The organism is Gorillibacterium sp. CAU 1737 (genome assembly GCF_039888655.1).
Classification (GTDB): domain Bacteria; phylum Bacillota; class Bacilli; order Paenibacillales; family NBRC-103111; genus Gorillibacterium.
The window spans coordinates 57,672-115,342 of sequence record NZ_JBDQQO010000009.1 but is presented as its reverse complement, the minus strand read 5'-3'; the positions used below and the strand labels follow the sequence as shown (position 1 = coordinate 115,342).

Sequence of the window (57,671 nt, the reverse complement as noted above, 5' to 3'; positions counted from 1 at the left end):
TTGCCACCGTCGATCCATGTGCAGTACACGAAATGCATGTCCTGTATCAATTCCTCCGATAGTGTCAGCAATCAATGACATTTCATTTGAATAACTGATGAGCGTAGCAAGAAGTGTATTCGAAAGGTACTTTATGAACTCACCCGTATTCAAGGTTACGCAAATGATTGGAGCAGCACTCTCTTCATAAAGTTGCCGAAGCATCTGCTCTGAGCGTCCATCCTCCACTCCAAGCACGATCCGATCTGCATGAATGAAATCTTCCCAACAGTAGCCTTCCCGCAAAAATTCAGGATTATTGGCCACGCCAATCCGTTCTCCTGGCTCCCAGCCCCTTTCGCGTAAGAAAGGAATTACTTTGTTTTGAGTGGTTGAAGGCGGCACCGTCGATTTCACGACGAGCACTCGGAAGCGGTCATCATGAATGGCTTCGAGCGTCTGTCCCATCGCAAGATTCAAATACGTTAGGTCAGCCTGTCCATCCTCCCCGTAAGGGGTTCCTACGCAATAATAAATATAGTCGCTCTTAGAAATTGCCTTGCTTAAGTCATCACAGGGATGAAAGTTAACCCCGAGATGACGAGTTAATGCCTCATCGAGGCCCGGCTCGAGAAAAGGAAGACGACCGCTCTTAATTAGGTTCATTCGCTCCTGGTTAACTTCCACTCCATAAACCTGATGACCCATCTCGGCAAACCCAAGCGCTGTTGTCAAGCCAACGAAACCCAGTCCAAATACGGTTACCATACCAGTTCTCCCTTATCGCTTTCTTTAATAAATTGTAAGAATCGACGAACACCTTCCTCAACATGAATAGAAGGACTGTAGCCTAAAAGGGTGCGCGCTTTTGTCAGGTCAGGACAGCGGCGGTTAGGATTATGCGTAAGGTACTCCTTATCGGCGGGCACCTCAAATTTCACTTCACCTGAATAGTTAAAAACCTCTTTGCCTGCTGTCTGATAAATCTCAGCAAGCTGCCGAATGGATATTTCGGGATAATCCATACCGATATTGAACGCGTCAAAATTGTTGTGCAGAAGCACCTTTAAGTACCCTGTAATTGCGTCGGTAATGTAACAGAAGGTGCGGGTGGGAGTGCCATCAGAGAACATCACAATATCTCTTCCCTCAAGCACCGCCTTGGCAAAGTCAGCGGGCACCCGACTGTCGTTCAGCCTCATACCTGGACCGTAGTTATTAAAGGGGCGAATGATCCGTAAAGGCATTTGATAGCGCTCATGGAACAAGTAGCACATTGTTTCACCGAATCGTTTGGCTTCATCGTAGCAGGCACGAGGACCGACGCAAGAAACATTTCCTCGATAATCTTCCGATGTAGGAATTTGATCCGGTACTGGATCTCCATATATTTCTGAACTGGAATAGAAGGCAAACCCACGGATTGGCTTTTCCTTATAGAAATCAAGGAGTCGACGCAAACCCCAAATATTCGCATCTAGTGTCTCTATAGGATACTTTCGATAAAAAGTGGGGGACGCAATAGACGCCATATGGTAGATGTACGTAGCTTTCTCAACACCAGGTACCTCGGCGATATCGTCTGTGATGATATCGTATTTATGAAAGGTGATGCCTCCCGATTCCTCGAGTTTTTTTAACCAAGCTGGATATCCTACTTGGAAATTATCAAGGCCAATAATTTCATCAATTCCAAGCTCTTCCCGATAACGATGGAAGAAATGTAAAAAGTAAAATCCCAAAAAGCCGGCACAACCGGTCAGTAAAATGGTAGCCCCACCAAATTGACTCCGTTCTTTGTCCGTCAATCCGCCATAAATTAGGCGTAAGTCTTGATCAATAATCTTCTCCATTTCCAAGCACATCCGTTTCTGTTTGTATTTTATTGCGCAACACAAACCGTCAAAATAGTATAAATTGTCTCATTAATCGATGTTCCCGCTCAGAAAACCAAGGGGCTTCCATAAACTCCTTTTGATTCCTGTATAACTCGTCAATCATATACTGCAACTGTCTCTCGCACCCCGGTCCTCGACCGAGATGAATTTTTTCTACCATTGAGATCATATAGGACCACGCAGCATAACGAACGTGCGCGGCTTCTTCCGGTACACGCTCGCTGATATACTTCACTCGCTCACTCTGCATAACAAGATACTCTTGCAAAAGGTCCGGCCAGATATGATTTGTTTCCAAAAAGGAGGTCGTGTTCTCTCCATGCTTAAAGAATCGGTAGGTCGGTCGTCCATGCGCCACACCTTTATTGCAACTTGCAATGAGCCGATACGTCACATGAATATCATCAACTAGAACACCTGTAGGATACTTTACATGCTCAAATAGGGAAGTACGGTACATCTTCGTAGCTGGTGCGGCATGAAACTTGTCACGCTTGAGAAATTCTGAAACCAGCTCTGCCTGATCCCAAACATAAACACCCTCATATTGATGTTTTGTACGAATTTCGTCCTCGAATTCATCAGCACACCCTGAAATGGCAATGTCAGCATTGTATTTCGTGATCAGCTCATAAAGAAGGTCGAAATGGTCAGACTCACAGTAATCATCGTCATCAACATGAATCATATAAGGCGCTCTAGCTTCTCGAATTCCCAAGTTTCTTGCCGGGGCAGGCCCTTGATTGTCAGGCAATGAGAAGAATCGAATACGTTCGTCCTTGTCAGCATAGCTGAGGCAGATCCCTTCTGTCTTTTCATCCGTTGATCCATTATTTAAAAGCAGTAATTCAAATTCAGTAAATTTCTGTGTTAGTACACTATCCAACATTCGCGTTAAATAAGGGGCGCGGTTATAGGTTGGTAATATGACACTTAACTTCGGTTTGTGCATATCCCAGATCGTTCCTTCCGTCGTCAAGACTCCCACAGTTTCCAGGGTGCATTATTTTGGTTCCACATATCTTCTAAGACAAGTTTGTCTCTTTGCGTGTCCATACAGTGCCAGAATCCATGATGTTTATACGCGGTCATCCCTCCTTCAGAACTTAATTTCTGTAGAGGATACTGCTCAAGAATGCAGTTATCTCCCCCTTCGAGATAACGGAAGATTTCAGGTTCCATTACCATAAAACCGGCATTAATCCACCCTCCGTCTTCTTTTGCCTTCTCTGTAAATCCAATAATATTCTCAGCACCATCAAGGTTCAAAACTCCGAAACGTCCGCCCGGTTGAATGGCAGTCATTGTAACAGTCTTCCTATTTTGAAAGTGGTGCTGAACCAATCTATTAATGTCCACATCCCCAACGCCATCCCCGTACGTAAGCATAAACGGCTCGTTGTCAAGATATTTGCGCACGCGTGCTAGGCGTCCCCCTGTCAATGTTTCCAACCCCGTATCTACTAAAGTAACACGCCAGGGTTCCGCAACGTTTTCGTGAACAATCGTTTTATTTTTCTCCCGGAAGTCAAAAGTAACGTCTGACATCCGAACATAATAGTCTGCAAAAAACTCCTTAATCATTTGGCCCTTGTAGCCTACACAAATCACAAAATCATTAAAACCATAATGAGAATAAATCTTCATGATGTGCCACAAGATCGGCCGTTCTCCGATTTCAACCATGGGCTTTGGCCTTAATTGACTTTCTTCACTAATACGCGTTCCTCGCCCACCCGCCAAGATGACCACTTTCATGGATGTTCGCCCCTTCACCTATGTTGATGATCTGTGCCTTTTCCAAACGCTTGTTCCTGAGCCCATCCAGATAGGGGATAAGACCGAGCAAACTCTTCAGCAAGCTTTCTTGTCAACTCTCCCTCCTTCTGCAAACGAAAGAAGTAAAGGTAGAAGACATAAGTCTCATATGCTAATGTTCTTCTTCTAGAAAACTCTGCATTCCAAATTTTCCAAACTTCATTTTGCTCCCCTTTTGTTAATAAAACTTTAGCGCGAAGCAGATGGACCTTTTCGGGAATGGAAATATTTATGTCCACCACCGACTGAGTCAATCGATAAACTATAGAATCTTCTCCCCATTGCTGAGCCAGTTCACAAAGATAAACCCACATCTCGCTTGACGAGTGTTTTAGTATTTCGGCTATTTGCTCCCATGATGATGTTCGTCCAAGCCTAAGAAGCAGTACTCCCGCATTCGAAAGGATTTTCCTTGTTTCCACTGACAGTTCATAACTATCTCGTTGCCTTGATACAATGGATAAGAGGACTTTCCACTGCTTATCACTCCCTTGAAATCTTTCACGTTGTTTCTCAAGAATATTGCAGTTCTCTTGAAGTATAGCAAGGGCAACAAGTTCGTCTAGCGGTGCTTGATTTTCTCTCAGATAGATTGCACAAGCCTCCTCATAACACCCGTTGTAAAGGTAGGCCGCACCTTGAACATCCGTACCAAGATTAACTCCATACCTCTGCAAGAATGTTTCCAAGAGACTGCTTTGAGCCACGTACAGCGTTCGAATAAGTGCCAATGCATCCGAGCCTGTTTTAACCGGATACAAGCTCCTGATCAAAGTAACCTGATCACTTATCGGAATCCGGGCACGACAGGCGAGCTCAAGATAAATTGGAAGCCCTTCAAGAAACCAGCGGCCATTCCCAAGTACAGGACTTAACTCATCCAATGCCGCCGATAACTTATTCTCATTCAATCTCATTCTTGCTAGCTTAATTCGCGGCAGAAAACTTCCTGCTCCATTCACAGAAACCCCGTAATAGACAAACCTCTCTTGTTTTACTTCACCAAGGCGGAGACAGTATCGATAACACTGTTCTGCATCTTTTTGGTACCCCAAATGCTCGTAAAGTTCTCCTAAAATATAGTGAAGGTCCGTATAGTGTGGAAATGCAGTTATTGCTGCACGGGTCACTCCAATGCCGTCATCTATTCTTCCAGCACTTTTCAAGGTCATACAGTAACCAAACAAAAGTTGGGCCAGATGTGGCTCTTGTTTCGACTTCTCATACGCCTGCTCATAATAAAATAGCGCTTTGTTATATTCTTCTGCTAGTTGATATTCACGAGCCAAATTATAGAGGTTATATCCCGTTGGGGATTTCTTAACCAAATGTTTCAGAATGGTCAAATTACGATTATTCTTATCCTTGCTGATGATGACTTCCTTAAGATAACCATCGTGGTGAACGAGGGTTTCTCCTACTTGAACCGAGTTTGAATTAACCTCGATATACTCGTGAATTTTTTCACGAAAGCGAAATTCAGGACTGTTGCGGAACAATCGAAGTGCAGTATGAGAGTAGGTCCGCCCTCCCGTAATTTGATTCTCAAATGAAAGCAAGTAAGCATCCGCACCAGAAGCCAAATCTTCTTGCAAAGTTTCCGTTCTATCTACGTACTCGTCAGCATCGAGCACCAGTATATATTCGCCTTGAGCAACTTCTAAACCCACATTGCGTGCAGAGGAAAAATCGCCCTCCCATGTAAAGTGAATGATTTTTGCTCCAAACGCCTCGGCGATTTCCAGCGTCCGATCAGTGGATCCTGTATCCACAAGAACAATCTCCTGCACGGCATCCTTTACGCTGTCCAAACAGCGCGCAAGTCTATCTTCCTCGTTCTTGACAATCATACATAAGGATATGGATTTCATGAAAGGCGCTCCTTACTGCGTATGTTATATGATCGGCTCCTCGAAAATAGCCAAGTGGTTCTATGTATCCCACCCTTAATTCTAGTATCGAATAATAGTGGATGAAAATTAACAGGAAAAAAAAGGGACTCTAGAGATCCTAGAGTCCCTGCTTCGAGGCAAGAAAAGATTAACGGAGCAGTTGCAGTACACCTTGCGGTTGTTGGTTGGCTTGAGCCAGCATGGCTTGGGAAGCTTGGGTCAGGATGGATTGCTTCGTTTGCTCCATCATTTCCTTCGCCATGTCTACGTCACGAACCCGGGATTCAGCTGCCGTCAGGTTCTCGGATGCATTGTCCAGGTTCTTGATCGTGTGCTCCAATCGGTTTTGGTTAGCACCGAGCTTGGAACGAGCAGAGGAAACAGCCTTGATAGCTGCATCAACCGCACCCAGGTCAGTATCCGTAGCAGAACCATCTGCACTCAGACCATTAACGCCCAGACCAGCAGCGTCAAATGCCACTTGAGCGGTAGATGCGGAAATAGCCAAGTCAAGTTTTTGGGTTTGGTTCGCACCAATTTGGAAGCTGGAGCTGAAGTTACCATCCAGGAGCTTCTTGCCATTGAACTCAGTACGCTCAGAAATACCGTCGAGTTCGTTGTTCAGCTCGGTGATTTCGTTTTGGATAGCCGTGAGATCTTCCGTTTCCAACGTACCGGCGTTACCGGATTGAACGATCAGTTCGCGTTGACGTTGAAGGATCGCGTGGGTTTCGTTCAGGGCGCCTTCAGCCGTTTGGATCAAGGAGATAGCGTCTTGCGAGTTACGGGAAGCTTGGTCCAAGCCACGGATTTGACCGCGCATTTTTTCGGAGATCGACAGCCCTGCAGCATCGTCCCCAGCACGGTTGATGCGGAGACCGGAAGACAGCTTCTCGATGGACTTGCTTTGCGAACCAACGTTGATGCCCAATTGACGGTTCGTGTTGATGGCAGAAATGTTGTGGTTAATTCTCATTTGAATTACCTCCATGTAGGGTTGTAGGTCCGCGTCCTTGCGGTCCTCTTTTCAGCTATCCGAGAGGTCGGCCGCCCCCTGGAATCGCTTATACTTTCTATATCGTAAGACCCATTCGAAAAGTGAATAGCAAAAAGCAAAAAAGAGAGCCTTTTTCGAGATTTTTTTCTCGAAGCTCTCTCCTTCTTTATGAGCATAGAACACCCACGTTCAATCGCCCTTCGGTTTGAGCAAATGAGCCAAATTGGAGATGTGCAAAGCACTCTTCGAGGCCTCCTGGTTGGATTCCTGAATGGCCTTGTACACCTCTTGACGGTGGATCTGGATCTCCTTGGGAGCCTTAATTCCGAGTCGAACCGTGTCGCCTTCCGTTCCGAGGACGACGACTTCTATGTTGTCCCCGATGATGAGGGACTCTCCCTTCTTGCGAGCGAGTACGAGCACGGATCACCCTCTCCCTTCTTGGGCGACAGCCGGCAGGAGGGGGTGCTTGGTCGAATAACCGGAATCATGAAGAACGACCTGCTTGCCCTTCTTCGTCTCCCAGTTAATCACGACCGGTGCAAACAGATTGGCCGTCGCCTCGGCAAGATCGTCGCGGACGGTCAGGATCGTGAGAACGACGAGTTGGTCCTCGCGCTCTGCACTCAGATCGCTTTGGTCGGCTTCGGACAGCTCAAACTCATAATCGGCGAAAAAGCCGAACGGATCGGTTACGACAAAAGCAAGGTCCAACTCATCGACCGCTTGCAGATACGAGAAGGGGAGCTCCGGTTCCGGCTTGATCAAAACAAACCGATGAATCTCCTCAAAGCCGGGGACTCCGTGGGGGAACGTGACGATGTCGTTCTCTTCAATTTCAACCGGGCCGCAGGCAGCGGTAGCCAGCTGGACGTATGCCATGGGGGTTCATCCTCTCTAGGTTAAAGAAAAAAAGCTACAGATTCTCATCCATAGCCCCATTATACGATAGGTTTCAAACAAACACATCCAATGCAGGCGGGGTGATCGAAAGCATCGCCTGCTGGGCCACATAGATATCCAACTTGCCGCGAATGTACTCCACTTCCGGCCGATGAGCCTCTACGTGGATCGAGACTCCGCCTGGCGATGCCTCTATCGAAACAGGAGTCGGTGTGTAATTCATCGCCACATTGCCGGAGCTTGCTTCCGTCAAGTAGTTGAACTCCCGGAACTTGAGCGCTTCCTCCTTACCGAGTTCAGCCAGCGTATTCTCGGAGGTGACCAGATCCGCAAGCCGATCGCCCTCTTGGACGATCTTCGCCACATGATCCCAGGCCACATTGCGCGCCTCTCCGAAAATGCGGTCCAAGGTGCTGAGGATGTTCTTCGCGCCAAGCGCGTCCCACGCTCGCTCCTGATTAATGTCCAAACGGCCCGCTGCCGATTGAACGGAGAACTCGGCCGGTGTCGTCCGAATCTCCAGCTCTGCGGACGGCTGACGGATATTCAACCGGCCGGGATTCGCCTCCATCCCGATCCGGGCATATTGCTGCTGGATCTGAATTGCTGGAATGGCCACCATGAACGCGAATCCCTCCTTGGCATTATCTTAAGAAGTCGAGCAGACTGCGCTGAATGAGCTTAGACCCGGCGGACAGAGACGACTCGTAGACATTTTCCTGGGTCTTGAGGTTGGTGATGACTTCAGCCATATCTGCATCTTCCGTCTTCGATTGAAGGTTTTGCAGGTTGATGCTGATATCCTTCAGACGATCTTGGGCCAACTCCACCCGGTTCGTCCTCGCCCCGAGCTCGGAACGAACGTTCAGCATTTGCTGGAGACGGGAATCCAGCTTGCCGAGGAGAGCCGAGACATTCGTCTGATCTCCCGCTTGGAGGGATCCTGACAGTTCCTTCAGGACGCCGAAGAGGTTCTCCTCCGGATTGGCATTGCCAAACACGGTGTTCCCTGTTACGTTGATCGGAATCTGAGTACCGACACCAACCTGGAAGTGAATCTCGCCCGAGTCGGTCACGGAATCCTCTGGATTGGTCTTGGAATACGGTAGTCGATCCGTCAACTCACCATTAAACACGTACTTTCCGTTGAACTGGCTGTTGGCGATATCCACGAGCTGCCCGGACAGCTCATCGACTTCCTGCTGAACCGCCTTCAGGGCATCCTCCGGATTCGTTCCGTTTGCGGCATTCACCGTCAGTTCGCGGATCCGTTGAAGCACACTGTCCGCTTGACCCAGCATCGTGTCAGTATAATCAAGCCAGGAGACGGCTCCATCCACATTCTTCTCGAACTGGTCATACCCGGCCAATTCACTGCGATATCTCATCGAATAGCTGAGTCCAACCGGATCATCCGAAGGCTTGTTGATCTTGCGGCTGGTCGACAGCTGATTCTGCAGACCCGTCATCCGATTCAAGTTGCCGTTCAGGTTGGTCAACAGCTGGGTGTTCATCATGTTCTGGGTAATACGTCCTGGCATCGGTCATCCTCCTTCATGCCTTAGCGTCCAACAACACCCATTCCGTTAATGACCTTATCGAGGCACTCATCGAAGGAGGTCATCGAACGCGCTGCTGCATTGTACGCATGCTGGTATTTGATCATGTTTGCCATCTCTTCGTCGAGAGAGACCCCACTCACCGATTGTCGACGAGAATCAACCTGGTCAACCAGCAGCTTTTGGTTGCTCGCTTGGCGTTGGGCTTCCTGAGACTGTACACCGATCTCTCCGACAAAAGCGCGGAAGAATTCGTCGATCGTTCCGCCGTTTAACACGGTTTCCCCTGTGTTCGCCGGATCGAAGTTAAAGCTCTTCGTGCTGAGTCCGGACAGCAGCAAGGCCAGTCCGTTGTTGCCTTTAACCACTTTTGTGGTTCCGTCGGTATCATTAAAGGTACGGAGCGAGGAGGCAATGTTCTCAACGTTCTTGGTGATCTTAGGATTAACCGTAATGCTCGCCGCACTGAACTCGGTGGCACCGTCCTTCAGCGTGAAGAAAGGCTCGCCCGGCGAAGTGATGTCGCCGTTTAGCGAATAGCCCAGCTGGTGAAGGCCGTTGATGCCCTTCACCGTCACTTCGGTGTCGGCCGAGAGAGTGACGGGTGCAGCGCTAGGATTCAGGTCCGTACCCGCTCTCAATACCGAGCCCGCAGGCAGGGTTACCTTGACATCTCCCTCAACCAGCGTCTTCACCATCGTATCGAGCTGCTTTTGGAAGCTTGCCACAACGTTGTCCCGGGAATCGATCAGGCCGCGTACTTCTCCGCTTGTTAGTTCTCCGGAGGTAACTGCATCTTCGAGAAAATCGGAGTCAACGTTGGCATTCAAGGTCGGTCCCGTGACAAGCCCCGTATTGCCCATCGTAATGTTATAGCCGTTCGCCGTATCCGTAACCTTGATATTGATCATCTTCGACAAGTCGTCAGCCAGCAGATCCCGCTGATCCCGCAGGTCATTGGCATCGTTGCCGAGGCCTTCGACGCGACGGATTTCCTTGTTCAAGCTCACGATCTGATTCAACATCGTGTCGATCTGCGTTGCCTTCACCTTGATATTTTCGGTAAGGTCGCTGTTCAGGTCACTAAGCTGGCCGGATACGTGGTTGAAAGCGTCGGTCAGCGCCAAAGCATTCTCCTTGACGACCGCGCGGGCCGTCAGGTTCTCGGGCGCCTTGCTGAGCTCCTGCCAGGAGTTCCAAAACTTCTCCATGACCGTTCGGATGCTGGTGTCAGACGGCTCGTTCATGATCGTCTCCAGCTTTTCCAGCGTATCCTGCCGAACGCTCCAGTCTCCGTAGTTCTTGTTCTCGTTGTAAAATTGGCTGTCGAGGAATCGTTCGCGAATCCGGTTGATCGCGCTGAATTCCACCCCTTGCCCGATCTGCCCCGGTACGGCGCTCGAGCTCATGCCCACCGCTTCCAGAGGGCGCGACGCGACCAGATTCACTACCTGGCGGGAATAGCCCTTGGTGTTCGTATTGGCAATGTTATGTCCAGTCGTCTGCAGAGCGGTCTGTTGGGAGAACAGGCTCCGTTTGGCGATTTCAAGTCCGCTGAATGTCGATCTCATGAGTGTCTTCCTTTCTCCTACACGCGGTGATCATAGAACCGGTTGCGATAAGCACCGGTGCCGGGCTGCTGAGGATTTCGATATACGGTGTCATCATCGGGGGGGCCGATCATCAGGTCGAGAGACAAATTCAAGTAGCCGAGAGACTGCTCGATCAGCTGGCGATTGTGCTCGTTGCGCTTCTTCAGTTCCGCAAGCCGCGACGATAGTTCCTGTTGAAGCTGCAAGATCGCCTGCTTGTCCTCCATTCGGAAAATCAAACGAACCACTTCCGTCACGGTGATGGACGGTGTCGGATGAAAACCCTTGGAGATCAGGAAGCGGTCGATGGCTTCCATGCGGCGCCGTTCGCATTCGGTTACCTGGCGAACGAGATTCGCTTCCTTATGCACGATGCGATTCAGTTCTTCTACGTTGTTCTCCACAAGCACCTGAGTTTTGGCCGTGGACAGCTCAAGCAGGGCATCGTGCAGCCGGATCAGCTGCTCCATCTCTTCCCGCAGCGCCTGGATGGACATCTGGCGTTCCCCCTGTTATCCGTTATTTCAAATACGGCCAAAGCTTCTCTGCGATCTTCCCTGCATCTACATGGTAGGTGCCAGTCGAGACCTGACGCTTCAGCTCTTCCACCTTCGAGGCACGGGCCGGATCGACCGTCCCCAGGTCCGCTGCTTGCAGCTCCTTGGCCTCCGGCGAAATTTCAAGCTGGTCCTTCGGCTTCGCCTTCTCCTTGCCCAAGCCGATCAGCTTGCCGTCCTGCTGCTTCTGGTAAGGATTCACTCCGCCGATTCGCGACGTTTCGTTGATTTTCATTCGGATTCACCTCAATTCCATTTAAGCAAAAATAAAGCTTGCCGATATAGGTTTACTCCTAATATCGGCAAGCGAATCGGATTTCTTTAGGGGATTCAAGAGAATCCTGCTTTCAGCGTCAACCTACTTGTTTCGTTCCCGAAGCCGGTCCTTGATTTGATAGCTGACTCCTTCGGGCTGCTTCGATCCATCCTTCTTCCGCTCATCCTCTTGAGCCTGGGCAAAATCATTCATCAGCCTCTGCCGGCAGGAGGGGCACATGGCTTGCTCCCGAATCAGGGTCCCGCACACTTCGCATGGATAGGAAAGGTTCGGGGCGTTCACCAGCGAAATCCGGCCCTCCCGGATAAAGCGGATGATCTGCTTAACCGGTACTCCCGTCGCATCGCTAAGCTCCTGAAGCGTAATCCCCCGATTCTCCCGCAAATAGTGGAGGCAATCTTCGTATTGCAGCTCCAAATCCTTTAGACAGGCGCCACACATCTCGCTTGGCGTCCGTACGCACAGCTTGCCGCATCGAGTACAATTCATCACATTGAGAGTCATGCTACCCGGTCCCCCATTACCATTATGCAAAGTTCGGCACCCGCCTACACCCACAGAGAGGCCTGTGACCTTCAGACTTTTCCGTGTCGGTTTTTCGTGCCTTTGACCCTATAGTACATGACACAAGGCCTGTTGTATAGAAGGAACCCCACTTCCCGAGAAAGGGTAGAATGCCCGCTTCATGGGAGCAAGCAACGGCAAAGAGAAGGGGGAAGCCTCTCTTCTCACCTCGCCCAAGTCAGCCCGTACACTTCTGCCCCCAAGCGCTCGTACAGCACCGATGAGCATTCCTGCATCGTGCTCCCCGTGGTATAAACATCATCTATCAAAAGGAGGCGCAGCGGTTCACAAGTGTCTCTGTTATCGTTGTTGCGCGTCTTCTTGCTTGGAGAATGACGTTCCTCCAGAAGCCTCTGAGCTTCCGCTTCGTCGAGAGCGAACGCCTTTCGCAGATCAAAAAAGCGGGCGTTTCGTGTTTTTTGGCTCTGCTTGGCGGTCGCGTGCGTTCGGAGAAGCAAGGAGCGAGCCGGCAGCCGGAGACAGCGGGCAAGCTCCGCCGACGCCAGCTCCGCCTGATTGAATCCCCGCTCCAGCAGACGTTCCTCGCTCACCGGTACGAAAGTAACCGCATCGAAGCGTATTTCCGGGTCAGGTAATGCTTCCTTCATGAGCTCATAAGCCTGATGCAGCATCGTCCCGATGACCCTTGCATATCGCTCATCTCCACGGTACTTAAACGCCGCCAGCCATTCCTTCATGAGCGGATCGTACCGCACAGCGCTCCGATTGATCACAAAATCGCGGGGATACCCTCTCCGACAATCCGGACAATCCTCCGCCCGGCCGCATGTCGGGCACACCACTCGGGTGATCCAGGGAATCGATGCAAAACAGGCCGGACACAACCCTAGCGGATTATCAGAGGCTTCCCCCAACCGAAAGCTCGTTCCTTTTATTTGCCCCTTGCACGTCAAGCACTCCGCAGCGGAAGGAGCCCAAAGTCCCTCGCGCATTCTACGCAAGGCTGTGCGCAAACTCCCCAGAAGCGACCCCTCCGGACCCCTTGCCCCCTCGATCCATTCTTCCATCAAGGTCCCTCCGTTCCATTATCGTTTGAATCGTGATTTGCTTCGCCTTCGCATGGCTTCGATTGTCCGTTCGCCCTTCCCCTCGCACTCGACCCGATCAGGTACCCTTCCTTCCGGGCAATCCGATTCATGCGGCGGATTTGACGCACCGCCCCCGTCTGATTGCGGGTGATGGCTGCCGCTGCAAAGACGACGTGCCCGGCGGGATCGTCCTTGGAGCGGCCGGCTCGGCCGGCCATCTGCACGAGCGCGGCTTCATCAAACCAAGCCGCGTGGGCATCGAGGACGAAGACATCCGAACGCGGCACGGTGACGCCGCGTTCCAGGATCGTCGTCGTCACGAACAGGTCCACGCGCCGCGAGCGAAAGGCGACGACCTTGTCGGCGCGCAAGGGATCGCGGGAGCTGGTGCCTTCGACGGTTCGGTCCGGATAGGTGCGGGCGAGCAGCTCCACGAGCGGCTCGACCCACCGAATCTCCGGGACGAACAGGAAGACGAGCGCGCCGCGATTCAGCGAGCGGGCGAGCAGGCGTCCCAGCGCGCGGGGAACGCGCCTGCCGCGCACCCACTTCGCGAGCGGAGGCGTGTGCGCCAGCCAAGGCACCGGCAGCGGGTGGCGGTGGTAGCGCACCGGCACCTTGGCATGCGGCAGCCGGCCGCGGCGGGCGCGCCGTTCGAGCTCGCGCGGAGGTGTGGCGCTCAGGAAGAGGCGCCGACCGCCCGGCGCCAAGGCGCGCAGCGCCGCGTGGTACAGCATCGGGTCGCCCGCATACGGGAACGCGTCGATCTCGTCGATGACGACGAGGTCGAACGCCCCGCAGAAGCGCAGCAGCTGATGCGTGGTGGCGAGCACGAGCTCGGCCGACTCCCAGCGCTCCTCGCTTCCGCCATAGAGGGCGATGACCCGCTCGTTGGGAAATGCCTTCCGCAGCCGCGGAAGCAGCTCCAGCACAACATCCCGTCGCGGGGTCGCTACCAAGACCCGTCGGCCAGCAGCCCGCTCGTGTTGGAGGAGCGGGAAGATCATCTCCGTCTTCCCCGCTCCCGTCACCGCCCAGATGAGAAATTCCGGCGGGCTCCCCGGCTGATGCCGGAAGCTTGCCCTTCCTCCACCCGCACTGGTCTCCCGCAAAAAGGCGAGCGCCGCTCGGGAAGCCTCTGCCTGTGCGGGACTAAGTCCCCATGCTCGCGCGAGCTCATTCGCATCCTTCCAAGACATGGGCAGCTCTGCGCCAACTGGCGATATTTCCCGCCTGTCTGCCCAGCCTTCGGCTCCATCCAGAGGGAACGGAGCTGACCGAGGCAGCAAAGCCCCGGCAGCGACTCCCTCGAACAAGGGCTCGCACTGACGCGAGCGTCCCATCCCCAGACAACGCTCGCAGTAGGCGCAAGATCCGCCACAACGGGGGCAATAGGTAACGCGAAGCTCCTCCTCGCCAGCCCCGCAACGGCGACAGCGCAGCCGGGGAGCTTGTCCGCTGATTGGAAGTCCCAGCCGTTCCGCAATCCTCCTCCATCTCGAACTGGGCTGGGATTTTTCCCCAGATTCCGAGATAGGTTTACGCATTGGCAACTCGGCCGAGCCCGCGTGCCTCCGCCCCCACTTCATGATGCCAGCCCCAGCCGCTCTCTCCGTGGAGCCCTCCTCCACTCCGCTACGAATGCGAAGCCAGCCTTGCCGCTCCGCGGCTTGCACGAGCGCGAGCCATCGGTCTCCTTCAGCGGCAATGCCTATGGCCGCGCATAAAGAAAGCAGCTCATCCCGAAACAGCGAGCGCCCCCGAAGCTGTGCGGCCAATCGTTGCACATTCGGGTTATTCAGCGTCTCCAACTGTTCGCGGAATGGCTGCTTGCCAGTTCCGTTCCATAATTGCACATCTAACGAATGGGCGAGGTCCGGTGGAATCCCCGCCCCTATTGCAATCCTTGTCAATTCCCTCCTGTTCGTAAGCAAGCTGCGGACCGCTTCCGGTCCTTCCATGCCCGCATCCAGGGGCCACTGTTGCGTCAGCCGATCCCTCAGCCGAATCGCTTGACCCCAGGACATCATTCGGTCCGCGCCATGCAGGGCAAACCCCTCTTGTCCGCTGCACAGCCAATAGGTCATGTCCCCTTCTAAGCGGAGAGTGGCACGCCATTGCCAGCCTCCGGTCCCCTTATGGGCATAGACGGTTGTTGTCATCGATCGCTCTTGCCTCCATCCATTGTTTGCAAGCGGTTACCACTCATGAAGCGGACGCTTCGGACTGAGGTCCATCCGGGAGAGATGGAGAACAAGCAAAGGCTGCGATTCGTGTTCCTCCAGAAAGCGATCCAGTCCATCCAATGACTCTTCCAGCCGGACATTCGGCGCCTTCAGCTGAACCCGCCGAATGATCGAAACCGTCTCATCCTCGGATTGGTCGTCGAAAACCGTAATGGCCGTCTGCCTCCCTCGAAGACGGGATACAAACAAGTAAGCGTACAAGTACCATTCAATTTCGGACTCACTGTTCCGGGTAATGACCACCAAACCATAAGTCGGCGACTCTCCGCCTTTCTTCGAGTAGGCATAGAGCGCATGAACGACGACGGCACAGAGCCCGTAGGCCCCCAGAATCATCAGAAACCCAGGTATCACTTGCGGCTCCCCCCCTTACGGGAAAAGTCCTTCCCGTGTGGGATAGTATATGCCGCAAGGCCGCCCAGAGTGCGTCACCTTTAGCCAAGACCCGTCAGGAGCACAACCGGTAGGATTACAGCGTTACCCAGCCGCTCTTGATCGAGATGATGACCGCTTGCGTTCGGTCCTCGACCTCCAGCTTTTGCAGAATGCTGCTCACGTGGTTCTTCACGGTCTTCTCGCTGATAAACAGACTTTCTCCGATGAGCTTGTTGCTCTTGCCCTCCGCCATCAGTCGAAGAACTTCGGCCTCCCGTTTGGTGAGCGGACTTTCTGGAGTCGGATGATAGCGAACGCCGGCCTCCTGAAGCTGATCCGCAGAGCCGGCAGCTGTTCCCCGTTCGTCGAGGTAGGTCATGCGCCGAAGCTGATTGATCAGTTTGCCCGTTACCTTCGGGTGTATGTAAGCATGTCCGGCCACAACCGCACGGATGGCGTTAATCAGGGCTTCCGCCTCCATGTCTTTCAGCAGGTAACCCGAGGCCCCCTTGCGAAGCGTCTCGAAGACATAGCTTTCGTCATCGTGAATCGAGAGAATGATAATTTTGATCAGCGGGAAGATTTCCTTGAGCTTCTCCGTTGCCGCCACGCCGTTCTCCACGGGCATGTTGATGTCCATAAGCACGATGTCCGGTTTCAGCTCATTGCACAGCTCGATAACCTGAATTCCGTCTCCGCATTCGCCCACGACCTCGAGATCATTCTCCATGTTGATGATCCGTTTGACTCCTTCCCGAAAAAGCTGGTGATCGTCGGCCAGTACCAGCTTCACGGTCTTGCTCGTGACCATTGCCATAGACATCTCTTACTCCTCTCTATTCTTCGCACTTAGCGGGATATCCATTGTTAGTTTCGTTCCCACCCCCTGTGTCGATTCTATCTCCAGCTTCCCTTCCAGGAGCTCCAAGCGCTCTCTCATGCCGAGAAGCCCGAAATGCACGCCTTTGGAGTAAACCGCCTCCATGTTCTCCGTATTGAAGCCTTTTCCGTTATCCCGCACCGTGATAAGCACTTGGGCATCTTGAAAATGGACGCCCAACTGAATATGAGTCGATTCTGCATGCTTATAGCAGTTGGAAAATGCCTCTTGCACGAGCCGGTAGATCGCAACCTCCATCCCCGATGGAAGACGGACTTCCCGACCGAGCAGATCGAACTGAGTGTGGATCTTGGTCTTGTCCTCAAAGTCTTGCGTGAATTTGCGCAACGTCGGAACAAGCCCCAAATCATCGAGTGCCATCGGACGCAGGTTGAAGATGATCTTGCGGACCTCTTCCAGGCCCCCGCGCATTTGGGTCTTCAATTCCACAAGCTCTTCCTTGACCATCTCATATTCGTTCTTCCCCAGCATCCGCTCGGCAATCTCGGAGCGAAGGACGACATTCGCCATCGTCTGGGCGAGCCCGTCGTGAATTTCCCGGGCAATACGCTTGCGCTCATCCTCTTGGGCGAGAATGATCTTCAAGCCGAGCAGTTGACGGTTTTTGGCGGATTCCAAAATACGGGTCACTTGACCCAAGTCGCCTGCCAAATATTCCAAAACGACGTTCATCTGCGAGACGAGTGTCTCCGCACGCTCCACCTGCTTGTCCACATTCTTGATCCTCTTTTGCAGATCGTTGCGCCGAAGCTTGAGGTGGTTTTCCTTTTCGCGAAAAACCGTCAGCTGGAGCTGGAGCTGGGTAGCGGCTTCGTAAGCAATCCGAATGTCTTCTTCCCGGAATTTATGAAAATCCCGGCTTACTTCCGTAAGCCGGATTCTCGTTCGCCGGTACTCGAGCTCCAGTCGATCCACCTGCTTGATCGCTTCGCTCGCTTCCTCCATGACCTGCTGGAGCTCCTTATACAAGGAGTCGCGCTCCAATCGGACGTTCTCGCAGATTTCGAAGATCTGATATTTGCTGCTCTCCATAACTTCGATGGCATTCTTAATTACGCGATCAATAGCGTCCACTTGCAAGGCGTCCGGGCTCCTTTAAGTCGGTAGGTTTGCCTATATAGTAACATATTTCATCAACCATGAAGTGAACAATTCGTACTGATCGGATGGGACTTTTTTCCCCCGCCTATTGGAGCGTGATCGTCTGTGTTTTGGCGTCATACTGCACGCTCCATTGGAACGCTTCGGACAGGACGCGCAGCGGAACCATCGTGGTCGCTCCCTTCAATTCGGCTGGGGCATCGGTGGTCACCCGCTTGCCGTCCACGATGATTTCCCTGTTACCCACCCACAGATCAGCCAGTTGGCTGCCGCGTTGAATGCTCACCTGCTTCGTTGCATTCGTCCAAACGACACTGCCGCCAAGCGCCTCGGTAATGAATCGAACCGGGACCATGGTACGTCCGTCCGGGGTCGTGTAAGGAGCCGGAGCCGGTGCGAGCGATAGTGTTTTGCCGTTCACTTGGACGGCCGACTTGCCCAAGGTCAGCACGACCTTGTTCCGTGCGAGAGCCGGCGTATTCGCCTTGTATTGGAAGGTGATGTCGTCGATTCCGATTGCGCCGGTCCGAGCGCGTTCGTCCTGCCCTACGGCCGGGTTCGCCACATAGATCCGCTTCAGCTTGATCGGATAAACCGGCTTAGCCTGAGTGAGATCCGCGGAGAGCGTCTTCCAGCCGGTCCAGTCGATTCGCTCGGCCAGGTCTACCCGCGTCAGCGTTCCCGCTGCATCTACGATCTCGGCCCGAAGCATGTTCAGGCTGTTATCTCCCAGAACCTTAAGGCTTACCGTTTGCGGCGAGCCTTGGACGCTGACTCCATCCGGGTCGGCGCCGAACTTCACGTATGCGGCCTTCGTCACTTGGCCGAAGGTTCCCGGCGTCATATCGTACTGCAGCTGAAGCGCCGTATTGGCTGCCGTGAGTCCGCCGAGCCCTGCTACTTTGCTGACCGTTGCGGTAAGCTCACCCTGCGGGTAGACCATGCTGCTCGCGGGAATATCCGCACTGCTGAAGTCCGACCAGACGAGGGAGGTTCCGCTCGACATCGGCAGGATCGTTCGGAAGCCGTCATAGCCTGCGATCAGCTGACCGCCGCTCGCTCCGGGCTCCGTTACCTTGAGCACTCCGCCGCTTACCTGGCCCTTGAAGCCGCTCGTCTCCCATTTGAAGGAGCTGGCCGGAAGCGTGCGCTCCGTCCCATCCTTCAGCTTGACGAGAACCGACAGTCCGACTTCGCTGCCCGCGAGCAATACCGTGCTCGTCGGCACGATGCTCATGCTGGCGATATCGTCCCGGCCTGCCACCTTCACGTCCATCGTGTGCGTCGCTTGGCCGACTACCGCTTTCACGGTGGTTTGGCCCGTGGCTTTTACCGTGAAGGTGTTGCCTTGGAAGCTCCCGACATTGCCCGTGCTGGTCCAGGCCACCTTCGACTGATCAAATTCCATCGGATTGTAATAGGTGTCATAGCCTTTGATGGAATAAGTCAGCTTTTCCCCCAGGAAGACCGTCTGTTGGCCCAGGATGCTGATGCTGCGCGCTTCTCCCTTCGGGGCAGTCGTGTACACACCAAGCCCGTTCACCACTCGGCGCTCGTCCCCGTTCTCCGTCGTATTGGTTACGACTACACTCGTCTCTCCGAGCGGACGGGACACAAGCTGCGTCGAACCTCCGCCGTCCATATTGAGCGCTTTCCAGGCTCCGATCTTCACGAGGAATTGCTGCAGCTCTTCCAGGCTCATTCCGGCGCTTGTACTGGTCTTGTCTGCCGTCACGAGATAAACATAGCGTTGATCCTTGGAAAAGCCTACGGCCGTCCGAGCACGGTAATACTGCCCGCCGACCCCGCTGATATCGCGGGAGAACGCTGCTGCTTTTCCAGCGTCCACCAGGATCGTATGCCCGCCCATCAGCATTTTGAGGTCGGCATCCGTGTATGCTGTCTCCGTTCCAGTGGAAACGAGCTTCGTCGTCACCGTAACCGGTTCCCCCGGGAGGAGGTGGGCCAGGACGAACTTCGCCCCTTTGCCATGGGCTCGCAGGATGTAGCCATCCTTCGGTGGGACCATATTGAAGGCCTTGCCTTCGGATATCTGCTGCACGATCCCGTTCTGCACAAGCACCTCAGTAGGGGTCGTCCCGCTGCCTGTTCCCCGATTTGTGCTCGCCCACTTGTCGGTGTACAGCTGGATGCTATCCACCATGGTGTTCACCTTTCCGGGGTCACTGGTATAAAAGCTATTATTCAATCCGCCGATAGGATACGTTTCTCCATCTGGACCGGTCACCGAGCCCTCGAAGGTGAACAGATCAATCACCGGCTTGTTGGTCTGCGTTACGGCGAAGCTGTACAAGCCCTGCATTAGCGATGGAGAGCTCAGAATCTCCCCGTTTTGCACCACGCCCCCGATCGGAGCACGATCCACCGAAGAGGAGGTATTGTAGACATCTCCGTTGATTCCCGCAACTGCTCCGGTCTCCTGAGCCATTCCGCGAACGCTGTTGCTTGTCGTAATTGAATTGTTCTCTCCCGACATAACCCCGAGCTGGACATAGGGAGCCTGCAGGTCAACCTGAACCACCTTCACGTCGGTCTTCACCGTCGTGGTTCCTCTCTTGATCGCGGCTACATAGTGAAGGAGATCCGCTCCTGCGGTAATGGGTTCCTTGCTTTTTAAGGAAGCCTCTGTTACGGTACTGGCTGCTTCTGCGGTGCCGAATGTAAATGAGGGCAGAAGGAGTGCCATGGCAATCCCCGTCTGCATTACTTGTCTCCATGTTCTTTTCGCTTTGCTGTGCTGTCCTCGCATGCCGAGCTAATCCTCCTAATCATTCGAAAGGGCTGCAGAAGTGGAATAAGGAGATGAACACTCCCCGCCTCATGAATCTAGCAACCTTTCGTCTATCATTTTTCAGATAAAAAACATGGCAAAAAGACTCTGGACCCTATGGGTGCACGCGCATTATTTTGCGGCCCCTGCTATCTTAGACTCCCGGCCGCTTGGAAAAGTTACGAAATTTCTAGAGAAATTATCGCTCCAGCAGACATCCTTTTTCAGGATTTAATTGTAAATAACTTCTATTGCCTAAACTAAACCTATCGTTTGGTCGATATAGTAGGGAGAGAATCCCAAACGGGACAAGAAAGGAGAACCGATTTGAAAGCAACCCGGTACATCGCCTTGCTGTTGACTGTCGTTCTGACCCTGACTCCCTTTTCTACTCTCCTAGCAGCGGAATCGACACTCTCCAAGCTGGTCGTCTCGAAGAATGAGGTGCGGCTGGAGGTGGGAGACTCGGTTACCCTCTCTTCCACAGCCGTCTACACGGATGCGAGCACGTCTGTCGTCACCTTGAGTTCCAGCTGGTCCTCCGATAACCCGAGTGTCGCCACCGTATACAACGGAACGATTTCGGCCAAATCGGAAGGAACCGCTATCATCGTGGCCTCGTACAAGGACCAATCTCAATCGGTTCAAGTGACCGTCACCAAAAAGGTGAAAAGCCTGACGAAATCCAAGCAAAAGCTGGAGCTTCGCCTGCTCGAAAAAGCAACGGTCCAACTGACCGCCACGTACAGCGACAACTCGACGGAGGAAGTGAGCGGCAAAGCAGACTGGAGCACGAGCGATGATGAAGTCGCCACCGTTGTGAACGGAACGGTTACCGCCGTTGGTTCCGGCTCTGCTGTTCTCACGGCGAAACTGGGCAGTCAAACTGCCACCATCCCGGTCGACGTGGAGCTTGTGAAGCGACTCGACCTGGCAGATTCGCAGCTGTCCCTGCTCCTGAAGGAAAAGCAAACCCTGGAGCTCACCGCTACTTATCCAGACGGCACCACGCGCAATGTTGCCACCGATGCGGACTGGTCGTCCAGCGACCCCAGCATTGCGGACGCGATCCGCGGAGCCGTAACTGCTTACAAAGCCGGTACGGCTACGATCACCGCCTCCTATGGCGGCAAGAGCACCACCATCAAGGTCGATGTGGATGCCACCAGCAAGCTTGAGGTTGTGGGGGATCAGAAGATTTTCCTGCACGGCGGGGACAAAAAGCAGCTCAAGCTGACCGCTACCTACCCGAACGGTACCTCATCGGACGTAACCTCTCTGGCCACCTGGAGCACGAGCAATGAAGATACCGTTTCCGTGATCAAGGGGTACATCACAGCCGGCTCGTCCGGGACGGCCGCCATCACAGCAACGTATGGATCGAAGAAGATCACCTTAACCGTTGACGTTGATGTAGCCCGTTTTCTGGAGCCGAGCAGCGACTCTTTCTCCATGAAAGCCAAGGAGACCAGCCCGGTCACGCTGACCGCGACCTACCTGAACGGTACCAAGGAGAACGTGACGACAAAAGCCACCTGGTCTTCCTCCAAGGAAGAAGTTGCCTATGCCGACAACGGCACGATCTACTCGCTCAGTCAAGGGGAGGCGAAGCTTACGGCCACCTATGGCGGCAAGTCGGTTGCCATCTCCGTTGACGTTGAAGTCCCTCGCACGCTGAAACTGGATGAAAAGACACTGGCACTGGGAACGGGCGAAACGTACCAAGCGAAAGTGCTCGCCATCTTCGCGGATGGACACGAGGAGGATGTAACGTCCAAGGCAACCTGGACGAGCTCCTCGGCGGCAGTCGCCGACGTTTCCTCGGCAGGCCTTATTACATCGGCTTCCTCGGGTACGACGGCCATCACGGCCAAATACGGCGCCAAATCGGTCAACATGACCGTGAATGTCGCCCTGGCCAGCAAGCTGAACGCCAGCGTTCGAACCTTGTTCCTGAACCTGAAGGAAAGCAAGCAAATCAAGCTGACCGCGACGGACTCAGCCGGCAAAACCATTGACGTAACCTCGGATGCCGAGTGGAAAGCCGCGAACATCAAGATTGCGGATGTATCGGAAGGGTGGGTAACCGGATATGCTCGCGGCACCACGACGGTTACCGCCAAATACGGCGGCAAGTCCGTTGTCGTCTCCGTCGATGTCGACGTGGTTCAACGCCTGGAAGCCAATAAGCGCTCCCTGACGATGAAGTCGGGTGATGATCAGCAGCTGACGCTGACCGTAACCTTCAGCGACGGAAGCAAGAAGGATGTAACGGCAGATGCCGAATGGACCACGAGCAGCTACAAAATCGCAGATGTGAGCCCCGCAGGCCTCGTTAAAGCAACGGGGTACGGCAAAGCGAATATCACAGCGAAGTACGGTTCAAAAACCGTCACGGTGCCGGTTGATGTCGATACCCTCAAGTACCTGCAGACGGAAGAAGTGAACGTCACCCTGACCGTAGGGGCTCGCAAGCAGGTCGTGGCCACCGCCACCTACGCCGACGGTACAGAAGCCGATGTCTCCAAGCCGGCCTTGTGGAGCTCTTCCAAGGATTCTGTGGTGACGGTCAAGGACGGCCTGCTCCGAGCCACCGGCAAGGGCAAAGCCACTGTCACCGTCTCTTACGCTGGTAAGAAAGCGAAAGTAAACGTAACCGTGCAATAAGGTCATTTGACCAAAGGAACAACAAAACGCCTGCATCTCCACTAGCCACTGGAGGTGCAGGCGTTGCTTTTTGTCTTATTCGACTTTACGAATGCAGCGGTTGTTTACGCCAAGGCTGACGCCTTCAGCTTGTCTGCTTTGTCCGTACGTTCCCAAGGAAGGTCGACATCGGTGCGTCCAAAGTGGCCGTAAGCCGCCGTCTGCTTGTAGATCGGAGCTCGCAGCCCCAGTTCCTTGATGATTCCGGCAGGACGCAGGTCGAAGTTGTCGCGGATCACTTGAACGATCTTCTCATCGCTCACTTTACCGGTGCCAAAGGTGTCTACACTAATGGAGACAGGACGGGCGACCCCAATGGCGTAAGCCAACTGAATTTCGCACTTGTCGGCCAGTCCGGCTGCGACAATGTTCTTCGCCACATAGCGAGCCGCGTAAGCAGCCGAACGGTCCACCTTCGTCGGGTCCTTCCCGGAGAATGCGCCGCCCCCATGCCGAGCATAACCGCCATAGGTATCGACGATGATCTTGCGGCCTGTCAAGCCGGCATCCCCTTGGGGCCCGCCAATGACAAAGCGACCCGTCGGATTGATGAAGTATTGCGTAGCCTCGTCCAGGAACTCAGCCGGAACCACCGGAGCAATAACATGCTCCTTGATGTCCTTTTGGATCTGCTCCAACGAGATCTCAGGCGCATGCTGGGTCGAGACCACGATCGTATCCACCCGAACCGGCTTGTCCCCTTCGTACTCGACCGTTACTTGCGTTTTGCCATCCGGACGGAGGTAGGGAAGGGTTTCGTTCTTCCGCACCTCAGAGAGCCTTCTGGCGAGCCGGTGAGCGAGTGCAATCGGCATCGGCATCAATTCAGGCGTCTCGTTCGTCGCATACCCAAACATCAGCCCTTGGTCGCCGGCACCCAGCGCCTCGATCTCGGCATCGGTCATCTTGCCTTCACGCGCCTCCAAAGCTTGGTTAACCCCTTGGGCGATGTCCGCAGACTGTTCATTCAGCGAAGTAAGCACGGCACACGTCTTATAGTCAAACCCGTATTTGGCACGGGTATAGCCAATCTCTTTGATGGTATTGCGGACGATAGCCGAAATGTCGACGTAGTCTGCACGGCTCGTAATCTCTCCAATGACGAGAACGAGTCCCGTGGCCACCGAAACCTCACAGGCCACCCGAGCATTCGGATCCGCCTCCAGGAAGGCATCCAATACAGCATCGGAAATCTGGTCACAGATTTTATCCGGATGCCCCTCGGTTACCGATTCGGATGTAAATAAGCGTTTTACGCTGTTCCCCATCTTTCAAACCTCCTCTGAATAAGCGGTGCTTCCATATAGAATACCCCATCGTTATGTAACGATAAAAAAGCAACCTTTTCCGGATCGGAAAAGGTTGGGGATGACCTTCTTTACAGTATAGTACTTAAAAAAAGGAAGCCTGTCAATTCAACTGAAGACCCAGAAAAACGCGAATCAGCTTCGGAAAAGGGCCTCTTCCGCCTTCTCGATCAAACGACGGGTGATCTCGCCGCCAACCGCGCCATTATCACGGGATGCCAAGTACCCCCAGTAATCCTTGCGGTAGCCACCGGCTGATGAACCTGTTCCCAATTCTCCAGCAAACTCTGTGTCCGCCCCTCCGGCTGTGTAAGCCTGTCCAACTGGAAGGCCTAATTCGGTTGCCACTTCATACTTTAGGCTATTCAGTGCCTGCTTAGCTTCCGGAACGACCATCTTGTTGTTCCTTGCCATCTCAACCCACCTCCTTGAGTTTGTACCCGTAGGGTGTGCCCTCAAGAAGACGATTACGCTATGGAATTACTGGCTTGTCAGGTTGCCTATGCCTTAGTTTTTAATGGTATAAGATCCCCGAACCATGACGATACTGGTCGTAACTGCCGTAACTCCGCGTCCATCACGCGGGAAGAGGAGCAAGTGGTTTTTCGGAACGCCCACTCCATCGGTGAGGTCCTTCCCATCCGTCAAATCTGGAATGCCGCTTCCATCCTTGCTATACGCTTTTGTACTGCCCGTACGGACAATGAATTCGGTACCGGCGTTACCGATCAATACTTGGCCTGCACTTAACGTCACGTTGGTCACCGCTGCACTTGCGCCGCCCGTTCCACCTGCGGAACGGACCGCTTGGTCCACGTAACTCTTGGTTACGACAGGATCATCGGCTGATCCGGGTTGTACGGCCGAATCGGCCTTCGTGAACGAGCTTAAGGAAGAACCGACGAAAACAGCTGCGCCCAGCAAAACCGTTGCGGCTGCATAGGTCCACTTCTTTTGCATGATTTCCCTCCTTGGAGCATTACTAAGAGGTTAGACTCCCCAGCCTGTCCGGAAGTTGCGAAATTTGCTGGAAAAAGAAAAAGAACCTGACCGAAGTCAGGTTCTTTTATGGGTTGTAGCAAATTACTTGATAACTTGAACCGTGATCGAACCGGACTTGCCCGACGGAGTCAGGTAGCTCAGTACGAACGTTTGACCAGCTTGAACCGTGTTCAGGGTTTTACCCGATACGGAGAAGGCAGATACGCTGGTGCTAGCGAACTTAGCAGCGCCGGTAATTTCAACTCCGTATTGGTCAACCGTCTTCACAGCCAGATCAGCCAGCGTGGTAGCCGTAGCCGTCTTAGCGTAGGTTTCGGTAACCGTCAGCAGAGAATCAGATACCTTCGTTACTGCACCGCTCGAGCGGAAGGAAGTGGTTTCTACACGAGGAGCAACCGTGCTAACGACTACGTCCTTGGTGTAGTACTTCGTTCCAGCGTTGGTAACAGCTTCAACCGTTACTTGAGTCGTAACTTCTTTGTCTGGACCAATCGTAGAAGCACCGGTACCGGTCAGGTTAACACCGTTTACCGTGTAGTAAGGGTTGGTTGCGGTAGCAACAACGTGGTAGAAGGTAGCATTAGCCGGAACAGCAACTTCGGTGTTGTCAGCCAGGAGGCCTACAACTTCGACTGCCTTCGTGTGGCCAGCTTGGCGACCATCGGTACCAGCGTACAGCTTCGCAACATCGGATACTTTATAAGCAGCGATGTCAGCCAGTTCAACTACGCGGAAACCAACATTGATGTCGCTTCCTGCAACTTCGTCAGTGCCTTTAACCAGTTTCACGTTAACAGCGGAAGTTCCCTTCTCAGCTGCATCAACCGTGTATCCACCCTTGCCATCCGGGGTTACCTTGATAGCGTCGGAGGAATCCTTGGTTACTTTAACCGTGTAGCCAGAGAAATCGGACAGCAGTTTTGCACGGCTGTATTGGTCATACACTTGAACTTGGGTAGCGTCAAAGTAGGTTGCTGCTGCAGCCGTACCTTCAACTGCCAGGTTGTTGGAGATGTTCTTCACACCATAGACAACCTTCGGAATTGCATTAGCTTGAACCGTCAGGCTCGTGTTAACTTGGGACTTTTCGGTATAAGCATAGATGTATACCGGGAAGGACTTGTCGGTTGCCGTAGCGCCCGTCAGGTCAAGGTACAGCTTAGCAGTCTTGTTTACATAGTCTTGCTCGAAACGCAGAGCACCAGCAGGAACGTTAGCGCCCGTAGCCGTAGGAGCGGAGATGAAGTTAGCAGTTGCGTTCAGAACGTCAGCGTTGGTGATCGGGTTACCGAATTGGTCAGCAGCGGTGAACGGAAGTTCGTTCTTTTCACCGTTGATCACGAGATCCGATGCAGAGATCGACAGCGTAGCTACTTTAACAGCAGCCTTAACGTCCAGATCCAGGGAAGCACGACCAGCGCTGTTCTTCAGGTAGATCGTAGCGGTGAACTTGCCACCCGTAGCGATCTTGCCCGTCAGGGCGTTGCTGGAGTCCTTAGCGGTGGAAGCAAGCTTCAGGACGATGTTGTTGCTGCTATCCTTGGTGAAGTCAGCGTAAGTAGCGCCGCCTACCGTGGTGGTAGCGAAGGTCAGATCCGGCGAGGAAATCGTGACGATTACATCTTCACGAAGGATGGTCGGATCAACGCTAACGCCATATTGGTCCTTAGCGGTTACATACAGGCTGAAGTTTGCAGCCGTTTGGCCAACTTCCAGACCTTGGGAAGCGCTAACCGTGTTAGCAACCTTGTCGATGCTGATGGTCGAAACAACAGCCTTCGGGGCTACCGTCAGGACTTGTTGTTGGTACACATAAGCGGTTTTGTGGAACGCGTTGAGAGCAACCTTTTCATCGATCATGAAGTCGGTAGTAGCTTCGATGGAGAGGGAGCCATTGGCTTTGGTGATAACACCCTTGGAAGAAGTGAAATCAACGTCGCCATATTGAGCCGTCGTGATATCTTCACCGTATTGGTTCAGAATCTTGTAGGCTACAGAGATCTTCTTGGTGCTGGTGCGGTCAAGAGGAGCCTTTTCCGAAGCAAACTCGATTTTGGCAACCTTTTGATCTTCAACCGTTACCGTCTTGGTAACAGCCGGGTCAACAACTCCGCCAACCGTTACTACGTAGTCGCCCTTGGAGGTAGCGGCAGCCAGCTCAAGCGTAGCAACTTTCTTGTCGTCAGACCAAGTGGTCTTGGCAACGTTAACGGTGATGTTGCTCTTCTTCACAGCGAAGGTAGCCTTAGCCGTGTCAACTGCTTGGTTGAACTTCACTTCGAACTTCTTCACGCCAACAGCAGCGGCGCTGTCAACAGCTACAGAAGACTTCGGAGCATACAGCGTGTAAGCACCGTCTACCAGAGCAGAGCGGAGAGCGTTACCCGTGTAGTCGGAACCAGCTACGATCAGCTTAGCTTCCAGAGCAGCGGCTACATAGCCCTTAGCCCAAACGGAAACCTTGCCATCAACCGTAGCGTCAGCCTTCGGCTCCAGCTTAGCGGCACGAACGAGAACCGTTGCCAGTTCTTCAATCGTCATGTTCGCGTTCGGCTTGAAAGCCGTAGCGGATACACCGTTCATGATGCCGGCTTTAACAGCAGCACCGATGAAAGGTTTGCCCCAGTGGTAGCTTACGATATCTTTGTAAGCATTAGCAGCAGTGGCATCTTCGGTCAGACCGAGGGTCAGGGTGATAACCTTAGCCAGTTGAGCACGGGTCATCGGTTGGTCGAGATCGCGGTCGCCGTTGGCGTTGTTGCCGTTGAAGATACCGGCTTCTGCCATAGCGTCGTATTTCTGTGCCGTCGTGAGTTCAGCTGCACCAGCAATGCCTGCGAATGCGCCGAAAACCAGGGAGACGGCAAGGAAAAGTGTCAAAACTTTCTTCATAACCTTTTTTTCTCCTCCTTGGAAAAACGTCAATGTCTGTACTTGATTCTTGGAAAAGATTGAGCTCGATTCCCTCATTGTGTGTTTCACCCCCTTCCCAGAGTTGAGCGTGAATATGTGGTTAGCCTGTTGCCAGTAGGCAACAGAAACTTGTAAACGAAGATAGAAAAATAGGCTCTGCGGCCACCTTTCCAATTATACACTGGCTTGCCAAGCAGCGTAAAGGGGATTTTTGTGGCGACCGGTTTTGTAAGAGATTGGTCTATAGTCGCGCCATAGTATCTCTTACCGTTTTTCATCACCTACTTAAACGCAGGCTTTAAGGAAAAGTTGCGGGGTTTCAAAGTTTTCTGTAAAAAACTTTTGAAAAAGCCAGGCCTTCCGGACTAGGAAGGCCTGGCTCACTCTATTGCCTATCAGGGAACCTTGCCCTGATTCTTCAGTACCCGCATAGCCACGACTGCAGCTTCCGCACGGGTGAAGGGGCTCAGCGGATCAAAACTCATCGTCCCCTTGTCGTAGAGGTTTTCTTTACCCGTTATAAATTTGGCCTTGTTAACGGCCTCTACCGAGGTACGGGCGTAGTAATCAATGATCTTCGCATCGGTAAATGCCTTTTGCAGAGCCGCCAGCGACTTGTCTGGATCCGTCCCCAGCTTAAGCTTCCCAGCCCTTGCGATCATGACAGCCGCATCCTGACGGGTGATGGATAGGGTAGGAGCGAAGCTTTGCTCTGTCACCCCCCGGATGATACCGGCCCGTGCAGCCGTCTCGATATAACGGTAATCGCGGGTCACCGTCGATTGACTTGGGCTCACATCAATGAAGGACAATTTGCCGGAGTAGTTCAGCGGCAGATCGAAAATCTTCACAAGAAGCTGTGCAAATTCACCGCGAGAGATATTTTCACTCGGAACGAAGGCATTGTTTTGCAGGTTGAACATGTAGCCTTTGGCATACAAGGCGTCCAACTCGTTGCGCGCCCACGGATGATTGATTACGTCCGGCCAGCTGTTGGACAGGTAGAAGACCCGGTAATAGCCGAACTCCTGGAACGGAACGGTGATCGTGTTCTTGCTCGTATCCACAACACCTCCGACATTCTTCCAGGTCGGAATCGAAGAGGTTACTCCCGCTTCATTAACATGGAACCCGAAGTGCATGACCGTTACGTACCGCCATGCCGACGGGGTAACTTTGGGATCATATTGGAGGGTAAGCTTGCCCATTTGGTTTGTGATAAGGTTATCCGTTGCGGAACGGTTGTTGAAAGGCAGATAAGTCGGTCCGTCGCCCGGCGTTTTCTTCCCGATCATACTAACGGCAAATGGAAGTACCCCGCCCTTGTTCACATTGTCTGGAGATGGTTCAATGGCTTTTACCATTGCATAGCCCGCATCCATGTAATAGAGAGGACTCGCTGGCAAGAAACGCCCTGTGCGATCCACGAGTTGATTCGGAAGATCGGGGCTCGTCGCATAGTAGTCCTCGTCTCGATCAACCAACTGCCCCGAGGTGCCGTTGGCAATACCGAAGAGCAAGTAGCGCTCGCTGTAGAGATCCGGCTTTGTGGACTTATCATTTCGCGTCAAGAAGGTGTTTTTCGGGAAGCTCAATTGGATCTGGTTGTTAAACACCTTTAAACTTGAGCCGAGCTGCGTTTTGTAACGCGCTCCTTCAACTGGCGTATCTGCATAGTTGAGAACAAGCGTCCCGTTGATCTTCGATTTTCCTTTTACAACGGTGAACTTGATGCTGTTCTTCCCAGACTTCAGATTTCGAGCTTCATAGGAGAAGGTATTGGGGGCTACTTCGTTAGCCTCTACCTTACCGAACAGAAGTTGGTCAGCGCCTTCCGAGGTAAGCTCGATCGTTTGGTAATTGCTCGTAATGTTCGCTTGCAGTTCTCCCTTCGCATTCGTAATCAGCGTTGGGAACGTAATCTTGTAAGGAAGCGGCTCGCGGCGAATCGTGATCGTCCGAGTCACCTTGATGTTCGAGGCATTGGTAATCTCGAATTCAAAGGTCGTGTCGCTATACTTGCTCAGAACAATGGTTTCCGTCGAGAAGGTGGTTGAACTGATTTTGCCCGCCGTGAAGAAGATCGCATTGTTCCAGTCAAAATCACCTACACTCTCCGGGCTTCCGATCGTCCTGCCGGACAAGCTTGTGATCGTTTGCGAGCGAGAAACCGGCTCACCCTGTGCGTTGGTGGCACGAACCGTAAGTTTCATGCTCGTCGCACCGGTCAACTGACCCTTAATCACAGCGCTGTCCAATTGGGTGGAATACGTATCGGTTATGGAACCAGGAATGAAGTCGTTCGTATTCGTATTCTCGGGATAGACCGAAACGAAGTTCGGAGCCGAATCCTTATAATAGAAGAACTCGTACGTTACCTTCGACACAAGCACCTTGTTGTTGTAGATGCTGAATTTGATTGTATTGAGTCCGTTCAGAAACGCTGTAGAGGTTACATCGTAGGCAAACTGACCGGTGAATCGACCATCGGCATACTTGAAGCCGCTAAGTGCCGCGTTCAGGGTATCCTCTTGTCCGTCGTTAATCGAGATTCTGACATTGGGCATTTCGGTCTGGGAGACGTTCACCAGCCGTCCATTCAGCTTATTATTGGCAAATGGAGTGATGACATCCTGGAAGACCTGACCCTTCGTCAAGTTGGTCAAGATGACATACGGGGCAACATTAATATTTAGTGTATAACTAACGCTATTAGCTGGATCAACCGTCGTTCCTGTATAAGGGGTAAACGTAATCGTGTGCTGCCCGTTCAGCATCTCATCCAGGATATATTCACCATAGTTCGTGACAATGGTTTTATCAGCAACGATCTTTCCATCAATCTTGACCTGCACTTTATCCGCATTCAATGTGTTGATGCGCAGCTTGCGGGGCAGTTCGGTCACGGTACTGACGGGGGCAAGCTCGGTAAATTCTGCATCAACGTTCGCAGCGGCCGTAGAAGACCCGATCCCGACAGAGGTTACGGTCGGACTGGAAGCATTGACGTACGTGATCGTGAACGTCTGCTCGAACGGGTTTACTGCCGCATTAGTCGTGTTGGAAAACTCCAAGACGATCGTTTGCGCCTTGCGGTGCGTGCTGGTAAGCGCAAGGTTTCCGGTGTACGTAAAGACCTTATAGGCGCTGGTGGACTGCGACGCATCCTCGGTCATAGACGCGAATGTTACCGGCGTGCTTGTCCCACCGGCCTTAAAGATAACTTGGTCGTATTTCAACGCGCCATTGCTGACCGGAACCTTGAAGTCGGTCTTCAGGGTCACATTGCTGTTATTCACGAAGGGGCTGGATGCCAACAGCTGATAGGTGGCGTCTAAAGCTCCAGCCGCCTTTACATTCGTGTGGAAAGCAAAGGCCTTGCCATTGTCATAGACAAACGAGCGCTGAAGCAGGTAGTAGCTCAAGGTGCTCGAGTTGGAGGCCTTGAATGTGAGCAGGTTATCCCCGGGCTTCAGGTTGAAGCCGCTCAAAGAGGAAGCATCAGAGGAGTCATCGTTCTTGATGGTGAAGGAGAAGAAGCCGTCCGGGAAGCTCGTCGTTTGCGTCCCTTCTACCCCCATCGCCGATGCCTCGACCTGCGTCGAGTTCTGAGCCGTACCGGTGATGGTCAGGCTATTGGTCGTATTCTCCAGAGGCTTCTTCGGGTAAATGCCGCCATCGAGAAAGACCTCTTCCCCAATCTTCAGGTTCGTGATGTTCGTAACCGTGGTCAAATAAGCCCAACCGGGAGGAGAAGAAACGCCGGAGCTGTCCGTCCCCATCTTGATCGTGATTCGGTTCAATCCCTCTGTTAGGGTTACATTGTTGAACACGATCTGATTGCCGCTTAAGGTCGCCTTATTCAGCTTTTCGATGACCGTCTGCTTGGTATCCGGGTTGTACACTTCATAGAAAATGCTTTGTACTTGTTCTTCGCTGATCCCCGTCACGTTCGCGCGAAGGGTGATCGGATTGGACGTATAACGCGGGATGCTGCTGTCGTCTATCGGTTTTCCGGTTGCGGGGTTTACCTGGCTGTCGGTCGTGGTATAGAGTCCGGTTATCATGATCGACGCGCCGGCCGCTTGAGCAGGTGCCGGAACGAGAGCGACAAGTAGGGAAAAGATCAGGGCGATGCTCAACCATTTCTTCGCATGCTGTGCCAAGAGGAATCCTCCTTGTGATTCAAAATCGATTGATGCTGCTTGACGGCGGTGCAGGCCCGGCTGGCGCAAACGATGCTCCTCCTTTACTACAGCTTGCCGGAAAACCTTATTCTCTACCATGGTTATCGGACAAGGGCACTCGATACTTTAGCCCAACCTGACAATCTGTCCGTAAAAAGGAAAGGCCCGGTCCAAGAGGACCGAGCCTTGTTCATGTATGAAAAGAATGAATTATTTCGATTTCCCTGATGTCAAAGCGCGCTGCAGGAAGTGAAGCACCGGCTTTTTCTTCTTGCCCATGATGCCGATAAATTCAGCCCCGAGCTCCAGGCCGCATAGAATCACGACGACCAGAATAACGGTTACCCAATTTTGCTTCTGGGTCATGAGGATCGCGCACAAGCCGAAGGCGGCGGAAATGCCATAAATGATGAGGACCGTCTTGCGCATGCTGAACCCCAGGTTCATCAGGCAATGGTGCAAGTGGCCTTTGTCCGCAACGGAAATGGGCTTGTTGTTCAGCTTGCGCCGAACGATGGCCAGCAGCGTATCGGAGATCGGCACGCCCAGTACGAGGAGCGGCACGAGGAAGGACACGATCGTAGCTTGCTTGTAGCCCATGATCGACAGAATCGAGAGCGCGTAGCCAAGGAACAAGGCACCCGAATCGCCCATGAAGATCTTCGCCGGATGGAAGTTGAAGACGAGAAATCCAAGCGAGCTGCCGATGAGAAGCAGGCAAAGCAGGATGACCATCGGATTCGAGTAAGGCATAAGCACCGCTACAACGAGAATCGTCCCGGCCGAGATACTCGATACCCCTGCAGACAGACCGTCGAGGCCGTCGATCAGGTTAATTGCATTGGTAACCCCTACGATCCAGAGAAGGGTGAGCGGAATGCTGATCCACGCCTCGTTGATCGGAAGAGAGCTGCTGAACGGAATGTTAACCACATCGATCTCAAGCCCAAAGGAGACGGCGATGCCGGCGGCAAGGAACTGACCGAGCAGCTTCAGCTTAGGCGATAGGTTAAACCGGTCGTCCAGAGCACCGGTGAGTGCGATAACAAATCCGCCAAGGATGAGGCCAAGCGCAACATTATCCTTATCGTTATAGATAATACCGGGACTTACAATGAAGTAGGAGAGGATGAATGCTAGGAAAATAGCCAAACCGCCGAGAAGCGGCATCGGCTTCGTATGAACGCTGCGGTGATTGGGGACGGATACGGCACCAACACGGTGAGCTAACTTGGACATGAGCGGCGTAAGCAGTACAGACAGCGCAATGGATGCGGCAAAGCCGATCATGTAAATCCACCAACTCAATGGTTTCAACCCCTTTACTTCTTCTGCCATGGTGAAGGCCCTGTTTGATCTCTATGGGCCTATGACTTGAGATTTCGTAGGACTTCCTCACCGGAAGCCACTCTTGCATTAGCCGCTGCATACCCTCTTGAGTCGATCTCCCCAGCCTTGTCACTATCTTTCCTTTCAGGCATGGAAAAGAGCACTCAGCGGCTCCTATCTCACTATAATAACATGTAACCCGCTAGACAAACCAGCGAAACGCGCAAATCCCCCGCCAATCGTCGATTTGGCGGGGGATTTGCGGCATTATTTCAAGTTTTCTTTGTCTCTCATCACTTTCATAGCAAATTTCGGCAGGACAAGCATTCTCTTGAACCGGGTCGGCTCTTTGGCCAAACGATAGAACCACTCCAGCCGAAGCTTAATCATCCAGCCCGGCGCTCGCTTCAGCTTACCGGCGAGGATGTCGAGGCTCCCCCCGACCCCCATCACCAGCGGTACGCCCAGCGCTTCTTTGTAGCGGTCGATCCAAGGCTCCTGCGTATCGGCACCTCTGCCTACAAAGAGCAGGTCGGGAGCCGCTTGGCGGATCTCCTCAATGACCTTCCGATCTTGATCGGACTTGAAGTACCCGTCTCGATAGCCCGCCAGAATTGCCTTCGGATAGCGTTCTTTGAGCTTGGCCGCCGCAACCTCGATCGTATCGGGAGCGGTGCCGAGGAGGTAAACCTTCCAGCCTCGCTGTTCCCCGATGCGGATCAACTCGTGCATCAGTTCGATGCCTGCTACCTTCTCCGCCACCGGCTTGCCGATGTACTTGGTGGCCCAGACGACGCCGGCTCCATCGGGCACGATGATATCCGCCCGCAGCATCATGTCCATGTAGGCAGGATCATCAAGCGCGGCCATCAACATGATCGGGTTCGCCGTGACCACTTGGGTCGGCTCCTTCTCTTCCACAAAGCGTACGAGCCGATCGACGGTCTGCGAAAAGTTTAATTTGCTAAAGGGTACACCGTATAGGGAAACGGAAGGAATGTCCGGTCTCAACAAAGATCATCCTTTCTTCGCGAGCAGTTCCACGATCCGCTCGGCGGGCCGATGAGCTTCGCTCTTGAGCGTATCAATCAGCGGCCCCGCCGTCCGCGTCCAGGCCTCGCGGGAATCGAGCAAGAGAAGCGACTCCCGGGCGATGACACCTGCGTCCATGCGCTCCGTGGAGGCGACCGCGGTTCGCTTCAGCCGCGCGAGGAACTGGTCGATCTTCGGGTCGTAGGAGATGCCGGCCACCGGCACCTGCTGCGAAGCGGCATAGATCAGCGAATGCAGGCGCATCCCGATGAGGAGGCTGCATTCGCCCACCGCCGCGAGCATCGCCTGCGGGTGGTCGAGCCCGCCGGCGATCCGCACATCCGGCGCGTCCTCTGCGCACATCCGCCGAATGACTTCGCGCGAGGCTTCCTCGTCATCCGGCAGATGGAAGGGCAGGAAGCGCACCTCCACCGCCCGCTCGCGGCGAATCTGTTTCAGCGCATCGGCGAGAGCAGCCAGCTCCGAGCGGTCCTCGTTCCAGAAGCGGACCGACACGCCGATGACCGGCAGCGAGCCTACCCGTTCGGCTTGCTCCTCGTGACCTGCTACGGCTGCTTCCTCAGCCGGAGCCGAGGTTCGCAGCGGCAAGCCCATGACGGGATCCGGCACGATCTCTGCCGGCCGGCGGAGCCCCATCCGCTTGAGCAGCTCCGCGGACTCTTTATCCCGTACCGAGACATAGGCCGAGCGGGCGAAGGTACGCCGGATCGGGCCGAAAAAGACCTTCCGTCCCACCGGGCCGATCCCCTGCGAGTAAATGAAGGTTGGCTTGCCCAGCCATTGGGCCAGCTTCAAAATACCGAGATAATACGGAATGGTCAGCTTGCCCGTCGCATCCTGCAGCAGGCTTCCGCCGCCGCTGATCAAGCCGTCGCTCTGCCGGATGGCGGAAAGCACTTCCCCGAGCTTCATCCGATGCACGGCTTTCACGCCGTACATCCGCTCCGTCCAAGCCGGGTCTATCGAAAGCACGACCGGTTCAATGGCAACGCCCGCCCGCTCCCCCTCCGCTTGGAGGGCGAGAAGGATGGATTGAAGCACCGCTTCATCTCCACTGTTTCGGAAGCCGTAATAGCCGGAGAGAACTACCTGACGAACGGTTCTGCCCATTTCCTCCAACCCCTTGCCGCAAGATTCCACAAGCCGACGAGTGCGAAGCCGATCACCGCGCCGAGCAGGAGGCCGTAGCCCACCCGGATGGCCGAGATGAAGACCGGCGTATGCAGGTGGGTAAATGTTCCAACCATATCGACCTGGCCAATCACCCCAAGAGCGAATAGCCAGAGTCCGAAAGGTTTGCGATAACGGAGCCACACGTAAGCCCCAAGGATAAAGAGCGGGTGACCGATCAGGAATTCCTTGTTCCGGGGACGGACGCCAAGGGTGTTTTCCAGGAAGGAGCGGAACACCATTTCCGTACCGCTTACTTGCCCTTCATTGCCCGTACGGGACATGTAGTACAGCATCGCTCCCCCGAGGAAAACAGCTGCCACCACCCACAGCACCGTAATGGGGGAAGCCAGGAGGCGCTTCAGCTTGCGCACCTGCTCTCCCTTACCTTGGCCTTCACTGAACAGCAAGAGGTAGATGGCGACGATGGCGATGGGCAGAGCGCCCAGTGCTTTCACGCCGGTGAACTGGTTGAGCAGCAGGCTGAACGAAATATGATTGAGTAACCCCACGACGTAAACAGCTCCAAGGAGCGACAAAACCGTAGTGCGCAGGAACAGGTTCACGACCGCTCCGCTAGCCGCCTCGGAGGCCCGAGGCTTGCGAAGCCGCTTGATCGCGAGAATCATCGCCAAGCTGGCGGAGCTTACGCCAACAGCAAGAGCGAGCAGCTTGTAGAGCATGATCGAAGAAAGCACATACAACCCGCCTCCGCCTACCAAGCCGAGCGCGTAAACAGGAAGCGCCAGCGACGGGAAGAACGCCGCGACCAGCAAGGTCACGAACGCGATGGCCCCTGCCACCACAAAAGGCTTCAGCAGCGACGGAACCGGGCTTTCGGTCAGGACAAATTGGAGCGCCGGCCCCTTGTCCGTTTTGTACCCGGCTGCCTCTATGCGTTCAATGGCCCCCTCCTTCCCTTGAAGGGAGCGATAGAGCGGTGCAAGAGGATCGGTAAGCGTCGCCTTGTCGACATTCCGGAATGCGCGGGCATTCAGGAAGATCATGCGGATGTTGCGGTCCTTGACCGCGAGCACAAACCGATCGGACGCCGTCTTGATCCGGTTATCCAGCTCTTCGGTAGAGAGGGTCGGGGACAGCTTGTCTGCATCGGCTTCCGTGAACGAGTGGGCGCGAAGCACATTGTAATGAAGCTTGGAGGCAAGCGTCCCAATGCCTCCCGGTGTCTTGATCAGCTCGACGGCAGCCAGTCCGATGCCATGCTTGTCCATCAGATCGGCGAAATCATCGATGTGGTTCGCATCGTCTTCCCCATAACCGGGAACGTAATCGCCTTCGACGATCATCGTCTTGGCCCCAGCTGCTGCGTAGGAGGACAAAATCTTGTCCATGTCATCCTGAACATACGGCTGGTGACGATTCGAGATCCGCGGAACGATGCGGAACCCCTTCTCCTTCAGGTCTTGAAGTGCGATCGGGTCGGGGCCAAGCGGCTTAAGGACAGCTTCGTCGGGAGAGGCATTGATTACCATACCCGGCCGCCCCTGGTAGTTCCATTCCGAAGTGGTCAGCTTGTATTGACTGAACCAATACGTAATCTCCGGCTGCAGCTTCGCCCGGGTTGCTTCGTCGGCGAACAGGAGGTAAGTGTTGTTCTCCCGAGGCGAGGCCAAGTTGCCGACGAGAAGGGAGACGTCCTTCTCCGTGAACAGATAGATGCGGCGGGCGAGCTGAAGCTCGCTCAGCGTCGCCTCATAGACGGCGACTGAGCGAATACCCGCCTTCTTCAGCTCTTCCAGCTGCGTCGAGACGAAAGCCTGCGGGTCATCCTTGACCGCACTGATTTCGAGCAGGTCGCGATAATCCATGACGAACTCGACTCGGTCCGTGGAGCGTTCGGTCTGTATCCGTGCATAAGCGAGCGGCAGCGAGGCCAACAGCCCCAGCACCACCATGATCCACAGCCCCTTGAGGGCGAGGCGGTTCCATTTGGCATACCCTTTCAACCTGTCCAACTCCTGTTCCATTCAAATTCCGGCAAAAAGGTCCGCTTGCGGCAGGAGCATGCTCCTGCCCTCAAGAGGACCCGTTGTCCGCTCGAGCCGAGCGGATTAGCCGATATTCACCTCAGACCGGGGAATCCAGGCGGATCCCCCGTTCGGCCGGAAGGCGATTAAGCGTCTACGCGGGCCATAACGACATCCGACAGGGCGGTGAGAAGGTCGCGGGACTGTTCCGCCGTTGCACCTTTAACGGCAAAGTATACTTTGATCTTCGGTTCCGTACCGGACGGACGAAGCGTAAACCACGAGCCGTCAGCGAGAACGTACTTCAATACGTTTTCGCGTGGCAGCCCTTGGATGCCTTGCGAGTAGTCCAGCACCTCGGCTACCTTCACCCCGCTGACTTCCACCGGCGGGTTCTTGCGCCAGTCTTCCATGATGCCGCGGATCTTCTCCACGCCTTCCTTGCCCTTCAGGGTACGGGACTCCAGCTTCTCCAGGAAGTAGCCGTACTCCTCATACAGCGACAGAAGGACATCGTACAATGTCTTTCCTTGCTTTTTGTAATAAGCAGCCGCTTCGGCAATCAGCATGCAGGCCACAACAGCGTCTTTATCACGGGCATAGTTGCCGGCCAGGTAGCCGTAGCTTTCTTCGTAGCCGAACAGGAACGTATGGCTGCCCGTTGCATCGAATTCGGTCATCTTCTCGCCGATGTATTTGAACCCGGTCAGCGTGTTCATCACTTCTACGCCGAAGCTCTTCGCGATAACCGCGCCCATCTCGCTCGTCACGATCGTCTTGATCACGGCTCCGTTCGCCGGAATCGCCCCGCGATCCTTCAGGCTGCTGAGCAGGTAGTGGACCATGATCGCACCCGATTGGTTCCCGGTGAGCACGTTGTACTCGCCCGATGCGTCGCGGACGACCGCGCCCATCCGGTCGCAGTCCGGGTCGGTGCCGATGATGAGATCCGCATCAATCTTCTTGGCCAGCTCCACCGCAAGCGTGAAGGCAGCGCGTTCTTCCGGGTTCGGCGACTTCACCGTCGAGAACAGCGGGTCCGGCTGCTCCTGCTCCGGCACCACATGAACTTCGCGGAAGCCGATTTCCTTCAGAGCGCGGCGAACACTCAGATTCCCTGCTCCGTGCAGCGGCGTGTAAACGATCTTGACCTTGTCGCCCATTTCCTTGGCGGTGTCCGGGTTCGGGCTGACCGAGGTGACGGCGTGGATGAACTTCGCGTCCACTTCCTCACCGAGCCAGTTCAAGAGCCCCTTCTCCTCCGCTTCGCTGCGGGAGATACGCTTCACGGACGTGAAAATATCAAGCTTGCCGATCTCGGCGATGACCGCACCGGCTGCTTCCGCAACCATCTGGCCGCCGTCCGGACCGTATACCTTGTAGCCGTTATATTCCGGCGGGTTGTGGCTTGCGGTGACGACGATCCCGGCTGACGAGCCGAGCTCGCGCACGCTGAACGACAGCTCCGGCGTCGGGCGAAGGCTTTCGAAGACATAGGCCTTGATGCCGTTTGCGGCAAGCACCAGAGCGGCTTCGAGCGAGAACTCCGGCGATTTGTTCCGCGAGTCGTACGCGATCACAACCGAGTGAGAGCGGCTCGTGTCCTGCAGCAGGTAGTTGGCCAGCCCTTGAGAGGCCCGGCCCACCGTGTACAGGTTCATGCGGTTCGTTCCAACGCCAACCACGCCGCGCATGCCGCCCGTTCCGAATTCCAAATCGCGATAGAAGCGATCCTCCACTTCCTTCGGTTGATCTTGAATGGCTTCCAGTTCCCGTTTCGTTTCTTCGTCGCCCTTTTCCAGCCAGAGGCGATATTCCGCGCTTACCCGTTCATTTTCCGTCATGTCAAATTCCTCCTTAACCCACTCGTTCTCCATGTTGTCTTGCTTCTTGTAAATTCCTTGTTTGTCTTGTTGGCTTACTCCGCCGGTCGATCCGCCAGCGCAAACATCAGCTCTCCCTCGGCCACAATGCGGTCGCCTACTTTGGCGACGCCTTGCCCCTTGCCGATCGAGCCTTTGAACCGCGTCACGGTCATCTCAAGCGTCAGGGTATCCCCGGGGAAGACCTGCCCCCGGAACCGAAAGCCGTCGATGCCGGCCAGCAGGCCCAGCTTGTTTTTGTTGGCGGGAACCTGCAGCAGCGCCACCGCTCCTACCTGAGCGAGCGCTTCCGCAATCAGTACACCGGGCATAACCGGGTACCCGGGAAAATGACCGGCAAAAAACGGTTCGTTGATGGTGACATTCTTCACCCCCACCGCCCGCTTGCCTGCCTCAACCTCAAGAATGCGGTCTACCAGCAAAAACGGGTAGCGATGCGGAATGATCTCCTGAATTTCCTTTGCAGTAAACATCGAGCCGCCCCTTTCCAATGAACTCTAAGTATGGAATTGCACCAGCTGTCAGCCAGCCATCCGGTTCCCCGGAGCCAGCCGCCCTATGCGGCCATGGACAGCCTCGTAAAGCTTGCTCACCCGCCTGTTACCGGTTCGGGCCATCCACCGGCCTCGTCGCCATGACACGCTTAGTTCCCTTCCTCGTTAACTCGCTTGACCGAGATGGCATAGATCGAGGTGGTGAGGAAGGAGAAGGTGATCACAACCCATAGAAACGGCACGGAATGCTTCACCCTCATGACGATCAGAAGAATCGCCAAATAGAAGAGCACCGTGGTCAGCTTGCCCATCGCATTGGCAGGAACGGTCTTTTTCCCCCGCACTTTGAACAGTACGGAAGCGACGATCATCCCGGCATCGCGAAAGACAACGGCCGCAGCCGCTTGCCACGGAATCCACTTGATATAAAGGAGGGAAAATACCACCGTAAGCATCATCAGCTTGTCTGCCAGCGGGTCGAGCATCGAGCCAAGCTCCGTTACTTGCTGCCGCTTACGGGCAATGTACCCGTCCAGCACATCCGTGAGGCCGGCGAGCAGCATGATCAGAAAAGCCGATGTCTCGTGTCCACTCAAGAAGACATAGAGGTACACGGGAATCAGCAGAAAACGCAACAAAGTCAAGACATTGGGTAATGTCAAAGGTCTGCTCTCCTCGTTGAAGGATTTCCATCCCTCCATTATACCTAGGAAACGTCGAAAAAAAAACTCCCTGAGCCAGGGAGCCTATGAAACGGAATTATGGTGCGTAGATCAGATCAAACGCGTGTCTCCACGTCTCCCATTTCCAGATATCGGACATCGGTTGTTTGCCCACATAGACATACCCGATGGTCATCCCTGCAAACAGAAAAAGAACGCACAAAAAAGGGATCGAGATGCGAATCCACAGCTTCAGGCGGCTCTTCTTCCGCTTCTTCGGCTTGCCGGCGGCAGGTTCCGTTCCATTTGCTCGGTTCGGATCTGATTTCCGATCTGCTTCGCGTTTTGATTCGACAGGAGCTTGGCGCTCTTCTTGAGGCGACATGGCTTCCTCCTCACTTGCGCGGCTGGCTGCCTCCTCCGATCCAATCAACCTCGAAGGTTGTTGGCGAGGTTCATCATGGTGTCAGCGGAGGTCAATGCCCGCGCATTCAATTGATAGGCCCTCTGCACGAGCAGGAGGTCGGACATTTCGTCGGACATGGACACGTTGGACTGCTCTAGCCAGCGCTGCCGGATGGAAAGCGGCGTATCGACGGTTCGGTTGGGGGAATCCGCGTCGAAATCAGCAGCCACGGCATCGCGTACGATCTGAGCCGCAGCATTATCCATGTCCCGAGGTACAATATAGAGATTATTCCCGATTTGTTCCAAATATTGCGGCTTTACGGCTACAGCCAGCTTCACACGACCCGCCACTCTTTTGTCATCGGGATCGTTCTGCTTGTACTCCATAACGGTTCCGTCCGTCGCAATCTGAACGTCATAGCCGTTCCGCACCCGGATCGGGTTCCCGGCATAATCGAGCACAGAGTGGCCTTCCGCAGTCGTCAGATACTGGTTTTGCGTATCTCCCGCCCGGGAAACCAGCTGGAAAGCCCCATCCCGGGTGTAAGCCGTCTGCCCATTGGCGTTCACTTCGAAGAAGGCGTCTCCCTCGATGCCGAGGTCGGTGTCCAGCCCGGTCTCCTTCAAGGAACCTTGCGTCAAGTCATACTGCACCTGACTGATCCGGCTTCCCCAGCTCTGCTGATAGCCGAGCGGAGACAGCCGGCCGTTCTGTTGGAATGCCTGCGGCTGCTGCTTGACGTTCATCAGAATATCGGCAAAATTGGCTTCCTTGCGTTTGTACCCCGTGGTAGTCAAATTTGCCATATTGTCGGCCAGAATGTCAAGCTTGCGCTGCAGGGCATTCATGGAACTCATGGAGGAAATAAGAGATGGATTCATGGCTCGTTAAACCCTCCCGACTTCGTTAACCGCTTTTTCGAGGCTGCGGTCGTAGTATTGAACCATCTTCTGGTTGGCTTCATAAGCGCGAAGGGCGTTGTTCAGCTCGACCATCGACTGCGCCGGATCGACGTTCGACTGCTCCAGGTATCCCTGGCGAATGGCAGCCTGGTGCGTATCCACCCAGTTGCCGAACTCGGCATTACGGACCCCGGCGTTATCCGCAAGCGCCGTAACCGTCCCCTCTTCGCCAGCATTAACCCGGTAGACGCTGTTCCCTTCGCGAACCAGCCGGTTCGGGTCTTCCACAACGGAGAGCAGCAGCCCCATTTGCTGACCGGCGGCATTCCTCAACGGCTCTCCGGTCACCGCGTTGAGGAAGCGGCCGTCCTCGGTTGCCTTTACCTCGGGGATCGCCCGTCCTGCGGCGTCCACCAGAACAATCGGCTGGCCGTCCAGTCCGAGAACCCGATAGCCTTCCGCGGTCATGAGCTCACCGGCCGCGTTCACTTCGAAGTTCCCGCTGCGGCTGTAGCGGGTTTCACCCTCCGGCGACTGCACGGTGAAGAACAGCTGCCGCTGGAAGACCCGGTTGCCGTCCGCGTCGAATGCCATGCCGGTTCCATTGAACTCCAGATTGGGAGACTCAATATTGGACGCGATGGCGAAGTCGAACTTGTTGCTCGTCTCCTTTAAATCGCCCTGTACGTAGAGAGAGGGATCTTCCTCGGCCAGGACGCCGGTATTCAGGCGGCCGATTTGACGAGAGGTCCCGCCGCTGGCTTGTCCACCTGAAAGAGCGATGAGCATTTCCGGGAAAGAGCGGGAGATCGCATTGACCTGCTTGTACCCCGCTGTTTGAAGGTTGGCTATGTTGTTTGTGACGGTGTCGTGCTTGCGCTGCTCAGCAATCATTCCCGCCGCTGCTGTGTAGAGTCCCCTGATCATCGGCTCACCCGCTTGTCCTTCAGATTTGCATTGCCTTTGTTCTTATCTTCCACTCGTGCCCATATGCTTGCGCGCCACCTTGTCCAGGTTGTCCAGCATGATGCCGGTTCCCTTGACGACACAGTGCATCGGGTCTTCCGCGATCAACACCGGTACCAGCAGCTCCTGGCTGAGGAGCTGATCAAACCCATGCAGCAGAGCGCCGCCTCCGGTCAGGATGATGCCCTTGTCGATGATATCGGCGGCTAACTCGGGCGGGGTCCGTTCCAGGACGGTCTTGGCCGAGGCGATGATGTGGGAGATCGGCTCCTGAAGCGCCTCCCTCACCTCTTCCGAGGTGATGTTCACCGTCTGCGGCATCCCGCTTACCATGTCCCGCCCGCGGATGTCCATCTGCTTGTCCACATAACTCGGGCTGACCGTTCCGATGCGAACCTTGATTTCCTCCGAGGTTCGCTCTCCGATCAGCAGCTTGTACTTATTCTTGATGTACTTCATGATCGCAGCGTCGAACTTGTCCCCTGCGACCTTGAGGGAGGAGGAGGTCACGATGTCGCCCATCGAGATGACGGCGACGTCGGTCGTCCCTCCGCCAATGTCCACCACCATGTTGCCGCTTGGCTGGAAGATGTCCATCCCGGCGCCAACGGCGGCTGCCTTCGGCTCTTCTTCCAGAAACACTTCGCGGGCGCCGCTCTTCTCCGCCGCCTCGCGAATCGCCTTCTGCTCCACGCTCGTCATGTTGGTGGGCCCGCAGATCAGAATCCGCGGGCTGCGGAGCCATGACTTCGCTCCGATCTTGCCGATGAAGTACTTGAGCATCATCTCGGTGATTTCGAAATCGGCGATCACGCCATCCCTCATGGGCCGGATGGCAATGATGTTGCCCGGAGTTCGACCTACCATCCTCCGGGCTTCCTCTCCTACTGCCAGAACGCGTTTCGTCTGGCTTTCGATAGCGACAACGGAAGGCTCATCGAGGACAATCCCCCGCCCCTTCACATAGATCAGCACGTTGGCTGTCCCCAAATCAATCCCGATATCCTTGCTCAACATCCCGCTCTTGATCCTCCCTGATCGTCCGCTCTTGAAATAGGAGGCCGTGAAAACCGCATCTTCCTCTATTATCGGCGCACGGACCCCGTTTGCTTATACAAAATTCGCCATAAAAATAAAAAATCCTCCTTGTTCCGATTCTTCGCGGTCCGAACAAGAGAGCGGATGCTGGCGAGAAGAATCAGGAATGGGCGGATACGAGTTGTTCTTGATTTTTTTGTCGGGGGGACTTCTTGTATTTGATCTTGGTTGCTTCTCCTCCTCTCAAGTGACGAATCGATTTGTGGTACTCCAGAATGGTCTTTACCTGGTTCGCGAGATCAGGGTTGATGTCCGGGAGCCTCTCGGTCAAGTCCTTGTGTACGGTACTCTTGGAAACGCCGAACTCCTTTGCGATGGTGCGAACCGTGTGTTTCGTTTCCACGATGCAGCGTCCGATCTTGATGGTGCGTTCTTTGATGTAATCGTGCACTCGCCTCGCCTCCTTGATTCCAGTTGGAATTGGTACATTATATGAGGGGCGGGCCTAGATATGCTGTGTTCGTACAACGAATTGCAGGGGGATTGTCCTGGTCTAGTGCAGGATCATGGAACGTGCGAAACCGCTGACAAGATGCGCCGATCTGCGCAGAGAAGAAGATTGTGTTCCTACTATAGGAAAACACCTGCCAGGACGATGTGCCGCCGCCCTAGCAGGTGTCGAATAGTGCTGCTTAGCTCAGCAGCCTTTTTTGAGCCCGGTATTCAAGAGGGGTGACGCCCTCCATTTCGCGAAAAATGCGGGTGAAATGCTTGGCGTTCTCAAACCCGACCTGGCTGCTGATCTCATACACCTTGTCCTCGGTCTTCTCCAGCAGCTCCTTGGCCTTCTGAATGCGCAGTCTGCGAAGGTACGAAACGAAGCTTTCGCCCGTGTACTCCTTGAAGGCTTGGCTGAAGTAGGTGTAGTTGAGCGAGACGTGGTTCGAGACCATCGCCATGTTCAGGTTCTCCTGGTAATGCTGGTGGATATAATCGACCGCCTTGTCGAATTCCCTCGGATCGCTGTGTACCGTGCGAATCTGGCGAATATATTGGTTCAGCCTGCCGAGCAGGCTCTCCACACTGTGAAAATAATCGTGGAAATGGTCGAAGTTGTAGATATTTCCCGCTTCCCGGTAAGACTTCAAGATCTCGATCGACTCTTCTCCGTACAGCTTATAAACCTTGTCGAAGATGAACTCGTTGATCATGGAGCTGATGCCTTCCAAATAGCCGATGTCGAAGCGGAGCACCGTCTTCACGTCAAGGATGCGAAGGAGCAGCCGCTTCATTTCGACTTCCCGGTCGCTGCCCAGCATATTGGCCACCCGTTGGATTTCTTCCGCAGGCAAAAGATAGCTCTTGTCGCGATGGGAGACGCTCCCGTACCGGATCACGCCGGGGGAGGATTGCAGCAAGAAGTATTTCAGCGCCTGAGCCGCTTGCCCGTAAGCGCTGGGGATCTGCTCCAGCCGAACCATCCGCTCGCTGATTCCCATTCGTACGGTAAAGAAGCTATGGTGCTGAATTCGCTCGGCGAGCTGCGTGAACACTTCCTCCCGGCGGGCGAGAAGGACGAGCCGATGGTCCTTGTCGTAAAACCGGGAGAACGGCTCTTTCGGCTCCAGCAGCTCCTGAAGGAGGCTGTCGACCTTGGCAAGCAGCTCCACCCGATTGTCAGGCTGGCGGGCTTCCGATATCTTGAGGACCGCGGCATAGTAGCCCTCGTCCAGCCAGCTTTGCTCGGCATGGGTGAGGTGCTCCCGCACCGTCTCCGGCGGCATCTCCCGGTGAAGGAGCACGAAGTTGTATTCGGCTGCGATGAATTCCTCCTTCAGCCGCCCGGACAAGAGCGAGTGCTGCTCCCGCTCCTCCTGCCGCTTGCGCTCGCCCTCCAGCCGGGTGAGCACGCGAAACAGCTCGTCGCGCACGATCGGCTTCAGCAGGTAATCCTTCACCTCGTGGCGAATTGCCTCCCGCGCGTACTGAAAATCATCATGGCCGCTCAGGATGATCACATCGGGCTTGGGCTCGACGCCCTCCAGCCGATGAAGAAGATCCATGCCGTCCATAATCGGCATGCGGATATCGGTGATGATGAGCTCGACGCCTTCCTTCGCAGCGACGGCGAGCGCCTCCTGCCCGTCCCCCGCCAGCGTGATGCGGTAGCGGTCGGGAAACTGGCGCTCGATCATGGCCTTGAGCCCGTTTCGAATATTGGGTTCGTCGTCAACGATCAACAGATGGCGCATCGGGCAACGGACCTCCCGTCAAGATGAGATAAGGCAAGGTCATGATGATTCGGGTACCGACACCCTCCTGGCTTTCTGCGCGAATGCCGTACTCCTTGCCATAGTACATGACGATTCGCTGGTCGACATTGCGCAGCCCAATGCCGTTTCCTTCCTGATCGGCCTTCGGCATCCGGCTGCGCATGGCCTGCACCTCCGCATCCTCCATCCGAAGCATGAGGTTGAGGTCCCGCAGGCGCTCTGGAGGCATCCCGTTGCCGTCGTCCTCCACCTCAATCAGCATCTGGTCGCCGCGGCTGTACACCCGGATCGTCACGGTAAGCGGCCGGGACAAAGGCTGCTCTGCGCTCATGCCGTGCTTCACCGCATTTTCCACGATCGGCTGAAGGGACATCTTCAGGGCTTCCTGCTCCAGGAACGGGGCGGGAATGTCAAGATGGAGCCCCAGCCGGTTGTCGTAGCGGATGTTCATGATGGCGATGTAATGCTGGATATGGGCCACCTCCTCCCGGAGCCGGACATGGTTGCTCGTCCAGCGGAGGTTGTAGCGCATCATGCTGCCGAGCGAGGTCAGCGCATCGGAGAGCGTGTACTGGCCTTCGATCTCGGCCATCATCTTCAAATTTTCCAGCGTATTGTAGAGAAAATGTGAATCGATCTGATTCCTGAGGCTGCGGAGCTCGGCTTCCTTGGCCGACGCCTGGCGATTGACCGCCTCGACAATGAGCTCGTTGATCTTCTTCATCATCTGGCGGAAATGAAACGCTAGCTCTCCCACTTCGTCCGTGCCGTTTACGGGAATGTCCACCTGGAAGTCCCCCTTGCGCACCTTTTTCATGGAATCCCTCAGGATCGTGAGCTTCTTCAAAATGAGCGAGTGGAGGAAGAACGTGATAAGCGAGAGCAGGACGATGAGCCCGATGGTGGCGATGATGATCGTATTGCGCCAACGCGTGATCGTGGAGAGGGCTTCTTTCATCGTTACCACACTCAGCACATGAGCATCCAGCTCGTCAATACTGGACGGAATGACCAGATAGGGCTGTCCGTTATAGGAAAACGAGAACTGGCTGGCGTCCCCCGCCTTGTGCAAGGAGAGCTGGCGCTTGATCTCGCTGATTCCGATGTCGTTGTAAAAGGGAGCATTTTTGTTGGCGTAGACCTTGCCGTTCCGGTCGATGATCACCATCTGGGCATTGGGGTCCTGCACACTGCTGAATGCACTGGAGAAGAAGTCTTCCAGCCGCACGCTCATCTCGATGACTCCGATGGTTTTATTATACTGCCGAAGCCCTCTCAGAAGCATCACATAGGGCTCCGTCCACTTGCCTTCGGCATCGTAGCGCTTGGTGATCTCCTTCCCGTTCTCCCCGATCTCCCACCAGACCATCTCGCCGAGTTCCTTCGTCTTTCGTATCCACGGCCTGTCGGCAACCCGGCTTTCATTGAAAATGATCGGCCAGAACTCAGGAACATTCGGGTTATCCGTAAAAATCCGCAGGCTGGAGATCATGGGATTGCTGAAGATCAGGTTGAGCAGGTTTTGCTGGGTCGTATCGTTAAACTGCACCAGCTCCGCGGTACTCGGCTCCACCGGTGCGGTGAGCAGCTCCGTGACGGAGCGATCCGATGCGACGATCTGCGCCGTGCTTTCCATCATCATCATCTTGTTGATGATGTTGTTCTTCTCGATTTCGAGCCGGTACTCGGAATTGCGGGTGGCTTCCTTGATGGTATTCGAGTACATCTGATTAAAGAGGTACCACGAAAAGAAGAGGACCGGCACCAGAATGATGATGATATAGGACAGGATAAGCTTGACCTGAATGGACATTCTGTCCATGAAGGAAAACGATTGCCCATGCGTCCCTCGAAGCCTTCTACCCATGGAATCCCCGCCTTGCCTGCTCTTGATCTCGTCTGCGGAGGCGAACGCTGCGCTCCTCCGGCTTCAACCTTTCTCTCCGTGCTTCTCTACCGCTGCATACGTTCAACTTATTTAGATCGTGTTTGTAAACACGCTCTAGCATAACACAGGAACAAGCCTGACCGACAACCGAAGTCCAGGGTCAGGCTTGCCTTTATTGCCGTTTCGTTTCTTACTTGGCGGCGTTCAATTTCTTCAGGTTCGTCTCATAGGCCGCTTGCTTGTAGGTGTCTACCTTGTCCTTGCCGGCGGCTTTGATGTCATCCTGATACTTGCTCCAAATTTTGTCGAAGTCCTCATCCGATTTCGCCATGAGCAGCTTCGGCAGCGCCTTGCCCCACAGCTGAGCCATCTTGTTGGCGGCTACGCCCTCTTCGGAATTGCCCGTCGGACTGATGTTGTCAAACTGCGACATGCTGACGGACTTGCCCTTCGTCCAGTCTTCCAGCTGCTTGCTCGGCTCGACGGAAGGCGGAGCCCATTGAAGGATCATGTTCGTGTCCTGCATCATCCAGAAGGTATAAGAAGAGCCGAATTCCTTGTCAAACGCAGAGCGGTCCTTGTTCATGAGCTCCAGTACTTCCGGCTTGAATTGATCCTTGCCGTCGATGGTATCATAGGACACGCCTTTTTCCCCGAGGTACAGGTCCTTATTCCCTTCCTCGCTGAGGAGGTAGCTCAGGAACTGAATGGCGCGTTTCTTGTCTTTGACGTCCTTGGAGATCAGCGTCACCGTCCAGCCCGAGATGCTCGGTCCGGCAAGCGTCGGCTGAGCGCTGCTTGCATTCTTCGGTCCGTCCACCGCGATGTAGACCTTGTTCGGATCCTTTTGGTAGAGGGAGATGTTCTGATTCGCGAAGTCGGTCCGTTGGAACAGCATGGCGAAGTAGCGGCCTTGAGCGATCTTTTCTTCCATTTGCGCGCGCTTGTCGATGAAGATGTCCTTTGCAAGCAGGCCGTCCTGGTTCGCCTGACGGAACACCTTCAACCATTTGATATACTCGGGATCGGTCGAGCGGTCATACAGCTTGCCGTCTTTTTCTTGCGGGATGGCAAGGAAGTTTTGCAGGTAGCCCTCGAGCGAGCTATTGCCCACTTCACCGAATTCGTTCATCCCGATCGGGATGATCGGCTGGCCGTCGATGTCCGGGAACTTCTCCTTGGCCGCCTTGAGGGCGTTCAGGAAGCCTTCCGGCGTGCTCATATCCGGGCTGCCGATCGCTTCGTACATGTCCTTGCGAACGACGAAGGTTTGGTTGGAGGTGAAGTATTCTCCGTATTTCTCATAGTCCGCAGCAGAAGCGGAGGAGTTCGGGTATCCGTAGACGTTGCCGTCTTCCTGCGTGTACCAGCCTCTCTTCGCTGCATCCGCTACCTTGAAGAAGTAGGGATCGTATTGATCGGCCAGTTCGTTCAGCGGCAGCACGAGGTCGCCTTCGATCATCTTCTTCACGGCGTCTTCCCACCAGCCGAGCGTGATGAAGTCCGGCAGCTTGCCGGAGGCGATCATCGTGTTCAGCTTCTCGTTCTCGTTGCCGGCCGGAACGATGAAGTTGACGCTGACGCCGGTTTTCTTGGTGACGTACTGGCTCGTCTTGTCGACTCCCCACTTGTTCGGGAACCAGGAGAAGTTCAGGTACCAATCGAACGTGATCGGAGTGGTGTCGCCCTTCCAGCCGGGTTCATCCGGGTTCAGGGAAGGTGCGGTGGAAGCGGCAGACTCGGAAGGATTGGCATTCGTTGGAGCGGGGCTCGCTCCCTTCGAGTCCTTGCTTCCCGAGCAAGCGGCCAGGGAAAGGACCATGGAGGCGGCCAGCAGGGAGGCAGCGATTTTTCGCGTTTTGCCCATCTTGTTATACCCCTTTTCGTAAATTGTCAGATGTATTATCAATCCTCGCCAGGGCGATGGATCGGTAACCGTTGGTTAACTGAGGCGGGTCAACGTTCTTACCGAAAGAGCCGTTGCCGTTATGCGGCGTTCGCAGGCTTCCTCTACCCCTTGATGGAGCCGATCATGAAGCCTTTGACGAAATACTTTTGCAGGAACGGGTAGACGAACACGATCGGCGCCGTCGTCACCACCATGGTCGCCAGCTTGAGCGACTGGGAGGTTACCGTGCGAGAAACGTTGCTCGGCATGGCCGCGATCATTCCGCTCGCTCCCGTGCTGGAGGCCGCTACAATGCGGTACAGGAATGTCTGGATCGGCTGCAGGTCGGGGTTGTTGATGTAGATCATCCCGGTAAAGTAGTCGTTCCATTGGTAAACCCCGTGGAACAGGGCAATCGTGGCCACAACGGGCATGGAGACGGGAATGATCACCCGATAAAAGATTTTGAAGTCGTTGGCGCCGTCGATCTTGGCCGCCTCCTCCAATCCGTCCGGAATCTCCCGGAAGAAGGTGAGGAAGATGATCAGGTCCCAGAAGCTGAACGCGGCCGGGATGATGTAGACCCAGAAGGAGTCGAGCAGCCCGAGGTCGCGAGTCAAGAGGTAGGAGGGAATGAGCCCGCCTCCGAAGAACATCGTGACCGTTCCGATCAGCATGTAGGCCTTGCGGCCAATCAGCTCCCGGCGCGACAGCGCATAGGCGACCATCGCGGTGAAGAAGACGTGGACGACCGTCCCGATGAGGGTCTTGGCTACCGTGACGCCCATGGCGGTCATGATGCCGTTGCTGTGGAACACCGTCCGGAAGCTGGTCAGGCTGAACACCCGCGGCCACCAGTAGATGCCGCCGCGCATCGCGTCCGTGCCGTCGTTGAATGCATTGACGAGCACGTACCAGATCGGGTACAGCGTGAGGAAACAAATCACCAGCATGAGCACATTGTTGAACATATCAAATGTGAATTCGCCAGCCGTTCTGCGATTTCTGGAAAACATGTCGATCACCGCCTTTTTGCTAGAATAGGGATGTGTTGTTGAGCTTCTTCGTCACCCAGTTGGACCCCAGGAGCAGGAACAGTGCGATGACGGACTTGATGAGTCCGACCGCTGTGGAGTACGAGAAGCGCGACTGCGAAATCCCTACCTGATAGACATAGATGTCGATGACGTTGCTCGCACTGTCGTTCAGTTGGTTGCGCAGAACGAGAATCTGGTCGAAGTTGGAGTTGAGGATGCCGCTCACGGCCAGGATGAACAGAATCGAGATTGTTCCTTTGATGGACGGTAGTGTGATGTTGAAGATCTTCTGGAAGCGTCCGGCGCCGTCGATGGTGGCCGCCTCGTACAGCTCCGGCGAGATGCTGGAGATGGCCGCCAGGTAGATGATCGCCGACCACCCGAGCTCCTTCCAGATGTCGGAGGCGATGATGATCGTCCAGAAATACTTCGGTTCCGCCAGGTAAGTGATCGGTTGATCGATCCAGCCGAGCGCCATCAGCATTTTGTTGATAATCCCCACGTCTGCGAGCCAGGTGGCGAGGATTCCGCCCAGGATAACCCACGACAGGAAGTGAGGCAAATACGAGATCGTCTGAATGGACCTTTTGAAGAGAGACGATCTTACCTCATTCAGCAAAATCGCGAAGATGATGGGCAGCGGGAAGCCGATAATGAGCTTCAGAATGCTCATGCCCAGCGTATTCTTAATGACGTAGCCCAGGTTGTCATCATGGAAGAACTCTTTAAAGTTGGCGAGTCCCGCCCACGGTGCTTCCGAAATCTTCTGACCGAGGTTGAAATCCTTGAAGGCGATGCTGATCCAGTACATCGGAATGTAGTTGAAAATGATCATCCACACGATCCCGAGCAGCGCCATCACCTGCAAGTAACGTTGCGAGTAAAGCTTGCGGAACCAACGGCTCCTGGTTTCCTTCCCTTTGACAGGACCTTTGTCTGTTGTTGCGTTAACCCCTGCTGTGGAACTCATAGCGGGCAGCACCTCCGATTTCTCCCATGGCGTGATGAAAAATCACACCCTATCCCAAAATGTAAGCCCTTTCTCTCTCTAGTGTAGGGGGGAACCCTCCCGATAACTAGGATGCATTTTTCGTATCAGGTGTCTGGATTTCAGGTGCATCGCACCGCCCCGGGGTTAGCCCAGGACGATATCGATGGCCTTTACATGGCCGCTGCGAACCTTGTCGACCCACGGTCCTGTAACCCGAGCTCCCTCCACGACATGCTCCTCTTCGTTCGCGGCGATCAGCCGGAGCGATTGAATCCGCACCGCGTTCTCGCCGTAGGTGGAGCCTCGGGTCGGGTTGCGGTACGTAACCTCCGTCGTGCCGAGGAAGCGGAAGGTCAGACGACCGGATGCGTCAAACAGCCAGCCAGGAAGAACAGGGGAGAGCGCAAGCGCAAGCTCGCCGTCTACCAAGCGGAAGGGGCGGTCACCCGCCATCATGCCGATCCACATGCTCAGGAACTCGGCCGTCGAGCCGCTCAGCCGGGCGTAGAAGCCGCGGCCGACCGCATGCGGGTCCGGGTTGACCGAGGTGGCGATGAACGACGAGTTCTCGAGCGTACTGCGGCCATACACCTCAGGGTCCATGAAGGGCACGAGGGAATGCTGCATTTCCTCCTCGAATTCGGCATACAGGCCGTTGCGGAGCAGCTCCAGCACATACTTGTAAGCCATGTGCATGAAGACCGATTCCCGCTCCAGCCAGCCGGGGGTAAAGGCTCGGATGCGTCCGATTTCATGGGGCTGGCCATCCAGGCTCACCGAGGTCTTGAACATATGGAGCTTCTCGTCATACAGGGCGGTGCGCTTGATCCGATCGTGAATAGAACGGGCTTCCTCCGGCGTCTCCACCGTCTTCAGCCAGCGCGCCGGTCCCTCCAGGAAGAGAGGGAGCGCTTCCCCTGTAAATTCGCTCACCCGCACCTTGGGAAGCCCGTAGTGGGTGAGGAGCGGCTTCCCTTCCGCGTCCGATACCGGCTCGAAGCGAGTGGCTTCGAAGCGGAAGTACGTCGGCGCAAGGCCGTCGCCCATGCGAACGGCACGTTCGATGCCGAGCTCGATGACCGCAAGGAAGGTTCGGCAGATGGACGCAAGCTTGCTGAGCGATAGCGCGCCCTCGCGGCCCGTGAAGCCGAAGCGAACCTGCTCCCGGTAGGCTTCGCGAGCGTTCGCAGTCTCATTCCAGTAAGCGAAGGCTTCCAGTTCGCCTGCCTGGCGTCGTTTCGCAAGCGTCTTCACTGTTTCAAGGAAGGCGAGGATTTCCTCCGGCACGCGGACGTTCTCCTCTGCGTGCTCCTCGCAAGCTTCCGCAAGGAACATCAGGTGGCGCTTCAGCTCGAAGGTCTCGCTCATGCCGGAGCCGACGATGCCCGGAAGCCCGTTCATCGCATCGTTCCAGCCCGGCTTGTTGGCTTCCATCTCCACGCCCATGCCGTAGGGATCGAGGGTGGCGAATTTGTTCAGGCCAAGCGACAGCATCTTCACGAGCAGGTTGGTCGTGTAGACCGCGCCCATCCCCTGCTCCGTCTTCAGCCAATGCGTGCCCTTCAAGGACATGCCCAGCTTCTCCATCTTCTCATCATCATGAACGATGGAGCCGAATTGTCGCACCGTGCCGTTCTTCAGCACGTATTTCTCGCTTCTGGGAAGCACCCGAACCGCGCTGTCGTAGAAGGGATATGCCTTCTCCGAGAGCAGAAGCTCCCGCTTCTTATCCGGGTAGATGCTGAGGTAAGCATCCACGAGATCGAGGTTGTAGGTCCAATGGTCAGACCAGAACCCTTCCCCGAAGGTCGCTTCGATTTGCTGCTCCGCCAAATCGAGCAGCCGGCCGAGGAAGTCCTCCTCGCCCATAGAAGGCACGAGGCCGTGATCCGCCAGGAAGCCGATCACCTTACCGGGCGTGAATGCCTTGCGGCATCGTGCCGCAAGCTCCGGCTCGCCCTTGCCGAAGGCATCGGTCAGGAGCTGTTCCAAAGCGGAGGCGCGTTCCTCCTTCACGACGAACGTCGTCGCCTCCACGCCAAGCGGATTGTAGCCGTCCGCCTGAATGAGGCTGTAGAACATGCGGATGTTGAAGGTGCCGACTCCCGGATGGAAGAACACATCGCTGCGCCGGTTTTGATTGGCGTCCCGGAAGTTGCCGTTGCCCTGGGAGTAAAACTCCGGCAGGATCGAGAAGAAATTGTAGTCCCGCTCCAGATCGCCGTGCTTGCGGGAGAAGAGGTGAACGACCTTGCGGCTCGCATCGTCGTGCTTGCTCCCGAAGAGATAAGGATAGCCGCCTCGCAGCAGATTGTCGAGGTAGCACTGCCGGCTGTAGGCGTCGAGGATCGGCTGGCCGGATTTCATCGCGATATCGTTCGTCAGCTCGGCGACAAGTTCATTGGCCTCCGCTCGCTTGGCACGAATATAGGACGCGTTGCAGAAGCGTTCGGCCCGCTCATTGATCTTCTCCACGCGGGAAACGTGCCCGATCAGGGTATAGAGATTAACCGATTGGCCGGGGGCCAGCTTCACTTCACGGCCGGTAAAACCGCAGGGAACCTTGTTGTAGGCATACTGCGGTCTCTGCTGAAGCTCGCTCAGGGAAGCGGCCGCGAAAGCATCCGGGTACGCGAGCGAGGAGTTGTCGCCGAAGACGAGATCGGGATCGACAATCGGGGCGAGCAGCTCCTCTTCATCCGAGAAGCTCAGGTAGAAGTGGCCGCTCACTACCTCGCTGACCTCTGCTTCGTCGTGCGTGCTGGAGCGCAGCTTGTAGAACGGAATGCGCGCCTCCCGGTTGCCGACTTCCATCCAGCTGCGCAGCAGGTGGCCCACTTCCTTGAAGCCGCCGTTCTCGACCCCGTACGGGAGGATTTCCGGCAGTCCGTCCAGCAGCTCGAAGGACGCCTCTGCGTTCGCTTCGTTGCCGATTTCCACATGGCGGACAAGCGCTGCCACATCCTCGTTCGGTAGGTGGAAGTAGCTCACCTTCACCCGCAGGCCTTGCTCGTGATGGACTTCCTCAAGCGAGATCTCGTTGGCGCGAACGCGCATCGATCGTTCCGCCTGAGCGTCCGGACGGGCTGTCTGGAACGGCTCGTAGATGGCTCCGTCCCGCTTCAAGAACGTGCGAAACCCGCTCGCGGCGACCGTCTTGTAGGCGATGCTGGCCGGGGAGAATTCCATGATCGGACTGTTCTTGTCCTGAATGCCGAAGCCGCTGATCGCCTGCCCGCGGTTGACATAGAAGGTCCACATCGGGATGCCCTTCTTGCCGGCGAGTCCCGGCAGGAAGCTGGCAAACGGCTTCGCTTGCGGATAGTTCTGAATGACAAACGTATCTTGCTCGTATGAATAGGTTCCCATAAGCCTAAATCCTCCAAGGAGTAAGTTCGGATCGCCGGCAGGCGTAGGACAAGTGCTGTCAGAGACTGCGACAAAATCAGGTAACGCTAAATCGCTGATTCCTCGCAGCTCCTTAGTCAGCCAACACAAAGGTTGCGATTGAATGCGCGGGCAGCGAGTGGGTGAGCAGACGGCCGTCGAGGCCGACCGACAGTGTCTCGGCTGCATCCGTTTCGTTCAGCGCCACGAGGGCGATTATGCCATCCGGATTGCGGAAGGCGGTCGCCTTCACCGACGCGTGCCCATTGGCAAGGCCTACGCGAACGGCTCCCGGCTGAATGTGTCGGCTGAAATGGCCGATGTAATAGTAGGAACTGTTGAAGTGGAGCGTATCCGTTACCGTGTCGGCAATGATAGGCGCGTCGCACAGGTTATGGACGTGATTCGGACCGCCGGTCTCGTCGAGCACGAGGTTCCAATCCAGGTAGCCCTCGCACCAGTTGTTGAAGTCCCCGATCATGTTGCGAGCGTACCGTTCGCCGGTATGCCAGGCGCCAAGGTGGACGCCGCCCTCCTGGCAGCCCTCCGTGAAGAGGAGATGCTTGTCGGGGAAGCGCTCGTGCACCTCGCCCACGGCAGAGAAATCCTCGCTCACATACCAGTGGAAGCCCGTTCCCCATACGTATTGAGCCGCTTCTGGATCCGAGAGCACCGCCGAAGCGCGCTCCACCATAAGATCGCGGTTGTGGTCCCAGATCAGCAGCTTGATATGACTGAGCCCCTCTCGATGCAGGGCAGGCCCCAGGTGATGCTTGATGAAATCGCGTTCTTCCTCTCCGCTGTAGATGCAGGAGTCCCATACTTGCACGGCCGCAGGCTCGTTCTGCACGGTAATGCCCCAGATCGGCACATTCTCCGCTTCATAAGCGCGAATGAACTTGGTATAGTACTGAGCCCAGATGCCCGCGTACTCGGCCATCAGCTGTCCGCCGTTGTTCATCTCGCCATTGGTCTTCATCCAGGCGGGCGGGCTCCACGGAGAGGCCAGCATCGTGAACGGGCTTCCCTTCACCTCGGCGGCATCGCGGATGAGCGGCAGGATCAGCTCCCGATCATGAGCAATATCGAAGGTCGTGAGCTCCGTGTCCCCGTCCTGAAGATACGTATAATTCCCGAGCGCAAAGTCGCAGCTGTGAATGGGCACTCGCCCGAGCGTATACCCCAACCCCTCCACGGGGTGGAAATAACGGCGGATGGCCTCCGCTCGATTCTCGGGACTGATGCGTGATAGGGTGTAGGCTGCCGCTTCTGTGAAAGCGCCGCCAAATCCGAGCATGCTTTGATGCTCCTGAGCGGGGTCAATCTCCAGGTCGGCGACTTGCCCCTCCGCACGGTCCCCACTCGAAACCGACTCCTGCTCCTTCCACCGCTCGCCCGTATCGCGGGCCGTCACGTAGATCTTTGTGAACGTCATCCGTCTTCTCCTTCGCTGCTTCATTCTCTATCCCCAACGTAATACGAAACCGGTTTCGAAGCAAGCAAACAAGAAATAATGATCCTTTTCCTGAAATAATGATCCTCTCCACGCAAAAAAAACCGCCCGGGCCTTTGGCCCGAAGCGGTAAAACGGATCGTATGGGGAGGGGTTTGGGTTACTTCGGCAAAACGTCGTTCGGGTTGAGCGTGGTATCCCCTTGGCGCACTTCGAAGTGCAGGTGGATGCCCGCGTCCTTTTCCA

General features: G+C 54.9%; 46 protein-coding genes (2 of these 46 cut by a window edge). 1 reads left to right on the top strand and 45 read right to left on the bottom strand.

The genetic code is table 11. The annotated features are described in order from the left end of the window. The 20 genes from AAFN83_RS17790 to AAFN83_RS17695 all read right to left on the bottom strand — a co-directional run. On the bottom strand, positions 1–747 hold the 5' portion of the coding sequence (locus tag AAFN83_RS17790; RefSeq protein ID WP_347771809.1) for a UDP-glucose dehydrogenase family protein. It extends 498 nt beyond the left edge of the window; 747 of the gene's 1,245 nt are visible here — the first part of the coding sequence; its start codon is at positions 745–747; the stop codon falls past the left edge of the window. Further along, positions 741–1,832 (bottom strand): NAD-dependent epimerase/dehydratase family protein, encoded by a 1,092-nt coding sequence (locus AAFN83_RS17785; RefSeq protein WP_347771807.1) that lies wholly within the window; start codon positions 1,830–1,832, stop codon positions 741–743. Before AAFN83_RS17785 ends, AAFN83_RS17790 begins: the two co-directional genes overlap by 7 nt. A 49-nt stretch (positions 1,833–1,881) precedes the next feature. Next, positions 1,882–2,856, bottom strand: a complete 975-nt coding sequence (locus AAFN83_RS17780; protein WP_347771805.1) for a glycosyltransferase family 2 protein — start codon at positions 2,854–2,856, stop codon at positions 1,882–1,884. Next, complete coding sequence (rfbF, locus tag AAFN83_RS17775; RefSeq protein ID WP_347771803.1) at positions 2,853–3,635, bottom strand: glucose-1-phosphate cytidylyltransferase; 783 nt, start codon at positions 3,633–3,635, stop codon at positions 2,853–2,855. Before rfbF ends, AAFN83_RS17780 begins: the two co-directional genes overlap by 4 nt. Positions 3,636–3,649: 14 nt before the next feature. After that, positions 3,650–5,566 carry a glycosyltransferase gene (locus AAFN83_RS17770; protein ID WP_347771800.1) on the bottom strand — a complete coding sequence of 639 codons (1,917 nt, stop codon included), beginning with the start codon at positions 5,564–5,566 and terminating at the stop codon, positions 3,650–3,652. 169 nt (positions 5,567–5,735) lie between these two features. Beyond that, positions 5,736–6,563 carry a flagellin Hag gene (gene hag / locus AAFN83_RS17765; RefSeq protein WP_347771798.1) on the bottom strand — a complete coding sequence of 276 codons (828 nt, stop codon included), beginning with the start codon at positions 6,561–6,563 and terminating at the stop codon, positions 5,736–5,738. A gap of 210 nt (positions 6,564–6,773) precedes the next feature. Continuing rightward, positions 6,774–7,007 carry a carbon storage regulator CsrA gene (csrA, locus tag AAFN83_RS17760; protein ID WP_347771796.1) on the bottom strand — a complete coding sequence of 78 codons (234 nt, stop codon included), beginning with the start codon at positions 7,005–7,007 and terminating at the stop codon, positions 6,774–6,776. Between the two features lie 3 nt (positions 7,008–7,010). Next, complete coding sequence (gene fliW / locus AAFN83_RS17755) at positions 7,011–7,466, bottom strand: flagellar assembly protein FliW (protein WP_347771794.1); 456 nt, start codon at positions 7,464–7,466, stop codon at positions 7,011–7,013. Positions 7,467–7,539: 73 nt separating this feature from the next. Continuing rightward, a complete protein-coding gene (locus AAFN83_RS17750) occupies positions 7,540–8,109 on the bottom strand; it encodes a DUF6470 family protein (protein WP_347771792.1) in 570 nt (189 codons plus the stop codon). A 22-nt stretch (positions 8,110–8,131) separates the two neighbouring features. Next, positions 8,132–9,028 (bottom strand): flagellar hook-associated protein FlgL, encoded by an 897-nt coding sequence (flgL, locus tag AAFN83_RS17745; protein ID WP_347771790.1) that lies wholly within the window; start codon positions 9,026–9,028, stop codon positions 8,132–8,134. Positions 9,029–9,048: 20 nt separating this feature from the next. After that, complete coding sequence (flgK, locus tag AAFN83_RS17740; RefSeq protein ID WP_347771788.1) at positions 9,049–10,617, bottom strand: flagellar hook-associated protein FlgK; 1,569 nt, start codon at positions 10,615–10,617, stop codon at positions 9,049–9,051. Between the two features lie 17 nt (positions 10,618–10,634). Beyond that, positions 10,635–11,135, bottom strand: coding sequence for a flagellar protein FlgN (locus AAFN83_RS17735; protein WP_347771786.1), 501 nt, complete (start codon positions 11,133–11,135; stop codon positions 10,635–10,637). A 22-nt stretch (positions 11,136–11,157) separates the two neighbouring features. Next, the gene (gene flgM, locus AAFN83_RS17730; protein ID WP_347771784.1) at positions 11,158–11,430 is read right to left on the bottom strand and encodes a flagellar biosynthesis anti-sigma factor FlgM; all 273 of its coding nucleotides are present in this window, start codon (positions 11,428–11,430) and stop codon (positions 11,158–11,160) included. 123 nt (positions 11,431–11,553) lie between these two features. After that, positions 11,554–11,976 carry a flagellar protein gene (locus AAFN83_RS17725; protein WP_347771782.1) on the bottom strand — a complete coding sequence of 141 codons (423 nt, stop codon included), beginning with the start codon at positions 11,974–11,976 and terminating at the stop codon, positions 11,554–11,556. A 224-nt stretch (positions 11,977–12,200) separates the two neighbouring features. Further along, the gene (locus tag AAFN83_RS17720) at positions 12,201–13,064 is read right to left on the bottom strand and encodes a ComF family protein (protein ID WP_347771780.1); all 864 of its coding nucleotides are present in this window, start codon (positions 13,062–13,064) and stop codon (positions 12,201–12,203) included. Next, positions 13,064–15,247 carry an ATP-dependent helicase ComFA gene (locus AAFN83_RS17715; RefSeq protein ID WP_347771778.1) on the bottom strand — a complete coding sequence of 728 codons (2,184 nt, stop codon included), beginning with the start codon at positions 15,245–15,247 and terminating at the stop codon, positions 13,064–13,066. Before AAFN83_RS17715 ends, AAFN83_RS17720 begins: the two co-directional genes overlap by 1 nt. Positions 15,248–15,283: 36 nt before the next feature. Further along, on the bottom strand, positions 15,284–15,685 hold the full coding sequence (locus AAFN83_RS17710) for a glycosyltransferase family 2 protein (protein ID WP_347771776.1): 402 nt from the start codon (positions 15,683–15,685) through the stop codon (positions 15,284–15,286). Between the two features lie 115 nt (positions 15,686–15,800). Next, the gene (locus AAFN83_RS17705; RefSeq protein ID WP_347771774.1) at positions 15,801–16,529 is read right to left on the bottom strand and encodes a response regulator; all 729 of its coding nucleotides are present in this window, start codon (positions 16,527–16,529) and stop codon (positions 15,801–15,803) included. Positions 16,530–16,532: 3 nt separating this feature from the next. Beyond that, positions 16,533–17,687 (bottom strand): sensor histidine kinase, encoded by a 1,155-nt coding sequence (locus AAFN83_RS17700; RefSeq protein WP_347771772.1) that lies wholly within the window; start codon positions 17,685–17,687, stop codon positions 16,533–16,535. Positions 17,688–17,793: 106 nt separating this feature from the next. Beyond that, on the bottom strand, positions 17,794–20,433 hold the full coding sequence (locus AAFN83_RS17695; RefSeq protein ID WP_347771770.1) for a phosphodiester glycosidase family protein: 2,640 nt from the start codon (positions 20,431–20,433) through the stop codon (positions 17,794–17,796). Between the two features lie 393 nt (positions 20,434–20,826). Between AAFN83_RS17695 and AAFN83_RS17690 the strand changes: the two genes are divergently transcribed. Further along, a complete protein-coding gene (locus AAFN83_RS17690; RefSeq protein WP_347771768.1) occupies positions 20,827–23,166 on the top strand; it encodes an Ig-like domain-containing protein in 2,340 nt (779 codons plus the stop codon). Between the two features lie 104 nt (positions 23,167–23,270). Here AAFN83_RS17690 and metK read toward each other — a convergent pair whose 3' ends face one another. The 25 genes from metK to AAFN83_RS17565 form a co-directional block, all read right to left on the bottom strand. Next, positions 23,271–24,473, bottom strand: coding sequence for a methionine adenosyltransferase (gene metK / locus AAFN83_RS17685; RefSeq protein WP_347771766.1), 1,203 nt, complete (start codon positions 24,471–24,473; stop codon positions 23,271–23,273). A gap of 174 nt (positions 24,474–24,647) precedes the next feature. Further along, positions 24,648–24,926 carry an alpha/beta-type small acid-soluble spore protein gene (locus AAFN83_RS17680; RefSeq protein ID WP_347771764.1) on the bottom strand — a complete coding sequence of 93 codons (279 nt, stop codon included), beginning with the start codon at positions 24,924–24,926 and terminating at the stop codon, positions 24,648–24,650. 93 nt (positions 24,927–25,019) lie between these two features. Continuing rightward, positions 25,020–25,472 (bottom strand): hypothetical protein, encoded by a 453-nt coding sequence (locus AAFN83_RS17675; protein ID WP_347771762.1) that lies wholly within the window; start codon positions 25,470–25,472, stop codon positions 25,020–25,022. A gap of 123 nt (positions 25,473–25,595) precedes the next feature. Then, the gene (locus AAFN83_RS17670) at positions 25,596–28,406 is read right to left on the bottom strand and encodes an S-layer homology domain-containing protein (RefSeq protein ID WP_347771760.1); all 2,811 of its coding nucleotides are present in this window, start codon (positions 28,404–28,406) and stop codon (positions 25,596–25,598) included. 416 nt (positions 28,407–28,822) lie between these two features. Next, positions 28,823–32,593: an S-layer homology domain-containing protein gene (locus AAFN83_RS17665; protein WP_347771758.1), complete on the bottom strand. Its 3,771-nt coding sequence runs from the start codon at positions 32,591–32,593 to the stop codon at positions 28,823–28,825. A gap of 231 nt (positions 32,594–32,824) precedes the next feature. Continuing rightward, positions 32,825–33,904 (bottom strand): glycosyltransferase family 4 protein, encoded by a 1,080-nt coding sequence (locus tag AAFN83_RS17660; protein WP_347771940.1) that lies wholly within the window; start codon positions 33,902–33,904, stop codon positions 32,825–32,827. A gap of 306 nt (positions 33,905–34,210) precedes the next feature. After that, on the bottom strand, positions 34,211–34,954 hold the full coding sequence (locus AAFN83_RS17655) for a WecB/TagA/CpsF family glycosyltransferase (RefSeq protein ID WP_347771756.1): 744 nt from the start codon (positions 34,952–34,954) through the stop codon (positions 34,211–34,213). A gap of 6 nt (positions 34,955–34,960) precedes the next feature. Further along, on the bottom strand, positions 34,961–36,106 hold the full coding sequence (csaB, locus tag AAFN83_RS17650; RefSeq protein ID WP_347771754.1) for a polysaccharide pyruvyl transferase CsaB: 1,146 nt from the start codon (positions 36,104–36,106) through the stop codon (positions 34,961–34,963). Further along, the gene (locus AAFN83_RS17645; RefSeq protein ID WP_347771752.1) at positions 36,082–38,133 is read right to left on the bottom strand and encodes a DUF5693 family protein; all 2,052 of its coding nucleotides are present in this window, start codon (positions 38,131–38,133) and stop codon (positions 36,082–36,084) included. The genes csaB and AAFN83_RS17645 overlap by 25 nt, the downstream gene beginning before the upstream one ends. Positions 38,134–38,300: 167 nt before the next feature. Next, positions 38,301–39,998 carry a phospho-sugar mutase gene (locus AAFN83_RS17640; protein ID WP_347771750.1) on the bottom strand — a complete coding sequence of 566 codons (1,698 nt, stop codon included), beginning with the start codon at positions 39,996–39,998 and terminating at the stop codon, positions 38,301–38,303. Positions 39,999–40,072: 74 nt separating this feature from the next. Beyond that, positions 40,073–40,510 carry a 3-hydroxyacyl-ACP dehydratase FabZ gene (gene fabZ / locus AAFN83_RS17635; RefSeq protein ID WP_347771747.1) on the bottom strand — a complete coding sequence of 146 codons (438 nt, stop codon included), beginning with the start codon at positions 40,508–40,510 and terminating at the stop codon, positions 40,073–40,075. Between the two features lie 170 nt (positions 40,511–40,680). Beyond that, positions 40,681–41,193 carry a CDP-alcohol phosphatidyltransferase family protein gene (locus AAFN83_RS17630; protein ID WP_347771745.1) on the bottom strand — a complete coding sequence of 171 codons (513 nt, stop codon included), beginning with the start codon at positions 41,191–41,193 and terminating at the stop codon, positions 40,681–40,683. A 97-nt stretch (positions 41,194–41,290) separates the two neighbouring features. Further along, on the bottom strand, positions 41,291–41,578 hold the full coding sequence (locus AAFN83_RS17625; RefSeq protein WP_347771743.1) for a DNA-directed RNA polymerase subunit beta: 288 nt from the start codon (positions 41,576–41,578) through the stop codon (positions 41,291–41,293). Between the two features lie 44 nt (positions 41,579–41,622). After that, positions 41,623–42,483, bottom strand: a complete 861-nt coding sequence (locus tag AAFN83_RS17620) for a flagellar hook-basal body protein (RefSeq protein ID WP_347771741.1) — start codon at positions 42,481–42,483, stop codon at positions 41,623–41,625. Between the two features lie 6 nt (positions 42,484–42,489). Further along, a complete protein-coding gene (locus AAFN83_RS17615) occupies positions 42,490–43,431 on the bottom strand; it encodes a flagellar hook-basal body protein (protein WP_347771739.1) in 942 nt (313 codons plus the stop codon). A 42-nt stretch (positions 43,432–43,473) separates the two neighbouring features. Then, a complete protein-coding gene (gene mreB / locus AAFN83_RS17610; RefSeq protein WP_347771737.1) occupies positions 43,474–44,487 on the bottom strand; it encodes a rod shape-determining protein in 1,014 nt (337 codons plus the stop codon). 181 nt (positions 44,488–44,668) lie between these two features. Beyond that, positions 44,669–44,959 carry a sporulation transcriptional regulator SpoIIID gene (spoIIID, locus tag AAFN83_RS17605; RefSeq protein ID WP_347771735.1) on the bottom strand — a complete coding sequence of 97 codons (291 nt, stop codon included), beginning with the start codon at positions 44,957–44,959 and terminating at the stop codon, positions 44,669–44,671. A 241-nt stretch (positions 44,960–45,200) separates the two neighbouring features. Next, positions 45,201–46,760 (bottom strand): response regulator, encoded by a 1,560-nt coding sequence (locus tag AAFN83_RS17600; RefSeq protein WP_347771733.1) that lies wholly within the window; start codon positions 46,758–46,760, stop codon positions 45,201–45,203. Continuing rightward, positions 46,738–48,648, bottom strand: coding sequence for a sensor histidine kinase (locus tag AAFN83_RS17595; protein WP_347771731.1), 1,911 nt, complete (start codon positions 48,646–48,648; stop codon positions 46,738–46,740). Before AAFN83_RS17595 ends, AAFN83_RS17600 begins: the two co-directional genes overlap by 23 nt. A gap of 211 nt (positions 48,649–48,859) precedes the next feature. Continuing rightward, complete coding sequence (locus AAFN83_RS17590; protein ID WP_347771729.1) at positions 48,860–50,536, bottom strand: type 2 periplasmic-binding domain-containing protein; 1,677 nt, start codon at positions 50,534–50,536, stop codon at positions 48,860–48,862. Between the two features lie 143 nt (positions 50,537–50,679). Continuing rightward, positions 50,680–51,573, bottom strand: a complete 894-nt coding sequence (locus tag AAFN83_RS17585) for a carbohydrate ABC transporter permease (protein WP_347771727.1) — start codon at positions 51,571–51,573, stop codon at positions 50,680–50,682. A gap of 19 nt (positions 51,574–51,592) precedes the next feature. Continuing rightward, positions 51,593–52,564, bottom strand: a complete 972-nt coding sequence (locus tag AAFN83_RS17580; protein WP_347771725.1) for an ABC transporter permease — start codon at positions 52,562–52,564, stop codon at positions 51,593–51,595. Between the two features lie 165 nt (positions 52,565–52,729). Then, on the bottom strand, positions 52,730–55,954 hold the full coding sequence (locus AAFN83_RS17575) for a cellobiose phosphorylase (protein WP_347771723.1): 3,225 nt from the start codon (positions 55,952–55,954) through the stop codon (positions 52,730–52,732). A 112-nt stretch (positions 55,955–56,066) separates the two neighbouring features. Beyond that, entirely contained in the window at positions 56,067–57,407 is a 1,341-nt protein-coding gene (locus tag AAFN83_RS17570; RefSeq protein ID WP_347771721.1) for a glycoside hydrolase family 30 protein, read from the bottom strand. A 178-nt stretch (positions 57,408–57,585) separates the two neighbouring features. Next, positions 57,586–57,671: the 3' end of a peptidoglycan DD-metalloendopeptidase family protein gene (locus AAFN83_RS17565; RefSeq protein ID WP_347771719.1), read on the bottom strand. The gene runs 631 nt beyond the window's last position; 86 of the gene's 717 nt are visible here — the last part of the coding sequence; its start codon lies beyond the right edge, outside the window; it ends in the stop codon at positions 57,586–57,588.

Bases quoted from the DNA above. Each gene is read 5' to 3' on its own strand.
- AAFN83_RS17785 (WP_347771807.1), bottom strand. From the start codon at position 1,832: ATGGAGAAGATTATTGATCAAGACTTACGCCTAATTTATGGCGGATTG.
- rfbF (WP_347771803.1), bottom strand. From the start codon at position 3,635: ATGAAAGTGGTCATCTTGGCGGGTGGGCGAGGAACGCGTATTAGTGAA.
- AAFN83_RS17770 (WP_347771800.1), bottom strand. From the start codon at position 5,566: ATGAAATCCATATCCTTATGTATGATTGTCAAGAACGAGGAAGATAGA.
- hag (WP_347771798.1), bottom strand. From the start codon at position 6,563: ATGAGAATTAACCACAACATTTCTGCCATCAACACGAACCGTCAATTG.
- fliW (WP_347771794.1), bottom strand. From the start codon at position 7,466: ATGGCATACGTCCAGCTGGCTACCGCTGCCTGCGGCCCGGTTGAAATT.
- AAFN83_RS17750 (WP_347771792.1), bottom strand. From the start codon at position 8,109: ATGGTGGCCATTCCAGCAATTCAGATCCAGCAGCAATATGCCCGGATC.
- flgL (WP_347771790.1), bottom strand. From the start codon at position 9,028: ATGCCAGGACGTATTACCCAGAACATGATGAACACCCAGCTGTTGACC.
- flgK (WP_347771788.1), bottom strand. From the start codon at position 10,617: ATGAGATCGACATTCAGCGGACTTGAAATCGCCAAACGGAGCCTGTTC.
- AAFN83_RS17735 (WP_347771786.1), bottom strand. From the start codon at position 11,135: ATGTCCATCCAGGCGCTGCGGGAAGAGATGGAGCAGCTGATCCGGCTG.
- flgM (WP_347771784.1), bottom strand. From the start codon at position 11,430: ATGAAAATCAACGAAACGTCGCGAATCGGCGGAGTGAATCCTTACCAG.
- AAFN83_RS17725 (WP_347771782.1), bottom strand. From the start codon at position 11,976: ATGACTCTCAATGTGATGAATTGTACTCGATGCGGCAAGCTGTGCGTA.
- AAFN83_RS17720 (WP_347771780.1), bottom strand. From the start codon at position 13,064: ATGGAAGAATGGATCGAGGGGGCAAGGGGTCCGGAGGGGTCGCTTCTG.
- AAFN83_RS17715 (WP_347771778.1), bottom strand. From the start codon at position 15,247: ATGACAACAACCGTCTATGCCCATAAGGGGACCGGAGGCTGGCAATGG.
- AAFN83_RS17705 (WP_347771774.1), bottom strand. From the start codon at position 16,529: ATGTCTATGGCAATGGTCACGAGCAAGACCGTGAAGCTGGTACTGGCC.
- AAFN83_RS17695 (WP_347771770.1), bottom strand. From the start codon at position 20,433: ATGCAGACGGGGATTGCCATGGCACTCCTTCTGCCCTCATTTACATTC.
- metK (WP_347771766.1), bottom strand. From the start codon at position 24,473: ATGGGGAACAGCGTAAAACGCTTATTTACATCCGAATCGGTAACCGAG.
- AAFN83_RS17680 (WP_347771764.1), bottom strand. From the start codon at position 24,926: ATGGCAAGGAACAACAAGATGGTCGTTCCGGAAGCTAAGCAGGCACTG.
- AAFN83_RS17675 (WP_347771762.1), bottom strand. From the start codon at position 25,472: ATGCAAAAGAAGTGGACCTATGCAGCCGCAACGGTTTTGCTGGGCGCA.
- AAFN83_RS17670 (WP_347771760.1), bottom strand. From the start codon at position 28,406: ATGAAGAAAGTTTTGACACTTTTCCTTGCCGTCTCCCTGGTTTTCGGC.
- AAFN83_RS17660 (WP_347771940.1), bottom strand. From the start codon at position 33,904: ATGATCGGCTTTGCCGCATCCATTGCGCTGTCTGTACTGCTTACGCCG.
- csaB (WP_347771754.1), bottom strand. From the start codon at position 36,106: ATGGGCAGAACCGTTCGTCAGGTAGTTCTCTCCGGCTATTACGGCTTC.
- AAFN83_RS17640 (WP_347771750.1), bottom strand. From the start codon at position 39,998: ATGACGGAAAATGAACGGGTAAGCGCGGAATATCGCCTCTGGCTGGAA.
- fabZ (WP_347771747.1), bottom strand. From the start codon at position 40,510: ATGTTTACTGCAAAGGAAATTCAGGAGATCATTCCGCATCGCTACCCG.
- AAFN83_RS17625 (WP_347771743.1), bottom strand. From the start codon at position 41,578: ATGTCGCCTCAAGAAGAGCGCCAAGCTCCTGTCGAATCAAAACGCGAA.
- AAFN83_RS17620 (WP_347771741.1), bottom strand. From the start codon at position 42,483: ATGAATCCATCTCTTATTTCCTCCATGAGTTCCATGAATGCCCTGCAG.
- AAFN83_RS17615 (WP_347771739.1), bottom strand. From the start codon at position 43,431: ATGATCAGGGGACTCTACACAGCAGCGGCGGGAATGATTGCTGAGCAG.
- mreB (WP_347771737.1), bottom strand. From the start codon at position 44,487: ATGTTGAGCAAGGATATCGGGATTGATTTGGGGACAGCCAACGTGCTG.
- AAFN83_RS17600 (WP_347771733.1), bottom strand. From the start codon at position 46,760: ATGCGCCATCTGTTGATCGTTGACGACGAACCCAATATTCGAAACGGG.
- AAFN83_RS17595 (WP_347771731.1), bottom strand. From the start codon at position 48,648: ATGGGTAGAAGGCTTCGAGGGACGCATGGGCAATCGTTTTCCTTCATG.
- AAFN83_RS17590 (WP_347771729.1), bottom strand. From the start codon at position 50,536: ATGGGCAAAACGCGAAAAATCGCTGCCTCCCTGCTGGCCGCCTCCATG.
- AAFN83_RS17585 (WP_347771727.1), bottom strand. From the start codon at position 51,573: ATGTTTTCCAGAAATCGCAGAACGGCTGGCGAATTCACATTTGATATG.
- AAFN83_RS17580 (WP_347771725.1), bottom strand. From the start codon at position 52,564: ATGAGTTCCACAGCAGGGGTTAACGCAACAACAGACAAAGGTCCTGTC.
- AAFN83_RS17575 (WP_347771723.1), bottom strand. From the start codon at position 55,954: ATGGGAACCTATTCATACGAGCAAGATACGTTTGTCATTCAGAACTAT.
- AAFN83_RS17570 (WP_347771721.1), bottom strand. From the start codon at position 57,407: ATGACGTTCACAAAGATCTACGTGACGGCCCGCGATACGGGCGAGCGG.